Genomic DNA, 51,472 nt, shown 5'->3' with positions numbered 1-51,472 from the left:
AGGGATATACCTCTATACCACATAACCATAAATGTCAAACAAATAAAACCGACACTCAGATCACAAAAAACCCTATACACACCCAAACCAACAAACGTCAACCCCATAAACACCAAAACTAATAAAAATAAATATACCAAGAAACAAAGGACGCTATCCCCTCACTTAAACCTACTGTGGGGGACCAGCCATAATCATCCTCCATCGCCTTAATACTGGCAAAAGTATATTCCATATCGGCAACAGGGCGGTCCTTATAATTTATTTTGGCTTTTTTTCCTAAGTTGGTCTCCAACAAATGCACCAAATCGGTAACGGCTTCCCTTTTATGATTCCCAATATTAAGAATCGCCCGGGGTTGAAAACCTGCGGGTTTTTCTTCTGATTTTTTGACAATGGAAAGAATCGCCAAAACCACATCATCAATATAGGTAAAGTCCCGTGAGAGGTTTTTACCTTTGTAGAGGGTAATAGGCTTACCCTCCCTGATGCAATTGGCAAACATATAATAAGCCATATCTGGGCGCCCCCATGGCCCGTAAACCGTAAAGAATCGTAAACCCGTAAGGGGAAGCCCATAAATATGGTAATAAGATGAGGATACAAGCTCGGCCGATCGTTTGGTTGCCGCATAAAGTGAGGCTGGCTGATCTACCCTATTGCTTTCCTCATAGGGGAGCTCAGTATTTAACCCATAGACCGAAGAAGAAGAGGCGTAGAGAAAATGGAGCAAACCCGGCAGAGTGCGTGCCCATTCTAGCATAACCAACTGCCCCATAACATTGGCCGTAACATATGAATACGGGTTAACCATAGAGTAGCGTACCCCAGGCTGGGCTGCTAAATGAATAATAAAACGAACATCCTTTTTGTAAGGATCCATAGCCTTTACATTCTCGGCTAAAGAAACATCAATTTCTTTAAAAATAAAATTTTTATGTCGGCGCAATAATTCCAGGCGGCCTTTTTTTAAGGTAGGATCATAATAAGGAACAAGATTATCGACACCGATAACACGATAGTGATGCGCCAAAAGCGCTTGCGCAACATGAAACCCAATAAACCCTGCCACACCTGTGATAACGACTGTCACACTAATTTCCTTAACAACTTCCTGTTTTTCTCTGCTGCTTTTTCTCTGCCGCGCTGAGCCCTCAATGAATATTTCATATTTTGACCCTTTTCTGGGCAGTCCAGTCATAGTCTATGCTATTTATTTTCTTAACCCTTTAAAGAAAAACCAGCTATACCCTTTTCACGATAGAATAAAATGCCTATCTATAAAAACAAGAAAGAACCTTTATAATACCGATCATACGGTTGAACAAAGTTTACGTTTTTCAAGAAGGAAGAGTGATCGTTTACTTTTCCTTTGTATTGTATTTAAAAATTGAAAAAACTTGGAGATTGTTTTTATTATGACAACAAAGCCTTCATTGCGTTCCACACGGAATTCACTGCCTTCTAATACCAAAACTGTTTCAATCCAACTTCTTAATGCACGACTGGCTGATGGAATTGACCTTGCCCTCACCATTAAGCAAGCCCATTGGAACATAAAGGGAAGCTCATTCTATGGTGTTCACACCATGCTGGACACTTTTAGAGGCGAGCTGGATAATTTTAATGACACTATGGCAGAGCGTGTTGCAGCCCTTGGTGGTATCGCTCTAGGCACAGTGCCAGATGTTTCTAAAAGTAAGCTTCCAACCTACCCTACTAACGTTTTGAAAATTCCAGACCATGTCCATGCTCTGATTGAACGTTATGCAGCCTTTACCCAGTCTATCCGTGAAAATATTGATGCAGCAGATGAGGCAGGGGATATGGATACAGCTGATATCTTTACAGAAATTTCCCGTGGGATTGAAAAACAACTTTGGTTCCTTGAATCTCTTGTCTATGATGAAAAGTAAGGATTTTCAACCTTCCATAACAAGAAAGGGGCATAATGCCCCTTTCTTGTTATGGACCCATTCTTCACTGATTCTTATTGAGCCGATTAGACACAGCCTTTGGAAGCGATGCCGAAGAGGGAAGATGCGCTTCTTTTAAAGAGGGGGAAGATATTTTATCGCCCCTTTGTAAACCAAGACGGGTCGCTGTGCCCCCCTTGAGCTCTAAAGTAGCCTTAACCAACCCATAACTATCAATCTGTGCTAAACTGTGAGGAACCGTATTTTCCACTATCGATAGGATTTCCCCTTCTGGTGAGATAAAAACCATATCTAAAGGCACCAGGGTATTTTTCATCCACATTTGGCTTCGTTGTGGCAGAGGCCATACAAACAACATACCACCATTTTCTGGCACAGAGGTCCGAAACATTTCTCCCTTTTGCTGCTCTTCTGGGGTAAGGGCCAACTCAACTAAAAACTCGTGCTGATGATTGGCATGGTCTGTAATGACCAACTTCTCCTTGGTAAGTTCTTTTTGAGGGGAGGATTCGGCCTGCACCGCATGCCCTTCCTCTGCAGCACCCTCTTTTGTTTGAGCGGGCTGGGCGTAAGCAGATTGGGTAAGGGCAAGAAAATTCACGCCTGTTCCTTCTGCCCCCAAAAAGCCAACCAGCATTATTATAGTACTATGATATAAAATATCTCTCTTTCGGAACATAATTGTCTTACCACCTCTTCATGACTTTACAAGTATTTTCAGGCTAGTCTGTTTCCTCTCTGACGAGCTTCGTATTTCCGTAACCCTTCACCATCGCTTAGAATCGTATGATCGCGTAAAAATTTAATCTCTGATCCCAAAACCCTTTAAGAACTTATGTTAAAAACGGATTACTCTGTTTTTCAATGCCAATTTTAGTAGGCCGCCCATGGCCGGGCAAAACGATGATGTCATCTCCCAAAGGAAAAATTTTCGTTTTAATTTCTCTCACCAGTAAATCATGATTTCCATAAGGAAAATCCGTACGTCCAATGGTGCCTGCAAAGAGCGTATCACCAGCGAGCAGAGTTTTATTGGCTTCATCGAAAAAGGCAACATGCCCTGGAGTATGGCCAGTAACTATTATAACCTTAAAAACGCGCCCTGCCCCTTCTAAGATTTCACCTCCACTGAGATAGCGGTCTACCTTCACATTTTTTAAGTTCTGATCGGGTGCCCCAAACAATTTTACCTGTTCTTCCACGCCCTGCAAAAGAAAATCATCAGCTTGGGCTGGACCAATGACGGGAACTACCTCCCTTTGTTTTTGGCTTAAAATCTCTCGCAAATCATGCGCGCCACCAACATGATCAAAATGGCCGTGGGTCAGCAAGATCATTTCAACTTTTAGGTCATTCTGCCTAATCTTCTCCAAAATATGGGGTACCTCCCCACCAGGATCGATGACGACAGCAGTCCTAGTGGTTTCCTCCCAGAAAATGGAGCAATTCTGTCTGGCGATCGTCACGGGAACAACATCCAGCCTCATCCCTTGTGCCTGCAGCATAAAAACAACCCAACCTTTCATTACTGGCCGCATCCCTTAAGATAAGAAAAGCATTTTCCTTATCCCCGCAGCCATAGCCCAGAATATGCCTTAAAAAACCTTACCGTAAAGTTTTGATAGGGCAAGCCTCCCTTTACATAGAAGGTTGTAAACGGGTAAACCATAGCTGATTTTGTTCTTTTTTCCCAACTATAGGAATAAACAGCCATGAGTAAAATAATCCGCACATCTCCCTCAGCCATTTTCTCAAAAGCCGTAGAGTTTCACCATTTTATTTTCACACAAGGAATGACAGCTTCTGACCTTTCGCTTGATATTGCCGGCCAAAGCAAAAGTGTTTTAACCCAACTGGATGCCCTGCTAGAAGAACATGGAACCGACAATACCCGCCTGTTACAAGCCCAGGTTTGGCTTAAAAATATTGCCGATAAAGATATTTTCAACAAAATATGGGAAGAATGGCTCCCGAAGGGTGAAGCCCCAGCCCGGGCTTGTGTACAGGCCGAAATGGTCGACCCGCGCATGCTGGTAGAAGTTATGCTGATTGCAACAAAATAATCTAAGCCAATTTTTCGATTCGATAAGATTAATCATATCGTGACTTACGCCCCCATAATAAAGCCTTCATTATAAGCAGTTTCTCGACAATGCCTTATCAGGGCAATTGATGGGGGCGTCATTTTCATAAAACTATGGAATAAAAAATTTTTGATAAAAAAATTTGGCAACTTTCTTTATTTAGGCTTGCAGATAAAACATTTTACACGTAGTTTGCCTGAAGAATAAGTCTTGAAATCCGTAATTATTTTTCGGCAGGGAACGTGCTCGCTATGACATCTAGGAAGATAAGAACAAAATTTTTCTCTTCTCTTTTAACGGTGTTCTGTGTCTTATATTCAACACATTCTTCTGCTAGATCTCATCATGGTAGACATTTTCATGTCCGGTATAGCCATAACCATAGCCACAGGGCTTATGGTGGGCGTGTTATTCAATGCGTGGCCTTTGCAAAGAATGCTTCGGAAGTGTCCTTACGGGGCAATGCCGTAGACTGGTGGGAGAATGCTGCTGGTCGTTATGACCGTGGAAATACCCCAGAAGCTGGCAGTGTTCTTAATTTCCGCTCTACCCGGCGTATGCCTCTTGGGCATGTGGCCGTGGTAACAGAAGTTCTTAACAGCCGTGTTATTGTTATAGACCAATCCCATTGGAACCAAAGGGGCATTAGCCGGGACACTCGCGTCGTAGACGTCTCTCCTAATAACGACTGGAGTGCTGTAAGAGTTGCTATTGGCCATAGCGAAAAATTTGGTAGTATTTACCCCACTTATGGATTTATTTATCCACGGGCTCCTGGTGCTTCTCGTGGAGGGATTATTACAGCAAGAAATACTACTACTCCCAGCCATTATCATTATGCACGGCATTCCATTTCAGGCCCGCTTTCTCAGCCTATGCTCTCAACAGAAGTTGCTGAAGCCCCGGCCGTATTATCCCCTTCTGTTCCCTTGGATGCTCCCAACCGTAACTTAAGATAAATGTTCTACCTCCAAGGAAGGGTCCTTCTAGCAAGATTCTTTTCAACACTTTTCTAGGAAGATTCTCTAGCTGAGTTTGCCTTTTAAGGCCATAGACCTACTCTTAGCGAGTGTTTGTCTTTTATTTTTCCAAAATTGCCACTCTTTTTGCGTTTATTATTTAGTACCTGAATGACAACATTCAGGAAGTGTCAAAAGTGAGTTATATTTTGGGGGCCCTAATTGATCGTTACATCAACCATATTGTGTCACCATATTATGCCAAGGATACTTTCAAAAAGATTATACGGAAGAGATGATTATTCCGCACCAAAATAAGAGAGAGACATTCCTATAAGTTGCGCCTTAGATAGGACGACCTGTTTTGTGGTAAGGATGGCCTTGATGAATACATTGCACACGGTAAAGTTGTTCAACCAATAAAGCCCTTACCAAAAAATGGGGCCAAGTCATTTTCCCCAGAGACATAACAGCATTAGCCCTTTGTAACACGGGTTTGGTTAGCCCCTCTGTTCCGCCAATAACAAACCCTAACTCATGGCTATGTGCCTGCCAAACGGCAAGCCTATCGGCAAAGGCTATACTGCTCCACTCCTGCCCCCCTTCATCAAGGGCAACCATATAAGAGTTTGGAGCAATAGCAGCAAGCAAAGCCTCGGATTCTTTTTTCCGTATATCCTGGGTGGAGCCTTTTTTCTCTGGAATCTCAATCACTTTTAAAGGAGATAAGAGCCTTACAGCATATTTGTCGAACAGGGTTTTTTCTGGTCCGGGTTTGAGTTTTCCGATTGCAGCCAGATACATGTCACGATTCGTTCTGATACTGCTTAAAAAGCTCTACCGCTTTTTCAGACTGGGTCGTATCCCAATCCTGTCCCCACATCTTTTCCAGATTATACAAGAGCCGACATTCTGGCTTAAAAAGATGGACGATTATATTCCCCGCATCTATCAAAACCCAGGATGAGCCATTCGCCCCTTCAATCTTGATTTGCTTTAATCCTGCCTCTTTGAGCTTTTCCTCTAAATGAGCAGCCATTGCTATAATCTGCCTGTCTGCCAGCCCTGTTGCAATCACCATATAATCTGCAAAAGAGGCTTTCCCAACAAGATTGATCACAACAATATCTTCGGCCTTATCTTCATCCAGGCTTTCTTTTACGAGCAAAAGATAGTGCTCAATCTTGTTTTTTTCTGGTGTTGCCATAATGGGATTCAATCCTTATTTTAACCGGTTTTCTCGTTCTCTATTTTATAAGGGCTTATAAAACATTGAGTGTATTTTTGCACGCTGTAAGCCTTTTTCTATTTCTTTTTTCCATATCTTTTTTCCGTATAGCGGTCGCAGAAATTTGGTTTTCTTTGGCTAATGGCAAACACCACGAAGGCAATTGATGAAAGGCCCCCGAAGAAAATGCCTTACTCCCCAACCGACCATGGCGCAAATAGGAAGCCGCCTGACCGTGTAAGGCCTTATAAGTATAGCTAGGCCTAGGCACTATTCCTATGGGTACAAGAGCAGCCAAACGTTTCCAGAACTTCCAACGAGGAAACTGTATCAAGCTATCAGCGCCCATCAGCCATATAAACTGGGCATGAGGAAACCGCGCCTTTAAAATTTTGATGGTTTCATAAGTATATTTTTTCTGTATAGCCTGCTCAATATCAGTCGCAATCAAACGAGGAGAAGTAATTTTGCTTTTAACAGAGTCCAACCTTCGCAAAAAAGGGGCCATACCGGCAATCGGCTTGAGCGGGTTGCCCGGTGATACCATTAACCACACCTGATCCAGCTGAAATCGACGTAATGAAAAAAGCGCTAAATCCATATGCCCTTTATGGGCAGGGTTAAAAGATCCCCCTAAGAGACCTACACGAATCCTTCTCCCATCTCCCCAGCGGGAGGGCGTAGCCAAAGCCCGATGAAAGGAAGAAGAAAGTGGCACCTGGCAAATCTTACGGGCGGGTTTGGCCATGACCAATGACATGATAACGAAAAGTGGTCAGCTGATTCACACCGACTGGCCCACGGGCGTGGAGTCTTCCGGTAGAAATACCAATTTCTGCCCCAAAACCAAACTCCCCCCCATCGCAAAACTGGGTAGAGGCATTCCACATAGCAACAGCACTCTGCGTGGCATTTAAAAATTGCTGGGCTGCCTGCTCGTTCTGGGTCACAATGGCTTCTGTATGAGAGCTGCCATACCGAGCAATATGCTGCAAGGCTTCCTCAATATTGGACACAACGGCAATAGAGAGAACACTATCAAGCCATTCTGTAGCAAAATCCTGCTCTGTTGCAGCTGTCAGGCCTGGTACAAGCGCACGGGCTTTCTTATCGGCCCTAAAGCCACATCCCTTTTGCCGTAAATCTTCCACCAATACAGGCAAAAAAGACGGTGCAATGGCTTCATCAATCAATAACGTTTCTGTTGCTCCGCAAATCCCTACCCGGCGCATTTTGGCATTCAGTAAAATCTTACGGGCCATATCCAATTCTGCATCCGTATGGATATAAGTATGGCATAATCCTTCAGCATGCGCTAACACCGGCACCCGAGATTCATGAAGAACGAATTCTACAAGCGATTTCCCGCCTCGTGGAATGATTAAATCTATCATACCAGAAGCATGAAGCATTTCCTTAACACGCTCCCGATTGCTATTGGGAGCAATTTGCACCGTAGCGGTAGGAAGGCCAGCTTGCTCCAAACCAAAGACCACCGCCTTGTGCAATACTGAGGCACTATGAAAACTGTCTGACCCTCCTCGTAAGAGAATCGCATTCCCCGATTTTATGGCAAGACCGCTTGCGTCAATCCCCACATTGGGGCGGCTTTCGTAGATAATACCTAAAACACCCACAGGCATGGTAACTTTACGAATGCGCAGCCCGTTAGGCCGTTCCCATTCCTCAAGAATCCGGTTTAAAGGATCTGGAAGGGCGCTAATCTCTTCCAAGCCCCGCGCCATGACCTCTATCCTTTCAGGAGTAAGCAAAAGGCGATCCCGCATGGCAGCATTTCCCGTAAAGGCTGCAATATCCTTAGCATTCTCTGCCAAAATCTCTGCCTGCATGTCCCTTATCTTGAAAGCTGCTGCCTGCAGGGCGTTATTGCGTTTCTCCAAGGACGATTGCGCAAGCACGCCCCCCACCTCTCGCGCCTTATGCGCTAAAGGCAACATAAGGTTTATACCCTGATCAGAAAAAGCCATAACACCGTGACCTTCAACCATTATTTTTCCTTTAGGTTGCCAGAAAAGAGTTTAATAGGCTGTTATTCCGACTCTTGTGCTGATTCTGGAAACAGATTTTGGAAGGAGAAACTCTCAGAATATATAATCACACATTAAACCGGAAGAGAAGCACATCTCCATCCTGGACGATATAGTCCCGCCCTTCTACCCGCATTTTCCCTGCTTCTTTAGCACCTACCTCCCCTTTACAGGAAACATAGTCGGCATAGGCGATCGTTTCACAGGCGATAAAGCCCCGCTCGAAATCATTATGAATAACAGCGGCTGCTTGGGGGGCCTTTGTCCCTTTCGTAATTGTCCACGCCCGTGTTTCCTTGGGACCACAGGTAAAATAAGTCACCAGATTGAGCAGCTTATATCCCGCTGAAATGACCCGATCCAACCCACTTTCCTGAAGGCCTAGCCCCTCTAGGAACTCTGTCCGTTCTGATGCCTCCAGCACGCTCACTTCAGCTTCAATGGCTGCTGAAACCACCACGATTTCCGCCTTCTCCTTCGCTGCCATCTCCTTAACACGCTCAGAAAAAGCATTGCCCGTTGCTGCCGAGTCTTCTTCAACATTACAAACATAGAGTACGGGTTTGCTGGTGAGTAACTGAAGCTGCCGAACCGCCTTTTCTTCTCCTGCGGGAATGGCTTTTCTGGCTGGAATGCCCTCCTTCAAGGCTGCAATCAGGGGTTCAATAATACTCACCTGACTTTGGGCCTCGCGGTCATTTCCTTTGGCTTTTTTCTGCAAAGCTGGCAGGCGTTTTTCTAAACTGTCAAGATCGGCCAGCATCAATTCTGTCTCAATGGTTTCTGCATCCCTTACAGGATCAACAGACCCTTCCACATGGGTAATATCGCCATCCTCAAAGCAGCGCAAAACATGAATGATGGCATCGACCTCGCGGATATTGGCCAAAAACTGATTCCCTAGCCCCTCTCCCCGAGAAGCACCCCGCACCAGGCCTGCAATATCAACAAACTCTAGGCTGGTCGGTAAAATTTTCTGGGAGCCTGCAATTTTGGCCAAAATATCCAAGCGGTTATCCGGTACAGCAACCCGGCCAACATTGGGCTCAATCGTACAAAACGGGTAATTCGCTGCCTGGGCAGAAGCCGTTTGGGTTAAGGCATTAAATAAAGTTGATTTCCCGACATTTGGTAGTCCAACAATGCCACAGTTAAAGCCCATTTCTCTTTACTTCTCCTGTAATAGCAGGGCAACCCTGCTCATAAAAGCCTCTTTCTGGCCCTGCGCTAATAAGGATGCGGAATCGGCAATGGCATTCAACTCTTTTTCCAGATCAGGGCGCTCAGCCGTAGAAAAATTACCCAAAACGTGCCCTGTCACCCGATCCTTATGGCCAGGATGACCAATGCCAAGACGTATACGCCAATAATCTTGCCCACCCATTTCCTGATCAATAGAACGTAAGCCATTATGTCCTGCTGCTCCACCGCCGGATTTAACCTTTATACGCCCTGGATCAAGGTCCAACTCATCATGGAAAATAAAAATATCCCCCAACGGGATTTTATAAAAGGCCGCTGCTTGTTGCACACTTTGGCCAGAGCGGTTCATATAAGTCATAGGTTTGAGCAGAAAAACCTTCTGCCCCCCCAACTGACCTTCAGAAAACTCTCCTTTAAAGCGATTTCGCCAAGGAGAAAACCCATGGCGTGCAGCTATATGCTCTACCGCCATAAATCCAATATTATGGCGATGCTGCTGCATTCCTGCTTCGGGGTTTCCTAGACCAACCCACAACAACATCGCCGATACTCCTAATAGTCCAATATTGGGTCTGTAAAAACTGTCTCCTTAGGTCTAGCCTTCAGAAGAGGCCTCTTTTTTCTCATCACCGCCTGCACTGCCTTCACCTGCAGCATCCTCAGAGGCTTCGACCTCAACGGTTGGCGCCGCAATCGTGACAATTACAAAATCAACATCGTGCATCACAGGGGTAACATTTTCAGTTCCCGCCAGATCAGACCAACGGATAGTATCGTGAATATCTAGGCCTGAAATATCAACCCTAAAGGATTCAGGAATATGCTCTGCATCGCAGTTCACTTCCACAGTGTGGCGAACGATATTGACAACGCCACCCCGTTTAATTCCTGGTGCTTTTTCCTCACCCTCAATAATAATCTGAATTTCTACGCGAATATGCTGGCCTACGGCAAGGCGTTGAAAATCCACATGTAGGGGATAATCCCCAACCGGATGAAGCTGGATATCACGCATAAGGCCACGGCCGAGGGAGCCATTTTCCCCCTGAATATCAAACAGGCGTGAGCGCCAACCAGGGCGGCTTAATTCGCGCATAACCAGGCGTGGATCCAAGGCGATAAGGGTTGGGGCTTGTTTACCGCCATACACAACGGCTGGTACAAGACCTTGACGCCGAGCGGCGCGAGCTGCCCCCTTACCTGCTTTCTCGCGCGATGAAACTTTTATAACTGTAAAAGTGGCACTCACTTTACTGCTCCTCACTAATAATGAATGGCTGACCTCCAGGGGTGTCAGCCCTTGTGGAAAATCTATTTAAACGAGAAACTCGAAAAGATCAAACGCTCTTTATCTTTTAGGACAGGATCTTTTAGGCATAGGGATTCCAGGCCCAAGAGAGATGACCCTCTCCTTTCACCTCTCTGGATCTGGCCGGACTGGCTATCAGGCCTCATCTGGCAGAATTAATGCTGTTACCCCAGCGTTACCCTAGCCTGGGGCACAATAAGGGAAGACCCCTTCTTTGGTGGCTGCATGAATGGCCCTCTGGTCACAGACTTTCAATTCTGCAAAAGGCTTGCCATTCGGTGGAGTATAATCCCCTCTTCATGAGGATATCCCTCCTTATGTCGTGTGAAAATAAGGCGGAAATAAAATTATAGGCGATAGTTCGTAAAGAATGGAGTATGATGACCACCTTCTTCTTTTGTCAAGATATAAGCTTCTGCTTGAATTTCTTACGGGGGTTAATGGAACCTACCTTTGCAAGAAAATGTAGGATCAAGTCTATCATAAATACTCCTTACACTTGCAGGCTGTTTGCTCAATCAAACAAAAACGAAATATTGCTCAAAGAGCTTCACCAGAGAGACTTTCAATCTTACTAACTCGGTAACAACACGACCTGAAAATTGAAAACTATTTCATTGGCTACCTTATGCACCCCTATATCTCTATTTATACTGGTTATACTGACCGTGGGTGCAAATCTCACTGCACGGTCACGCCAAGCAGCGTAGTTCCAAACACTCTTATTGAACCAGGCTATTAAAAACCCGAAACCATTTTGTTTTTAAAGCGTTTCAACACCAACCCTGATAGCAGAACGTTGAGAGAAAACGCCTGGGAATAATCTCCCTTCTGGTTTCCCTTTTGGGCGTGCCATAATCGAGGCTAGTAGAGACATCATTGCCCCAGCCCAAAAGATATGGGCTCTACACACTCCAAAGCGGCCTAATTTTTTCTAATCCACTTTTTCGGGCTCTAAAACAGCAATGTCCCATATTTTAGGCTCTGCCTTAAACGTGATCCATAAAGGGGTAGCGTTCGGCAGGCGAACATTGGGGGGCATATGCATAGCAGCCCGAACAGCCCTAAACATTGCCCCATGGGAGACAATAAGAGGAACTCCTTGTTTATGGGCTGCGTTAATGGCCTTTATACCACGCGCTTTCAACTCGGCAAAAGGCTCGCCATTCGGCGGAGTATAATCCCCTGCTATCCAGCTATCGTACCAATTCCCCATGGGTTTACCTTCACGGTCCCCAAAATTTACTTCTTGAAGGTCCACATCTTCTGTAATTTCCAGCCTGGGGCCACCTTGGCGGGCAATAGCTTCTGCGGCAAGTTCAGCTGTTTTGCGTGCCCGCACCAAAGGGGAGGTGACAATATGGGTGATAGGCATGGAAGAAGGCTGAAGCTCCCTTGCTAAGACATCACCTGCCTTTATGGCCTGCAACTCCCCACGTTTATTTAAAGGAATATCCGTCCTGCCCTGAGAAAGCCCCTGTACATTCCATTCAGTTTCGCCATGGCGTAAATACCAGTATGGCTTTTGGATCAAGTCTATCATAAATACTCCTTACACTTGCAGGCTGTTTGCTCAATCAAACAAAGAAGACACAGAGCTTTCATCAGATACAGCCCGCATCGCTTTTGCCAGGAGGGTTGCGATTGTAATCTGGCGGATATGTTGTGATGAAGCCACTTTTTGTGGGGCTAAAATACTATTGGTTATGGTTAGCATTTTTATGGGAGAGGCCTCAACCTTTTCTACAGCTTGGCCAGTCATAACCCCGTGGGTAACATAGGCCCCAACCGATAAGGCCCCATGCTCCGAAAGTGCGACAGCCGCATTACATAAGGAGCCCCCACTATCTATAATATCATCCACCAACAGGCAATGACGGCCCTTAACATCGCCAATCACATTCATGACTTCTGATACACCGGCTCGCTCACGCCTTTTATCAATAATGGCTAGATCAACATCCAATCTTTTGGCCAGTTGCCTTGCCCTGACAACCCCGCCAACATCGGGGGAGACAATCATCAGATCCTTTGGGCTATACCGTTCTTTAATATCTCGGGTAAAGAGGGGAGCAGCATAAAGATTATCAACTGGAATATCGAAGAATCCCTGAATCTGCCCGGCATGTAAATCCAGCGTTAAGACACGGTTTGCCCCAGCCTCAACCAACAAATTTGCCACCAGTTTAGCACTAATCGGTGTTCTGGGGCCAGACTTCCTATCCTGACGGGCATAGCCAAAATAAGGAATAACGGCTGTAATACGCCGTGCAGAGCCGCGCCGCAAGGCATCAAGCGTAATCAGCAATTCCATCAGGTTATCATTGGTAGGATAGCTCGTACTTTGAACAACAAAAACGTCTTCCCCACGGACATTTTCATAAATTTCTACAAAAATCTCTAAATCTGCAAATCGCCTTACCGACACATTACATAACGGAATATCAAGCTGTTCTGCCACGGCCTGGGCCAAAGGCAAATTGCTGTTACAGGCTACAATCTTCATTAAAGTCTTCTCCACATTTCCAGCTATGCCTTCATTTTAAAACCTCGAAATGAGACCTAACCTTGCTTTCTGACTATCCACTAAAATTCGGGTAAAATATATTTCTTCAAATCACGATAAATTTAGCAGGAGTCAAAAGGGCTGTCACCACCACAAAGACATAGCCCCCATGCCTAACCCCCCACTCCTGGCCTTCTATTCCTGGTTTTTGGCAGAGCTATTAGCCTGAATATCGTTAGGACCCCTATCCTTCTCTTCCTCCCCTATGGAGGGATATGAAGGAGAGTGTGCATTCGGCTCTGGCAAGGGGCGATTGTTGCGCCCAGAATTATTCGTAATAACCTGCTTGATACCGCCAGCAGCTTCTTCAGCGACAACAGTCGCCACACTGTCCCAAAACTTATCTAGGGAATGGGCAGCAACAGCATTAAGCTGAGAAACCTTCCCAGCCTCTTTTCCCTCTTTGTTTAACACTGTCCAGACAATTTCTACATTATCAAGCGGATGGCCTGTTGTACCCTTCGCTCCTGCCGTAACACTTACCTGGCATGAAACTGTAAAATCAGCCTCCTTCGGAGTAGTTTGAATGATATTCATCTTATCAGGAAAGCTTTTATAGAATTGGCGGGCAATACTGATATTGCCATCACCCGGTGCCCCTTTAACACCAACAAAATACACTTTAGCAGCCCTATTTTTCAGGCTTTTTGGATCTTGCGCCATCGTTTGGGCCTGGATACCGGTTAGCATGCCTGAAACCACAACCGCTCCCTGCTGGGCCACCGCATCCAAAAACACAGGGTCTCCACTCGACCATAAATTGGCTGCTACAGGCTCGCCTTGCTTACGGGCACGCTCTTTTCCCCCTGGGTCTGTTATCACATACAAGGGTGTCACCTGATTGCCGGTTATGGATGCACTCACCGCAAGAAGCCAATCCCCTTCTGAGGCCTCACGGGCAACAACCGGCACAGTTTGGCTGACAAGCGCCTTAACCATATCCTGCCGCCAAAGCTCTGAGCCTTTATTATCCAGCAAAGTTTGAGTGGCGGGCACAATCACCAACCTGCTCGGAGGGGGGGAGGATAATTTCTGGGTGGCTTCATCGGGATGACGAAACGGGCGGGGGATATCTACACAACCAGCCAGGAACACCATACTAGCCATACTCAAAGCCGTGACCAGCCCTTTAGTTTCTTTTTTCATCCTCTACCTTTTACCCAAACAGACAATAACAGACATTTGTAACCCCAAGGCCTTCTGCCCCAGCAAAACCCTTCGGCGATGGCTGAAAAAGCGCTCAGGCTGACTAAGAGTATCCTGGCCCAAAATCATGGCCGAGACATTAACCTTTTTTAAACGATGCTGACAATAACAGGCAAGGTCAAACAGGTAGGAACCATCCGCCTGAGAGAAAAAAAAACTTTTGGCCTCAACATCGTGTCCTTCAACCTGGGCTTTCATATCAGCCTGCACCTGATAGCTGGCGCGGGCAATACAAGGGCCAATCACCGCTTGAATCTGTTCTGGAGCAAAACCCTGATCCATAAAAGCTTGAACAGTATTTTCCAGCACTCCCCCAGCAGCTCCGCGCCAACCTGCATGGGCAGCACCTACCATTTCACCCGCAGGGCTGGCCAACAAGACAGGAGCGCAATCCGCAGTCACAACTCCTAAGGCCACACCTGGGGTTGTCGTCACCATAGCATCGGCCTCCTCCCGTTCTTCCATAGGCTCAGTGGGAGAAGAAAATGTTTTAACCCAGGCAACTTTATTGCCATGCACTTGCCTGACCCGGGCAAGCTGAGCAGGCTTTACCCCCATAGCCTGGCTGATACGCGCCATATTCTCCCGTATATTTTCCCGAGAATCCTCCGATCGTAACGAGCAGTTCAGGCTGGCATAATCCCCCTGAGAGCCCCCCCCCGTGCGGGTGAAAAAACCATGAGTCACCCCTTTCAAACCAGAGGACGTTAAAAACCAGCCTTTATCTTGGCCATTCTCCATATCATTCTCCCCATGTTCCACAGCCTATTATCCCCTGAAGCGCAGGAGAGGCCATAACCATAACCTTAAACAGCTCTCCCATCTGATCAGCCCCTTTTCCAGCTAATCGGTTATAACCGGCGATAATCGTCTGACGTACATCCTCAGCTTTCCCTGTAACGAGCTGTGAGAGGCGTACTGCTATTCCCAACTGGGAAAGAAACTGGGCCTGCTCTGCAAAACCGGTTTGACATCCATAAAAGCGGGCTATTTTTCCTAGAGTATAAAAATCCACATGGGCAGTGAGATCAGCCTCTCCTGCATGATGAAGGGGCGAAGAGGGTTTCCCCTGATAAAGGGCCTGCAAGCTATCCCCAAACGCAAAATGGGTAAAACCATAATCAATGAAAAGAGCGGCCCCCTGAGAAAGAGCGACCCCTTGAGAGTGCTGTAGCCTTTGGGCCAGATGGCTTATAACCTGCTGGGCAGGCTCATTACATTCTATAATACTGCCCTCGGGAATATCCTTTTCAAAAAAAAACTCCTGGATAGGGGCGCGCCGATCCATCACTTTTCCCTCTTCCGCTTCCACAACCCACCGTAAGGCCTCAGGGTGTTGAGCAACTGAGTGCTCTTCCCATTGTTCTTTATGAACATAACGCTCCTTCCATTCTGGCGTCAGAACGCGAAACTGGCGAATAGGCAGGGCATCGAGAAACTCATTGGCTATGAAAATCAAAGCACCATCTGGTAAAGCCGTACATGTATCATGCCAGTTTTGGGAACGATCTGCATAGGAAAGAAGAGCCTGGCGCTGGATTGCCCTTAGGCGATTGGACGTTTCCACCAAATGGATACTGATGGCTTGGTATAAGGCAGGCTGCACACGGGAAATAACACGCAGACAATCCGCCATCAACGTGCCACGACCAGGCCCAGCCTCGGCAAGAAGAACCTGTTTGGGCTTGCCCATGGCATGCCACGTGCTGATACACCATAAAGCGATCATCTCTCCAAATAACTGTGATATTTCGGGTGCTGTTGTAAAATCGGCAAAAGGGTCATGTTGGGCATAATAAAGCGCGTTGGCCCGTGCCATGAACTGATCCAGACGCAAAGGTTGCTCGACCGCCAAGGGGTTCTCCCCAGAAGATGCAAAAACCAAGGTTGATTTATCCTCCTTCGTGCTGGGTCATTTCATGCTGGGTCATAAGGGGCTTATAAATGGGGGGATGCCGATAAGCGTAAATAATAAAACCAATACCAGAAACCGCCATGGGAACACATAAAAGCTGCCCCATTGTGGTGCCAAACGCTAGAAAACCTAAAAAGGAATCAGGCTCACGGAAGCATTCTGCAAAGGCCCGAACAAGCGCATATCCCAAAAGAAACCCCCCTGACAGAAGCCCTGGATACGCCCGCACAGAGTCCTTTCGGACCATAAACAACAAAAGGGCAAACAAGAGCACCCCTTCTAATAAAGCCTCATAAATCTCTGAAGGGTGACGAGCAATAGAACCGGCCTGGGGGAAAACCATAGCCCATGGCAAATTTTCTGGCGCTGCCCTCCCCCAAAGTTCCCCATTGATAAAATTGGCAATGCGCCCCAAACCTAAGCCGATTGGTACCGCCACCACCACCCGATCCGAAAAGGCCAGAAAACTCAAACCATTGCGCCATGTAAAAAGGATAAGGGCGATAATCACACCTAAAGCCCCACCATGAAAGGACATTCCCCCATGCCAGAGCTGAAGGATAGCAAGGGGATGGGTCAGGTAATAATGCGGCTGATAAAACAGAACATATCCGAGCCTGCCCCCCAGCACGACCCCTAATGTCGCCCAGGTTAAAAAATCATCCACCTGAAGGGAGGTGGCTGCCTGGGGAGGCCAATAGACCATTTTGCGCACCAGGAGCCAACCCATCACTAATGCTGCAATATAGGCCATGGCATACCAGCGTATAACCAACGGACCAAAGGCAATCATCACCGGGTCAAACTGTGGGAACATCAGAACAGGGAGCATCGAGGTATCCTTTCAAACCACCCGTTAAGGGGTTGTCCACTATCTCTCCTCTATTCTATGACACAAACTCCGCCACCATGGTATAGGGTAAAACCGTTAACACTCTCAAATGATCATAAAATTCTCCTTCTCACGGGCTTTCTCCTAGAAACCCTTACAACCTTGGGCCAGATATTGGGTCACATATCGCTGTATCCCCTCTTCCAGGGAAGTAAATGCAGCATGATAACCCGCTTTACGCAAGCGGTGCATGTCTGCACAAGTATAGGATTGATACTGCCCTTTTAATGCCTCGGGCATTTCAATAAACTCAACCTTTCGGGGTACCCCTGCTGCTTCACACACCGCATGGGCCAGGTCAAGATAGGTTCGGGCATGGCCTGTTCCACAATTATACAGGCCATTGACTTCTGGATGGTCTAAAAGCCATTCTATAAGAGCTACAATATCTCCCACCCAAATAAAGTCACGAGCCTGGGCCCCATCAGCCAGTCCCTCCCTGTCAGAACGAAATAAACGAGGAGATATCCCTCGACAGATTTCGTCATATTTCACCTTGATAACAGAGATCATCTTGCCCTTATGGTACTCGTTAGGGCCATAGACATTAAAAAACTTCAACCCTACCCATTGCGAGGGTATCTGGCCTAAAGCCACCTCTTGGCGGACATACGTATCAAAAACATGTTTTGACCACCCATAAAGATTAAGGGGGTGAAGCGTTGACAAACTCTCCAATCCATCAGCAAACTCCTCATCTCGAAAAGCCCCCCCATAAGTCGCCGCAGATGATGCATAAATGAACTTTTTCTGAAAGCGCGCACACCATTGCCACAAAACCTGCGAGAGTCTGACATTGGTTTTAAAAACCAGGTCTCCATCTTGCGCTGTTGTCTCGCTAATAGCTCCCATATGAATAATGGCCTCAATCTCTTTCTGATGGGCAGCCAGAAACGATTCCATCTCTTCAGGCAAAACAAAATGCTCGGGCTCATGGCCAGCCAAATTCTTCCATTTCCCCTCCAAACCCAGCCAATCCACTATGGCAGTTTTCAACCCTTTTCTCTGCAAAGCGGCCTGCACACACGACCCAATAAAACCTGCCCCACCTGTAATGACAATCATCGCGTTAGCCCTTAATCGTACCCGTCCATGCAAACACCCCACTGGGTTGGGAAACTCACTTCCCGCTAGCCTTGCCACTAGCCTTGGGCCCACTTTATACTGATTCTTTTCAGCCAAAGAAAGGGCGAGAAAGCCGTTATCGGCAAAGAGGGTGCTGAAAAAGCTTGTAAAGAGTGCTTGAACTGTCCGCACAAAAAACTTAGGTTGCCCCATTCAGGGATTTTAGGCTAAATTGAAAAAAATGAGTTTTTTATTTTCGTTGTTGTTTTAATTATATGAGGCTGAAAAATGGGTCAAAAACCACGCTTTTTTGATGACCTGACAGGAATTGCCGGTGGGGCCTTTTCCCTACTGGAAGGTGTAAAGGAAGAAATTGCCTCCATTGTCCAAAGTCAATTCGATGAAATACTCGCCAAGCTCAACTTGGTTAAGCATGATGAATTTGACATTGCCAATGCCCTAATTGCAAAATCCCGCCTGAGCCAAGAAAACCTGGAAAAACGGATAGACGAGCTCGAAACGCGTATTAAAACCCTTGAAAGTAAGCTTTAACCCTATTTGTTTGTAGGCACTAAGCCTCTATTACACATACACGATCTCTTGACACATACACTATAAGTTAAGGTCTGTTATTCAATAATACGCTTTTCTTGAAATAGTACCCAAGGTTTTATCGCCATTTATATCTTTTATAGAGCCTTTAGAGCCTTTCCTCTCGTTTCAGATTTTCCCTTCACATTCTCTTCAGTTTTCAACTGATTTTTTGGGAGCCATCCCTATGTCCGAACAAATAACCGTGGCCTCTGAGCATACCTTGCAGAATCCTCTCGATCTCCTAGAAGGAGTCCTCTCTAACCTGAACTGGCTGTTTGAAAGACGAAGCGATGATGAGGTTGCTGCTGAGGCCCCCGGGCAGTGGAGCCATTATGGCCTGTTCTTTTCCTGGTCTTCAGAGCTCAATGCCCTATATTTTAGCTGCAGCCCCGATTTTAAGGCTCCATCCAACAAATTAAACCAAATTTATGAACTAGTCTGCCGGATCAACGAGCGACTCTGGATGGGGTATTTCAGCCTTGAAAACCATGATAATACCTTGCTGTTCCGCCACACCTTACTTCTCCATGGATTACATACTTTTTCTGTGAAAAATGCAGAAGAGATGATTAACCTTGCTCTCAAAGCCTGGGAGGAATATTTTCCCGCTTTCCAGTTTGTCATATGGGGCGGTAAAACCCCTCTCCAAGCCCTCGAATCCTGTATGTTTGACTGCCAGGGAGAGGCCTAGTGCAAAACCCACTCCCCTCTCTAATGCTTATTGGGTGTGGGAAAATGGGCGGGGCCTTGTTTTCGCGCTGGGTCGAGAACGCTCTTCCTCCTTCAGCTGTGGTTGATCACCATAAAGAAGAGCTAACCCAAAAATTTTCATCAACCCAGCATATTTTTTCCGCCTCCGTCAAAGAGATTCCAGACCATTTTACGCCGCAGATGATCATTTTGGCTGTTAAACCGGCTAAAGCCATGGAAGCCCTTACCTCTCTTCCAAATCGTTTTAAAAACAGTCCTGTCATCTCCATTCTAGCGGGTAAAACAGTGGCTTATCTGCGGGCTGGCCTTACGCCTACAACACCCATTATCCGCGTTATGCCCAACACCCCTAGCCTCATTGGGGCTGGAATGAGCGTGGCTTACGCAGAAGCAAACATATCAGACCCCATCAAAGCAGCCTGTGCAGCCCTTTTTGAGTGTGCTGGAGAATTTGCCTGGGTTGAGCATGAAGACCTTATGCATGCTGTTACTGCCCTCAGCGGTAGTGGGCCTGCCTATATCTTTTATCTGGCAGAACTCTTGCTTACCATTGCCAAAAATTACAAACTCCCGCAGCCTTTGGCCAATCGCTTGGTAACACAAACCCTATATGGAAGTAGTCTTCTTCTAAAAACCTCCGCCCTCACACCTGAAGAACTCAGGCAACAAGTCACCAGCCCGCAGGGAACAACCGCTGCTGCCCTTTCGGTGCTCATGCAGCCTTCGGCTTGGCCTGAAACGCTTGAGCGGGCTCTTCAAGCCGCCTGTGAACGCTCGAGAGAACTAAACCAATAAGGCCAGTTTAAAAGATGTCTGCAGTGTCTCTTCTCTCTTTCTTTTCCCTTTCACGACGAGGACCATGCCATGACCATGACAATGGATTCATTTCAAGACGCTCTTCTTCAAGCCTGTATGGACTGTGCTGCCAAAACAGGCTGGTCCCGGATGACCCTCGCTCAAGCTGCCAAACAGGCGGGTTATCCTATCGAACAAGCTCGCCAGGCCTTCCCCTCTAAAGCCCATATCCTGCTGTCCTTAAACGCCCAGGCCGACCAAGCTGCCCTTCAGCAAGCGCAGGAAGACGAAACCACCCCCAGAGAAAAACTCTTTGACCTGCTGATGAGCCGTTTTGATGTTCTGCAACGCTATCGCCCTGGTATTAAGGCGCTCATGTATACCCTCCCCTTTAACCCCTGCCTGAGCTTATGGAGTGGAGCCCACATTGCCCTGAGTATGAAATGGATGGCAGAGGCTGCACAAATCGATACTTCTGGGCTAAAAGGGCATACCTTTGTCAAGGGCCTTATTGCCGTGTGGTTTTATACCCTCCGTATTTGGGCGCAGGATAAAACCGATGATCTCTCCAAAACAATGGCCGCCTTAGACTCTGCTTTAGGACGATTGGTTAAATTTCCATTTTTAATCTTGGAAAAGCCTCCCCTTTCTGCAAAAAAATCTTCTTCTTAGTGGACTATTGGCGCATTTTTAGCGTTTTCCCTCTTTACTGAAAAAACAATTACCCTTATTAGGTAATCTACTTTAACGAACTATCTTTGCTGCGTTCAGCAAACAATTGGGATGTAGCCAAGCGGTAAGGCAGCGGATTTTGATTCCGCCATGCGGAGGTTCGAATCCTCCCATCCCAGCCATTATCTTTTGGTATACCGCGTGTTAGCCCCAACAGCTTTTTCGCTGACCTCCTTTGAAAATGAAAAAAAACGCCTCTTTGGCCCTGATATCGCACGCTCCATTGCCATCATAATGGTTCTGGTCAGTCATATAAGTGATTTTAGCTCCATATGGTTTAAAACCCCTTTTCCCGTGGGGCTTATTGTGTTGGGAGAGTTTGGCGTAACGCTGTTTTTTACCCTCAGCGGTTTTCTGATTGGTACTATCGTTATTAACCTTGTTGAACAGAACGCCTCTGCCAAGCAATGGGGGATTTTCTGGGTAAGGCGATGGGGCAGAACGCTACCAGCCTATTTTTTCTGGATAGGGGTTTTGGCATTTCTCTCCTACTGGCTGAATCTGATTAACCCCTGGAGCAACTTAAAACATTATCTCCTCTATTATCTCACCCTTACCCAAAACTTGGCTTGGCCTATGGTAACGTTCTGGTTTGCCGTTTCGTGGTCCCTCACAGTGGAGGAATGGTTCTATATAAGCTTTCCTGCCCTTCTTTTGGCCTTATCCTTCATAAAAATCAGACCAGGCCAAAGGTTTGCAATCACCTTTGGGGTCTTCTTTATCCTACCAGTTGTTTTTCGTATCATGGTGCCCCCCACCGCCAATTGGGACCAAGCCGTTAAAAATGTGGTCATTAACAGGCTCGATGCTATTACCTATGGAGCCTCTACTGCATGGTTTTGGTATTTTTATTCCCATAAGCTTAAAAAAGCTGCACCTTTCTTATGCGCTATCGGAGTGTTTGGAACCCTCTATATCATTTCCATCCTCTACTATCCTGCTCTTAAATTTTGGCCAGAACGCGTTCATAAAATTTTTATCTTTAATTTTATCAGCCTCAATTATGCTCTCTGTATGCCCTTTCTTATAACCATCCAAACCGTTAACCCTCTCCTCCAACGGCTTACCCTTCTCGTCAGTAACCATAGTTACAGCCTTTATATCGTGCATTATTCTGTTCTCTATACGGCCCACACCCTGATTGAACGACAAAGCCTGACCCCTATGGAAGGTTTAACACTCTCTGTGGCCATAATAATTCTGCTCTCCTGGTTTATCTGGCGTTATATTGAACTTCCCCTTTTGAAATATCGCCCTAAGCAGACAATCATTGCAAAACTCTAAACAACCCCAGCCACTCTTAGCCATAATCCTTTACAAAAAGTATAAAAAGTCTAACCATAAAGAGTATTTTTCTAAGAACGATTCTCCAAAAATCCCCATTAGTTAAGAGCGTCTATGTCTAAAATGACTCGATCCGTTTGCCTTTTTGCCCATTACGATCCCACTCCCGATATTGCTCCGCATGTTGTCCATTATCTCAAGCAGCTCACACTCTGCGGCCTAGACATTCACCTGGCCTTTTCCGGCCATGACTCTGTTCCAGCCCATGTCCAGAAATTATGCGACGAATTGGGAATAAAGATTTACCCACGCCCCAACAGGGGAATGGATTTTGGTGCGTGGCAATATCTGATCCAGCAAGGATGCCTTGAAAAAGCTGAAACAATCCTTTTTACGAATGATAGTATTTTTGGACCATTCTATCCGCTACAGCCTTTGTTTTCTACCATGCAAAATCTGGGTCGCGATATATGGGGTATGGTCGAATCTTATGAGATGACCTGGCATTTACAATCCTGGTTCTTATGTTTTAAACGAAAAGCCTTTGATCACCCAACTATTCAGAGGGTTTTTACCCTCCCTTTTCATGAAATGAGCAAAGCTGAAATTATCCACCATGGCGAATTGGGCTTAGGCGTGGCTATCCAGGCAGCTGGCCTAACCTGTGCCAGTTGCTGGTATGCTAACAGGCGTGGATTAAGAAAAATTATTTCCCTCAACCCCATGATTATCAACTGGCTGTCTGTCATAAAATCGCATTACGTACCCTTTATTAAAGTGGAACTTATTCGCGATAATCCTGTGCAGCTTTTTTGGCATTATCGTTGGCGCAAAATTGTCGCCAGTTATGCGCCTTTCTTTAACCCACAATGGGTAGATCTGTACCTTAAAAAAAGGGGAAGCAAGCCGCTTCCCCCCAAAGTTAATCTTTTTCGCATTATTTATTTTCTTCTCCTATGCCGAAATAAAGGCACTATTATACAAGCTCTTTTCCATACTCTTCTTCAGAGGAAATAGAAGGGTGCTGCTTTGCAGCATGCTGTAAAACAGTAAATGTTTCCTCGGCTTGCTGTTTATAAGTCGCGATTCTATCCTTGTGAGGGTTATGATAATTGGTAAAGCACTCTGGTTTCTTCAGGAGTGCCTGTACTGCCTCCTGCAAGGTTGTTTTTTTCCCATCAATGGGGATAAGAGTACCGTTAACGCCATCGATAATGTCTTCCGCCTGGCCTCCAGGAGAAGTTGAAATAACCCAGATATCACGCACTAACGCTTCCCGGACTGTTAACCCATAACTCTCTTTCCACTGTGATGGAAAGAGCAACACATCTATATGATTATAGAAATCATCCATTGTATTTTGGTTATAGGCAGGAACAATCACAACGTTCTCCTTATTCTTCCAACCGGAGACGTTGATAGAGGAATATCCAAGATTTACCTTATTATCGACCAAGAATAACTTCCATCCCCCATCAGGGATATCCTGAAAAACCCGCTCTATGAGTGGAAACCCTTTAATAACTTCATTTCCTCCCACATACCCAAATCGTATAGGGGTACCCGCTTTCCGTGCTGTTCGGAGGGTTTTTGGCAAAGGTACGCCATTTTTAATGACTTGCAAGCCGTTATTCTGGCCTACCCCATTAGCTTTATAGAGCTCTGCATGAGAAGCACTTGGAGAGATCAAACATGCTGCTGAATCCATAACCTGCCGAAGAATATTTCTTCTTTCCTGCAAATGCCGCGCAGCCGGAACACACAACTGGCAAACTTTTACATCTACCCTTTTCTGGAAGCAATAACTGCCTGCTGAATCCACCATAAACTGCCGCTCACACAGCCACCAAGCATCATGCAATGTTAAAACATAGGGGATCCCAAGCCTGCGACATTGCCGTAACATGGCAATACCAAGCCCTTGTATAGAATGAACATGGACAACATCTGGCCTATAAGCTTTAAGGAACATCGTAAATTGTTCACCAGCCATTTCATTGTTCAATCCACTCAAACCACCATGATTATCAGTCAGCGGTAAAGCAACAACCATAACCCCATTATCCAGGGTATAGCGAATCATCCCATCATAGGCTTGGCCATCCTTGGCTTTTGAGGTAAAGACCGCAACTTCTACATTCGGCTCCTTGACTAAAAAATTATTCACCGCTTCAGCAACAAAGGTTGCCCCACCAAAAGAGCGTGGCTCATAATAAATATTAACAGACATGACACGAAAAGGTCGAGATTTTGGTTTTTCAGGTAAGGGGAATACCGGCTTAACCTGTTGCTCGGCAATGGCTTTTTGGGAATAGCGTCCATCAACTGTTTCTTGGGCCTTTTCCCCCATTGAACGTCTAAGTTCGGCGTCATTTACCAACAGGGTTAAGGCCTTAACCCACTCCGAATGACTTTGGGCCAAAAAGCCATTCTCACCCTGCCTAATAATCTGACTAAAAGGCTGACGGGGAGAGCACACTGATGGAATAGAAAAAACAGAAGCTTCAATATATTTTATATTACTCTTACATTCGTTAAAAAGCGTTTCCTCTAGGGGAGCAATAGCAATATCGCTTCGGGAAAAAATATTGAGATATTCCGAATAGACCTTACTCTCAATATATTCTACCTGGTCTTTCAAGTCGTCAAAAATATCAGGAAGGCCTAATTCTCCCACAATGCGTAAGAGCACTTTGGGGTTCTTTTTCATCACTTCTGCTAAAGCCGGTGCAGCCGTAAGAAAATCTGCATTATGTGTTTTTGTGCCGGACCCATAAGTGATAACAACATGGTCTTTATATTTTTCAGCATAAACCCGATTCTGTGGGGAATGGGGATCTGCTCTATATTGTTTAATATCGGCAACAATATCGAGTGTTTCCTGGTCAATCGCATTCTCAATGACATCGACCTGTTCAATGCCCTTATCTCTCATCGCTTGAGCCAAAGCTTCAGTAGAAGCAATGGCGCGGTCACAGGCTTTTAAACAAGCAAGGAATTTCTCGACTCCAAAAAACAATAACCTATATTCTTCCTGAGAAAGATGGGCGATATTGCTATTCTCTTTATAGGCCTCTCGATCAAAAATCAGGTCATCCACTTCCCAAAAAGGCTTAAGCCCTAAACGTTTTGCCTCTTTTACCATATCTAAAGCATTATCGAATCCTGGCACTCGATAAAAAATAACTTGCGTACAAAACTGAAGGGCAGACTGAACTTCCTGCGTTTCACGCCAGTCTATCACCCGGCATTCCCACCCAAGACTTTCGAGATATTCCTTTTTTTGCCATACTCTATATTTGGCACATTGGCGCAATGTAAGCTCTGCTACAATGAGAACAGAAGGACAAAAAATCTCTTCAGCCACATGTGTTTGGGGGGCTCTGTAATATTCTTTTTTAACACCAGCGGATCTCGGTTCGCCCTGTGAAGGCACTTTAGGGGGGAACAATCGTGATGTTACCCGCTCGTAGATTCTCCTTCTAAAATCTGGTTGTCTGATCCGAAGAAGCCTATGACGAAAAATGTTTAAATACACTCTCAAAACATCTCGTCGTCCATCCATGGCAACCCTTATCAGTCTTAACGGCAGAGTAACTTTCCACGAAAGAGAATTTTGGACCTGATGCATCTGATGTAAAAGTCGATCCCGCTCTGCTTCCAGACCTCTAATCTGCTTATCCTGAATCATCAAGCTCGAGCGATAGCTTTCAAGAATGCTATCTTTATCCTTTTCAAGATCACTCTGATTTTTCATTAAAGGTTGATTCATTCGGCGGCACCATTCATATAATTTCTCTTTTTCTAAATCCTTCTTTCTTTTAACCTGTGGAACATTTCAATAACAAGAGCCTTTTTTCTTTAAAAAAAATTCCCTCACCTCAAATAAAAAACCAGACACATTGCTGTGCCTGGTTTTTATAGTAATCCTGAGTAATCGGAATACTGAGTAATAGGAGAAAGAAATATTAGCCCAGTTTGAAGTCGTTAACTGACAGATTATCAACACCAGTAAAGGTAATTTTGGTGTTATCGGACAGAACAATGGTTTTCCCTTGAGAAGTATTCTGAGCACTATCAAGGATAGACTGCAGAGTTTCATTGGTCAGATTGTAGTTGTAAAGCTCAATTTTGTTCCCAGAAGAAGCGCTAAAGTCTGTGATAACATCATTACCACCACCGCTGCCATTCTGGAACATATAGTGGTTATCACCCAGACCACCGGTAAAGGTTGCATTAGCTGTGCCACCAACAAAGGTATCATCGCTGTTACTACCAACAACGCTGAGGTTACCATTTCTAGTTGCATAAACCACAAGCGCATTGCTTGAAGAAGAACCATCAAGGGTTTCATTACCATCACTTGCAGTAAAGAAGCTCTTGGTAGGATCACCGGTGACATTGTATTTCAAGTTCAGGCCTGCTGCACCGAAGATGGTGGAATTTGCAGCTGTTACTGTAGAGTTACTGGTTCCGTTATAGAATGTCAGGCTGCCTGTGCTTGTAATGCTGTTACCAAAGCCCTGGATAACGCTGAGCTCACTGCTGGTAGCAGAAACGGTAGAGTTTGTGCCCCCGCTCACTGTGCTTGAGGCGCCGATAAGGCTTGCTGTGCCTTGATCACCAAGACTAATGAAGCTGTGACCTGCAACAGAGATAGAGTTTCCAGATCCAATATCAACAATGTTTGAGTTACTGCTTGTGTTAACAACAGAGTTGCTTCCAACCAAAGTAACTTGCTGACTGTAACCAGCATCAAGATTCTCTACCCCAGCATAAGGACCAACAATTGTATCGCTACCTTGAGAATAAACAGAGTTGGAGCTCAGACCCAGATAAAGTGTGCTCTTACCGTTTAAAGCTGTAACGATTTGATAGGTTCCAGCCGAACCACTTTCCTGGCTACCATAGAAGTTCAGCGAACCACCAGCGCCAATGATTGTGCCGTTCTCATAATGGGCATAGTAAGTAACGTTAGAAGCACTACCAGCCAAAACCTGAAGTTCGGTATTCTGCTCACCACCCGCAACAACAGTAACAGGCTGAGTAAGCACCTCATCGGTAGAATTTGCAGAAGAAGGAATAATTGCTGTACCAGCACCTGCACCAGCAACAGAAGAACCAGAATTGAGTTTACCTATAACCAGGTCTGTGTAGTGGCTATTAACAAAGTATAGACTACCCTCTGTAATAGCACCGTAATTGCTTGATGCGCTTGTTGTCAGCCCTCCATCTTGGCTAACCAAACCGTGTACAGCTTTGGTTGTATCTGTAGTAGAATAAATATCAAGCAGTCTTTGTGCAAAAGCGTCTGCCTGTCTTTCTGAATAGCTCCCATCCACAGTTACTGTTAGATGGGTATCGCCTGTAGCGCCTAGGACCGTTACAATGGCCATTACTAACCTTCTCCTATTTTTATTTAACCACTATTTTGTTGTTTTTTATAATGTCAATTAAACGCTTAGCACAAACCAAACTTTAAAAACAAGTATTATTTCGTTTTCTTATCGTTCTTTAAATACTCGCTGTGATTTGCTTATAAGCACCATTTTTCACTTGTTTTTATATTACTGCAGGAATAAGACATTTTAATGTTTTTTCTTTATTTTTTTAGGCGTGCCAGAGAAACCTCGTTTCCGCTTAAAGCCAGGCTTATCCCTAGCCAGCCTTTCCAAAACCTGCTAGTATTTCTCAAGCCTTTATCTAGGCTTTATATCCCATAACTAGGTTTTTAGAAGGCTATGTAAAATAGTGGATAAGCTTAGCACGTAAAGAATGTTCATCTTTTATTAGAATGTTGGTGCCCTTGTATAATATTCCCTGAAATATTATCAAGCTTATTCCAGTGTCAGAAGTTCAAAGTTAGAGCCTTTATATTCATGAGCCAAAACGTCTCTGTCGAACACTCTCCCATATTCCAGAATGTTCAGCAATTTTCTTATATTTTTGCCCCACCAAAGTCTTTATTCAGGGCTTCGCAAAAGATCAGCCCCCTGCATGTTTTTCTTTACTGGACGGTCAGCCAATTCCCGTTCTCCCAGATTGCTGTAAGTGAAGGCGAAAACCAGGACACCTTTTCTTTACTGCAAGAAGGGGTGGGATTGAAGTCTAGCCTGACCAGTTTCTGTGTCTTAAGGGAGACAGGTCCACATAAAAACACCTTACGCGCACGGCTTCCTGATTTTAAAGAGACCCTTTTTCTCCACAACACCTATTTTGCAGATTCACTAAAGGATTTCGTACAAGAATCCGAGCACGCTGACCTTTTGATTTTTGATCTGGAGAAAGACAATAGCTTCCAGGCCTATCTTTCAACCCTTGAAGAAAACCAACACTCTTTCCCAACTCAACCTCTTATAGCTCTCTTCAATATAGGTTCGCTTACACCTCCTGAGAAAGAGGCATTGTTGGCTTTTGCTGAGAAAAACCATTTTCTCATTTTTCCTTTTGATTCCAAAAGTAGCCTTTGGTTGCCAGCCCATAGCAAGCTAACACCCCTTAGAGATATTTTTGCCAGCGCGAACCAAGAAAAACTTGCCGTTAAACAGTTTTTTTCTTTTGTGGCCCAAAACTGGCAAAAAGATATTCTTGCAGTCCAAACTCTAGAATCTCATAAACAGAAAAAGCTACTCCCCGAGCGTTCTGCCTCTGAAAAGATGGAAGTGATCCAAAAGCTGCAAATCAACTTGCATAAAAGCGAAAAAAATACCGCTCTTTTTGCAGAACGACAAAAGGAAACTGCCGACAAGCTCGCAGCCTCCCAAGCGCATATCGAGACATTGCAGCACCATATTAGCCTGCTTCAACAAAACCTTAAGGCTTTATCGCACTCGAACCAAAAACTCCATCAACGTCTTGCTGAAGAGAGGAAAGAGAACGCCCAAACATCATGGGCCCTTACCCTCAAAACACTGCCAGAAGAATCCCAACCTCTTATTGCCCATCACGCCACCCTATCGAATACAAGTGCCTCTGGTGAGAAAAGCCAACCTCCAAAAGAAAAAAACAGGCCCATGGAATCGGTTTCTTCTCTTGAAGGCTCAGCCCAAGCTGAAGAAGTAAAACCAGAAGACGACCACAAAAACACAGAAAAGAGCAAATCAAAACCCTCTCCTTTTCTGCGAATTCCTTCTTGGACAAAGGTTTTCCAGCAGGCTTTTTCGCCTTCCTCCCACCAGAAAGATAGGATGAAAGATAGGGCGCAAGAGAATATTCAAGACACTCTTCAAAAAGAGCCCCACCAGCTCAACCCACAAATCGACCTTCCAGGAGGGCCCGAATCCGAAAATGGTACTCTTGTTGCTGTTGAAAATCCAACTTCTTCTGAACCTCCCTCTCAAAAAGAACAGCAGTCTAAGGAGACCTCAGCGCCAGAATCATCATCTCATTCCCTTTCTGGAGATTCTCTTTCTGAAGAAAATGAAAATATTTCCAGCTCTGAGGATTCTACAGCTCTCTTAACACTTGAACGTGAAATCGGTCGCGATGACACGCCTTCCAACCTTGAAGAAGACCTGCTTTTGGAAGTGATCGATCCAGAAGTTCTCCTTCCTCCCACTCTGCGTGAACACGAAAAAGGCAAAATCCAAAATGTTCTCTTCGTTGCTGGAGAGCCCCATACACCGGGTGTACTTTATAGATGTTACCGCAACGCTGAAGCGTGCCGGTTAGCAGGGTTAGATGCTCAGGTCGCTAACCTGGCGGACATCAACCCCGATCATATCACCTGGGCAGACTGCTTAATTGTTTGGCGGGCAGAATTTAGCGGCCATGTGGATATTATGATCCACCTTGCCCATGAAAAAGGTATTCCTGTTATTTTCGATGCGGACGATATTGTCTTTAAACCAGAACTCGCCCGTATTGACATTATTGACGGTATTAGAACCATAGGGTCAACAGAATACCATACCGAACAATTCTTTACCAATGTGCGCCGAACCTTGGTACGCTCCGACTATGGAATAGCCTCAACACCAGAACTTGCTCAGCAAATGTCTGAAGCAATTCCGCCAGTACAGGTGATGCGCAACATTTATGACAGGACAATGCTGACTTTTGCCCGCCGGTGTGTACGCCAAAGACAGCTTCTCGCCTCTGATGGGTTGATACGCATTGGCTATACAAGTGGAACCAGAACCCATCAGAAAGACTTCCTCGTAGCCCTTCCTGCCCTAATAAAGGTTCTGCGTCAGCGTCCTGAAGTGCGGCTTGTGCTGTTTCGTGAGTCTGGAAACAAACGCCCTATCCTCATTATGGAAGAATTCCCTGAACTTCTGGAATTATCCAGCCAAGTGGAATGGCGAGATACCGTACCACTTGAAGAACTCTCCTATGAGTTTAGCCGGTTTGATATCTCCATCGCACCGCTAGAAGTCGATAATATTTTCTGTAATGCCAAGAGTGAAATCAAATTTACCGAAGCAGCCCTTGCCAATGTCTGTTCCGTTGTCTCACCCACAGGGCCGTTCAAAAGGCTGGTTATCCATGGGAAAACAGGCTTCCTTGCGACAACCCCAGAAGAATGGGAACACTATCTGCTTGAATTGATTGATAATCCTGACCTCCGCCAAAAAATGGCTCAGGCCGCTTATCATTCTGTATTGTGGAACTTTGGCCCCGAACGGCAGGGTAAACAATTTAAAGTATTCCTTGATAGTATTTCCAAAACCTCTACCGCCACCGAATCCATGGAGCTTTTAATCAAAAGAGGGCCGTATAGCCAAGGCATTGTACCTGTTGTCCCTGAAAGCACCATTCTTTATGCCAGAGATATGCTGGAAAGCGCAGAGGTTAGTGTTGTTATTACCTCTTACAACTATGCCCATTGCATTAAAGAAGCCTTGGACTCCGTCTATCAACAAGATCTTTCTGTAATAGACCTTATCGTGGTTGATGATGGCTCTTCTGATTCCTCTCAAGAACTACTAGTCAATTGGGCGCAAGACCATGCCAACCGCTTTAACCGGTTATATATTCTCCAAAGCCAGAAAAATAGTGGCTTAGGAGGAGCCCGAAATATTGGGATTGCCGCAACCGAAACCCCTTATATCATGCAACTTGATGCTGATAACCGGCTTCTCCCAGCGGCCTGCTCTACCTTGCTCAAAACCCTTAAAGACAATCCGCTTGCTGCTTTTGCCTACCCCCTTATTCAACCTTTTGGAGAAAAATCTAACCTCATGGGGGAAAGACCTCAAGGTGAACCTCCCTACTACCCGCTCTCTCTTGTCCGTGGAAATTATATAGATGCCATGGCCATGATTACTCGTTGGGGGTGGGCTGCAGCGGGCGGTTACTATGTCAATCGGGAAGCCATGGGATGGGAAGATTTTGACTTATGGTGTACATTTGCAGAAATGGGTCTATATGGTGTGCAAGCTAAAACTATTCTAGCCGAATACCGAGTCCATCATACTTCTATGACCAACACCCTCACCGAGCAAAACACCCATAAACCCAAAGTGGTTGAATTTGTAGAAAATCGCCACCCTTGGGTTAAAATCCTTGCCCGAGAGGGATTACATCGCCACTAATCCCACCTCTTTTAAAAGCTTAGACTACCGCTTGCCCATGAGTCAGCACTAGCACCTTTTAAGGAGCTTAGATCACTGCTGACCTTTCGGGAAGCCCTTGTGGGATTCACATTAAAACACTATTCTTGACCTACCTTCTTTTCCTTTCAGTCTAAAGTGCCCTTATCTATAGTAGATAACATGGATTGCTTCCCTAAAAATGTTCCCGTTTGCCGACGGGAACTATTTTTAAAACTTTTACTAAACTTCTTTAGAACTCTTTTACGAAAGCTCTTAATATGGAAGATACTAAACTTTTCTTTTGTATTCAATATAAAAATTTTGTTATCGGCAATTTTTTATAAAGAAAAGTGTTGTGACCAATACTTTAGCTAACCGCCTTAAAAAAGCTTTACAGCGCGGTGGGGGGTATAGCTCTGTAGCAAAGGCCGCTGGGATATCTCAAACTTCCCTGAATAACTACCTGAGCGGAAAGGGAGAAATGAAGGTCAGTATTGCTTCAAAACTGGCTAAAGCATGTAACATTTCTCTTGAATGGCTTATTGATGGTGTGGGCAATATGGAAGCCGGTAGTAGCCCCTCTATTAGCTCTAAAGAGGTCATTTCTATCCCTATCTACGACGTTACTATTTCTGCTGACCACGGCGTTGAGCCCATTTCCCAAGATGTAAAAGACCTGGTTGTTTTACCGAAAAAACTCCTACTAGATTACAGCTCCATTAACTGGAAACACGTTATTGCTGTGACCGTTAGCGGGGATAGCATGTTCCCCACACTCCATGATGGCGATACAATTTTAGTTCAAACAGATATTGATGAACTTGTAAGCGGTGCCATTTACGTTGTAAGAGTTGAAAATGAATTACTGGTTAAACGATTAAGGCGGTTGGTCAATGGGAATATACAGGTGATAAGTGATAACACGCTTTATCCCCCAGAAGAGTTAAACGCAAAACAACTGCAGGCAATGATAGAAGGTGGGGGAAGCCCAGTTCAAATAATCGGTAAAGTCATCTGGCGTTCAGGCCATATGGGTAATTAAATAAAAGAGTGGGTTAACAATTTAATCCCTCAAAACTGTGCATAGTTCTGTAGATAAAATATGAATAAAAATGAAGGCAGTAATCTAATAGGTAAAAAACTGACTTCACACTCTTTTTTATCCATAGAGCTGTTTATCCATAAGTCTGTGAGTGAATTAAAATACCCTATATATTTCAATTACTTACGTTAAAAGATTCATAAATAATTCAACTTCATACTCTTTTTGGCACCAAACCAAATAAAAAGGGCACACTAAATGCCCAAAACCCCTTGATCGAACGCCACTCGAAGGTTATTCGAATAAAAAGAGCTTTGTTCCAAGAAATTAACAAAATCCCCTAAAAACCCCACTTTGTTGCTGACACAAAATGGTCAAACCAAAAAGCCTCATTTTTTATCCACACCCTACCTAAACCCCGTAGTAAACCGCCAACTATTGTCCCGTCATATCCCCGACCTTCCCACATAATCTCGTCTATTTTTTAGTTCCATTCTATGGGTCAATTTACACTGAGGAAAGGAAAAGCAGGGGGGGGGAACTCTCTTCTAAAAGCATCAAACCGATCGGCAAACCAAGTCGTCAGGTGATTGTTAATGAAGTAATCAGCTCCAGCGGTAGGAAGAGCAATGTTCAAGACCTATAGCCGTTGCAAACACGACCTTCAGACCTTCAGACATTCAAATACCCCCTACGGGCAACACCGCTAAGGCCTGTATCTTGCGTAACAGCAATCCCTCACAACATACAATTCCCCATACGGGTCTGTAACAGTAACAGTCCAGGAATTTATCAGGTTCTTGATATTCTAGAGCCTGATAAGGTGACTGAATTTTTCTGTTCCTAATGGGTTATTGATTTGTGGGAATATTACGTTCAATCTCTGCAAGCCATATACGGGCATTCCCATCTGAAGGCGCCCGCCAATCTCCCCGTGGGGAGAGGGCTCCGCCAGCTATAATTTTCGGACCATTAGGTAATGCAGAACGCTTAAATTGACTAAAACCAAAAAAACGCCTTACAAACACCACAAGCCATTGTCTGATTGTAGCAAGATCGTATTCTATTTTTTTCGCATCTGGATAGCCAGAGGGCCAATCCCCTTGAGTTTTATCGTGCCAGGCTATTTGCGCCAAAAAAGCAATTTTTGACGGAGAAAACCCATAACGGAGTGTATAAAAGAGGTTAAAATCCTGAAGAGCATATGGTCCTATCTTTTCTTCTGTACTTTGTAACGGTTGGTCTCCCCCGATAGGGAGCAGTTCGGGTGAAATTTCTGTTTCCAGAATGGAAAGTAATACCCTTCCTACATCCTGTGGAAAGTCTTGTGAAGAGACAACCCAACGAATAAGATGCTGAATAAGCGTTTTTGGCAAACCCGCATTCACCGCATAATGCGACATCTGATCCCCAACACCATATGTACACCACCCCAAGGCCAACTCGGAGAGGTCTCCAGTGCCAATGACCAACCCGTTAAACTGATTAGCAAGCCGAAATAAATAATCGGTTCTTAGCCCTGCTTGCACGTTCTCAAAAGTAATATCATAAACCGGCTTACCCTCGGCATAAGGGTGCTTTATTTCCTTAAGCATCAACTCTGCAGTGGGACGAATATCCAAAATATCAGCTGAAACCTGAAGAGAAGCCATCAAGGCCTGGGCATTTTCTAACGTGCCTGTACTAGTTCCAAACCCTGGCATAGTATAAGCCTTAATTTGCTGACGATCCCACCCCAACCTATCCGCTGCCTGAGCCATGACCAAAAGAGCCTGGGTGGAATCCAATCCACCAGAAACACCAATAACCATGGTACGAGCACCACTATTTTTCAATCGCTGAATAAGGGCTTCAACCTGAATGGTATAAGCTTCATAGCAATCTTGCTCCAGGCGCGCAGCCTCATTCGGCACAAAAGGAAAACGAGGGACAGCTCTTTTTAACCCAAAATCCTTATATTCTGGGGATAGGGTAAAAGATATCGTCCGAAAATCCTCATAAGCAACCGCATGAGCAATGCGGTTATGATCAAAAGTAACCATCTGCCGACGTTCTTGCTGAAGCAAGCCAAGGTCTATATCGGCCATCACCATGCTGGGCTGGGTAGGAAACCTGGTCCCAGAGGCAAGTTTGGTTCCATACTCAAAAATAGTGGCCTGCCCATCCCAGGCCACATCCGTGGTGGACTCACCCGCTCCCGCGGCAGAATAAACATACGCACAGATATTTTTAAGAGACTGTGACCGACAGAGCATATCTCTTACTTCTGCCTTGGCAACGGTAATATTGCTGGCAGAAGGGTTTGCTATAACCGTAGCGCCCGCCAGAGCAGAAAGTGTTCCTGGTGAGATCGGTACCCAAAGATCTTCACAAATCTCAATACCAAGAACCATGTCTGGCACATCATCGGCCTGAAACAGAAGGTCTATCCCGAAAGGTACCTCTTGGTGATTGATACGAACACTGGCCTTTTTAATACCCACCCCTGTTGCAAAATGCCGGCCTTCATAAAACTCCCGGTAATTGGGAAGGAAGGATTTTGGAACAACCCCTAAAATTCTTCCTCTGTGCAAGACAACGGCGCAATTATACAGGCCAACACCATACCGCAAGGGAGCGCCCACGACACAAACAGGTGTAAGGTCTACCGTAGCCTGCCGAATCGTCTCCAAGGCTTCTTCCACCCCTTTCAGTAAGGGCTCCTGAAACAGAAGGTCCTCAATAGAATACCCCGACACAACCAATTCGGGGAAAACACATAAAGCCACCCCTTCTTTTTGGGCTACATTCAGCTGTTCAACAATATGAACTGCATTCTCAGCAGGAGCTGCTAACGCTATAACAGGTGTGCAGGCGGCAACCCTTACAAAACCATGATTATAAAGAGAATTAAACTTCTTCACATTTCTACCGTTCATAAGGGTCTGTAACCTCTTTATCTCATACGAGGAGCAGGTATTTTTGGCTTTTGAAGCATATTTCTTCACCCAACAGAGAGAACATAATCAAGACATTTTTGCACAATACCCTCTTTATCCTTATATCTGGGAAAGACTGGCACTCTTGCCAATAGGTACCAGCCTCTGGCCTGGTATTTTTCTTGCTCTGCCATCCCGATTTTGTTGCCCCTATAGACATAATTGCTGCTTGTTTCAAAGTATTATTCTCTCTTAAAAATAAGAGAAACCATATTTGGGAGATCCACACACCATGAATATTGACCTAAGAGAAACCATTACCCGTAGAATGACTTTTTCATTGAAACCTCTCATCCCTTACGCCCTGTTTGTCGGCGGGGCGCTCTTATGGGGTGGTTTTGCAACCAACGCCCAAGAGGTTTCCCAAGAAGCCCCCCAAGAGATACCCCAAAATGCTCCTCCAATTTCTTCCAGCCAACAAGACCATCCGGCACTGCAACCTTCTCGTCCGTCAAACCTGGGGAAGAGAACTGAAGGAGCCGCTGAAGGAACCATGCAAAAAAAACCTCTTACCGATCAGGAGATCCTCTCCCAATCCCAATATCCTTCACGCCGACTACGTTATACACACCGCAGCTATCGCCATCAGCAAATCCCCTCCCATAAGCCCCATCTTCACAAGAAAACAACTACGGCCCCTTTACGGCCAGGAAAGAACTAAGGCTCTTTCCGATTCCCTCCCCACCGAAAAGAATGATAATGTTTACGAAGGAATAGACCTGAAATAAAACCAAAAAGACAAACTCCTACGGACAATAATAAATCAGCGAGGGTAACGGAAATAGGAAGACCAGGCAAAATATAGTCTGGGGCATCACAGGGTTTAACAGGCCTGGTAGGCATGGAAGCAAGGCGTTCTGCTATTGAGCCTTCCTTAAAAACAGGAGCCTGGCAGGCTGTTAATGGGCTTGGCCACCAATTTTGCTCAATTCCCGTATGCAAAAGGGCCAAGCCTACATTCACGGTCATAACAGCCCCCGCTGCCAGCATAATCCAGCTTCGTTTTTTAGCGGGAAGAAAAAACCCGATAATCCCCAAGATAATAATAACCCGATAAGGCCACCGCTCCATGAGGCACAAATCACACGGAGCAAGACCAAGAATATGCTCTAACACCCATGCCGTTAATAATGCAAAAACCCCTATTGCACATAACAGAATAAGCAAGACCCTATCATATCTAAAGATATTACCGTCTTTCATCTAATTCAGCCATAAAACTTTTCGCCCATGTGTGAGCGGTCGTAATGTCGATTGCGCGGCGAAGTTTTTGCCAACGTTTTTTTCTTTCCTCTTTTTTCATCGATAACGCCAAGGCCAAGGCATCGGCAATTTCGTCAGCATCATAGGGATTAACAATAATGGCCTCTTCAAGTTCCGGAGCCGCCCCCGCAAAACGTGATAAAATAAGACACCCTGGATCGTCCTCATCTTGAGCTGCAATATATTCTTTAGCTACCAAATTCATGCCGTCACGCAAAGGCGTAATAAGGGCTACATCACTCATACGATGCAGCCCCGCCAATATTGGGCGTGCGATAGAACGGGTTACATACTCGATTGGTGTCCATCCACTTTCAGTATAAATACCGTTAATTTGGCCTACCAATTCATCAACCCTTTTACGTAAAGCCTGATATTGTTGAACTTCGGTACGAGAGAGGGGAGCAATTTGCAAGAACACAACTTTGCCCAAATATTCAGGATAACGTTCCAAAAAGGCCGCATATCCCCGCAACCGTTCTGGGAGCCCTTTAGAGTAATCCAGCCTGTCCACCCCCATAATCAGGGCTCGACCACGTAGGTTAAGTTTTTCTTGCTGAATGTGGATATCCTTAAGGCTTTCTGCTGCCTGCTCAGCAAACTCCTCTGGATCGATCCCTATCGGAAATGGCTTGGCTCGCGGTTTCAGCCCCAATAATTCAAAAGCAGCATTGAGGTTATAGGCATCTTCTTCTGTCTGCACACCAATAACATCATAGGCCTGCATATCCATTAACAGCAGATCTGCCCCAGGCAAGGTAGAAAAAATGCCCCATGGCGGAAAAGGGATATGCAGAAAAAAACCGATTTTGTCTTTAATCCCCCCATCTCGTAAAGAGCGCCCCAGAGGAATAAGATGATAATCATGCACCCAGAGAACATCATTCTTTTGTAAGAGCGGCTTTAGCCGCTGAGCAAAAAGGGCATTGACTTCCAGATAACTTTTCCAATCTGAACGGGCATATTGCATAAGACCCGTACGGTAATGAAACAAGGGCCAAAGTATCCCATTGGAAAAGCCCGTATAAAATCCTTCATACTGTTTTTCTGTCAGATCGATTGTAGCAAAGGTCACTTTTTCTACCGTATCTGTATGTAAGGCAATATCGTCCCCTTCTTTAACCTGGTTGCCTGACCAGCCAAACCATAAACATCTCCGATCGCCTATGGCATCCCTTAAGCCAACAGCCAAACCACCGGCTGGATGAGCCATTTCCCCCGGTGAAGGAACCCGATTTGACACCAGAACCAAACGCTTTGTCATTTTTCTGCTCCTTCTACAAGGGATTTCAGCCATACTCTGACAGTGCCCGAATCTGGAAAATCATGCGGGATACGATACCCCACCCCCCCCAGAGCTTGTGCGGCTTTAATCCCATCTTCGTCGGTTATATCATCACCAATAAAAACGGGTTTTCTTCCCCGAAAAGGGGGCTGCTCCATTAAAGTATAAACCGCCTGCCCTTTATCTACGCCTTTGGGGCGGATCTCCCAGGCCATTTTTGCGGATTGCAATTCAAAACTATCAGGTTGGTGTCCAACCCACTCTTCTGCCATTTTATGCAACCTGTTCTCAAGCTCTGGCACCTTGCGAAAATGCAGAACAAATCCATTATTTTTTTTTTCCACAATCACCCCCTCATGGTGCTGTGCAAAATTTTCAGCTTCTTCCAGCCATCGTTGTGGAATGCTTGGCAGGCTGCCATTCTGGATAGGGCCTTCTGGGGAAAAACGAAGGGCTCCACCATGCTCGCCTGCCACAGCGTAAGGGATATGCGGAAGGAAGTGGTCTATCTGCCCTATGGGGCGGCCCGTTACCACGGCGAGGGCGTTGCCCAAAAGCCTCCGCAAAATCTGTAAGGTCTCCGTAAGGCCTCTTTCTACCTTTACGGAATCTGGGGTTGGGGCAATATCTACAAGGGTGCCATCAAAATCAAGAAAAAAAGCCGCTTCACCTAATAGAGGAATGTTGATTTGATTCCATGTATAATCTGACTTCATCGTCACATTACCACTCCCTATTCCCTATTCATTAGAGGGCAAATATTGCCACTCTCTTTATCAGTATGCGCCACAATTAGCACCCTGACCAGCCGTAATCACCCCATCATCAAGATTGTTATGGAGCGGCCGGATCGGGATTTTCCGCAGAAGGTTCCTGCGACAAAGAAGGGGCTGGCGCAGTGGTTGCAGGGGTTTGCTTTGAAACGCCTTCCATAGGCTCTTCCTCTGACATTGTTTTTTGGGGTGAGACCTCTGCTGAGGATTGCTCTGCCAGTAAAGTGGGGAAAGGTGCTACATCTTGCCCACTACACCCAATAAGCTGAACATTATAAATGGCATTCTGAAAGACAGACAGGGCAGGTTCCGCTTGAAACATCCAGGCATTAAAGGGAGATGTTTTGGTTTGCGTATCCTGAATAGAAAGAAAAACAGCAGCATCAGGCGGTAAGCCTTCGGGGCGCTTTATACAGCTTTTTGCTTCTATTTGTAATGTTTTATACGTTAAAGATTGCCCAACGGGCAAAGCCATCAGCTTGGTGCTATTTTCTATCCGATCCAGTATACGAATATTGGCTTCTGTTTTACCTTGCCAGCTCTCGGGAGAATAGTTTTTTATAGCCTCTACGGCGTTGCCCTTTTTCCCTTTTTTTTCACTTCCTATCTCTTTTTTCCCTACTGGCTTACTGGGGGAGGATTCGGGCGGTGCACTCTCTGGCTGTTCAGCGGCGAAAACAGGTGAAAAGCTCCCAAAAAAACACCCCAGTCCAGCGAATAACACACCACCCCATACCAGATATGACAGAGATTTTTTCACCCTTTGGGGCTCCTTAATTTTTCAACCATCTCCTGAATAATTGAACGCATGCCCTGCTCATCCACCCCCATGAGAATGGCATCTTCAAACATATCTTGCATCACTTGTTGAAGCTCTAAGTAATTCTCTTCCAGAAGTTTCACTTTATCCGTACAGTCAACCAAACTTCCATCTGGCCGCTTCCATACTGGTGTTTCCGCCTTCATGTTATTCCCATAAACGCTTATTTTAACGGCGCAAACGGCTTGGAAGTTCCTTCCAACGCCGGGATATGCCCAGGAGTCCCGCTAGAGTTGGGCTTCATCTGAAGGTGATGTTTCTCTTCCTCAGCTTTTTGCTTTGTTAAGGCTGTCATCGTTTCCGTAACACTGAAGAGAAACTTGCTCAGCAATTGCTGTAAACCAATGGAGCCTTGCGTATCTTTTATGCGCTCACCAAATTTGAGCATTCGGCTATCAGCTCCTGGGGTAAGAGCAATATATTTGCCCCCTAGAAGGCTATCACTGGTAATAATGGCTGCACTATCGACTGGCAATTTAATATCGGGGCGGACAACAAAATAAACACTGGCCTTATAATTACGCGGATTGACATTTTCATCCACCACGTGGCCAACGGTAATACCGGCCAATTTAATATCAGACCCTATGCCGAGGCCATCAATATGGTCAAACGATGCCCATAAAGGATAGCCCGTTTCGGTTTTTCGTCCTGTGCTGAATATGGCAAACCCAATCATCACCACCATGGCAATCAATACCACAATGCCTGCCAATAGCTCTACCAGGCTCCGTCCGCCCAAGGCCTGTACTGCTTTATTCATGACTTTTGCCCCCTAAGGGCTGCACCCCTATTTGCCACACTCAAGACTCCTCCCCATGGGGAGTCCAGGCTTGATAATCACTGGTAGAACGCTGGCGCCGCCCGCTGCGATAATCACTCCCTGAGGGGTGATAAGCCTCTGGTGTTCCGGTTAGGTTGGGCCGATAAGGCAGTTGCCATGGCTTACGGGCACTTTCTGGCAATGGGGCCTGATCCACATGATGCAGCCAATTCCACCACTCTGGTGGTACAGCAGAGGCATCTTCGCCCTTACGGTACATAACCCACCGCTCGTAACGCTTTTCGCCTCCACCCTGGCGCGTGGGCTTACGGGATTCATAATATCCACGGCCATCAGCATCCTTGCCGACAAGACGGCCATGGAAAAATGTGTAAAGGCGTGTTCCTATATTTGCCATGGTTTACTCAAGGCCTTTGCCAAACTGTTTTTACAACACACTATATGCACTACAAAACACTGTATGCATTACAAAATTCACTACAAATACCACTTCATCACAAATACAATCTTTGACAAACCTGTCATTAACTGAATGGCCCCTATTGTGGCCTTTATGATGGCAATTCCCAAGATGGGCTTCTAGCTGATTGTTTTTATCTCATAGACTCCCGCCAGGCGGCAAGAGAAAATATCCCCCATATCCCCACAATCCAGAGGGATGTATAACTGAAAACCCTTTTCCGCCCTCTTTTCTTTCTTTTAGCCCGACGTTACAGTAGGAATATGACAGAATTTTCTCTCACCTCCTCTCCAGCACTCTTGCAAGATCTTTGGCAAGACCTTTGGCAAGATACCCCCTTTAGGGCGACATATACCGCTTGCGATCCAGATGCCCCCACAAAAAAGGTTACCCTTCCGGAAAGATGGAGCGATACAACAGCCCAGGCCCTAGCGGAAATAGCCCCCCTCGAAGAGGAAGAGGTTGATCTGCGCGAACAATCACTGGCCTGGCTTATGCCTTTTGCCCGACTTTTAGAGACAACTTCTATTTACAGTCTGGACAATTCGCCCCTACCTTTTCCCTTACATAAGCTTGTTAACCTGCTTTTGGTTCATAAGGCTGCCCCTACCTTTTCACTCTGGAAAGGAGACTATGACAATAGGCCGGGCTTTATCTTAAACCTGGCCCGGTTTGTTGAAGCCGATGGAAGCCTAGAGCATGAAGATTTTATAGAAACCCTCTATATTCTCTGCCAGTTCCTGAATGCTTTAGCCAAGCACCATGCAGCGATGAGCACCACAGAGCTGCCCCTTTTTTCTCCCCTCAAGTCTTCTTCTGCCGCCCATCATTCCTTTGGCTTTGAAACCCAAACAGAAAAATTTTCTCCTCCCCTACAAAAAGGGGTATTACTCCTCACAAACCTTGACGTTGCCCTTGCACGGATGGGGCTGGATTATGATAGCGATGAGGCTCGGCTAAGAAGTCGCTACCTGGCGGGATGTCTTCGTTATATGGCTGCCCAAGCCTGGAATGGAGAGACTGCACCGCTTATTTTGCCTTCTTTAACAAAAGGGCATCCCTTCCAGCCCTTACAGGAGCGCTTGGCACAATTTTCAGGAAGTTTCCTTAAACCTTCCTCTTTCTTTAAAATAGAAACAGGCGTTTCCTCCCCTGGACCAGTCGATGCCTTGCTGGAAGTAGAAACTTGTGGGCTCGCCCCAGTTTTTTCTCCCCTGACCCCTCAAGGAGGATTGGCAGAAAGCTCCCTCTGCCGTCTCGCTCACAAGGGCTGCACACTGGAAACAGCTCTAGCCGCCCTGTTAATGGGTGATAACATTCTTTCTCTTCCTGATCAGCATGCTCATTATGCCATGCACAGGGCCCTTTCAACCTATCTGGACCATATGCCTCCCCGCCCCAAAGCCGATGCCCTACCCAACATCGCCCCTGAAACCCTTAAAAGGGGAGAACGTCTTCCCCTTCCTCATCGCCATAGCGGGTTTACGCAAAAAGCCAGCATTGGTGGGCACGGACTTTTTGTAAGAACAGGGGAGTATGAAGATGGCAGCGTAGGAGAAGTTGCCATTGTGCCTGCCAGGGAAAACCCCATGGTCAAAGGGCTTTTGGAATGTTTTGGTCAAGCCGTCAGTATCGGGCTTCAATATGGCGTCCCCTTAAGTGAGTTTGTGAAGGCTTTTGCCTATACCCGTTTTGGCCAGGGTGGCACGGTGGAAGGTGACCCCAACAGGGCTTTTGCGACCTCTCTTTTAGATTATACTTTCAGAACCCTTGCGGAAACCTATCTCCACGAGGACATGCCTGACGCCTTACCCCCCGAGGAAAGAGAGGAAAATTCTGCCTTGCCTCTTCTCCCCTTACCTTTCCCCGCGGCTTCCCCCCTTTCCCCCCGCAAAGCCAAAACCGGCAGAGGGCGCCTACGGCTCGTCAGTTAACACGAGCCGGTCAATGAGCTAGGAAATTACCAGTCAATTTTGCAGTTCAAGACCCAGTTTTTACAGCCAGGTTTTTAAAGGTGGACATCGCCTTAAAAACCCCCATATATCTTAAAGGGTCTTAAGAAGGTGGATCTTCACAAAAGACCTGAATTCTCTGTTGTTCGAGGTTTGTATGATACCCCAAAACGCCAAAACGAAACTTAAGGAACTCGGCATTACGCTCCCTGAAGCAGCAAAACCTGTGGCCAATTATGTACCGGCCATTATTGCAGGTTCCCAGCTTATTATTTCTGGGCAGCTCCCCTTTCGGGATGGTAAACTCGTGGCCACTGGCCTTTTAGGCCAAACCGTCTCCCTGGAGCAAGGCACCGAAGCCGCACGATGGTGCATGGTCAATATCATAGCTCAAGCCCAGGCCGCACTTGATGGTTCGTTAGGCAGAATTAAAAGGTTGATCCGCCTTGGCGGTTTTGTGGCCAGCACACCAGACTTTACAAACCAACCCCAAGTGATCAACGGCGCCTCTGACTTAGCCGTAGCCGTGTTTGAAGATGCAGGAAAACATGCCCGTTCTGCTGTGGGAGTGGCAAGTTTGCCATTGAACGCTGCTGTGGAAATTGAGGCCCTGTTTGAAATTGCAACTTAAAGAACCTACACCGTTCTCTTAATGCATTTCCCATTAAAAAATACAAGCCATCTGCCCTGCGGGTTGCTATCACAACGTTTAGGATAACATAACCATAAGGGCACAGGAGTTTTATGGATAATCTCGTTTTTTCACTTCACAAATCCATGACTGAACTCTCCGCCCAAGAGTGGAACATATGCGCAGGTGCTGAAAACCCTTTTGTTTGTTACGAATTCCTTTCTGCCCTGGAAGAAAGCCGTTCTGTTACGCCAGAAAATGGCTGGATCAGTTTACATGCCACCCTGCAACAAACCGACGGGTCTTTAATTGCAGCCATCCCCCTTTACGGGAAAATGCATTCCTATGGAGAATATGTGTTTGATCATGGATGGGCACGTGCTTACGAAGACCATGGTGGCCAGTATTACCCCAAACTGCAATGTGCTGTGCCATTTTCCCCTGTGCCTGGGCCACGTCTTCTTATTTCCCCTCATGGGGATTATCCTTCTCAGACCATTATAAGCATATTGGGAAAAGAACTTGCCCGTAGCTGCCAAGAGCTTCAGCTTTCTTCTGCTCATATTACTTTCTGCCAGGAAGAGGAATATACCCTGCTGGGAAAGGAAGGATGGCTCCAACGGCTGGGGGTACAATATCACTGGCATAATCAAGGCTTTAAAGATTTTGAGGCTTTTTTAAACACGCTCTCTTCTCGCAAGCGAAAATCCATCCGCAAAGAACGGAAAGATATCCATGCCAGCGGCCTGATTTTTAAAACCTATCAGGGACAAGACATTACGCCCTCACTATGGAATGCTTTCTATCAATTCTATCTTTCCACCGTGGAGCAAAAATGGGGGCAAGCCTACCTAACAAAAGAATTTTTCTTTCTACTTTCCCAAAAAATGGGGGATAAGGTTGTTCTTTTTACCGCAGAGTACAATGGCCAACCTGTTGCAGGCGCTTTAAACCTGCTTGGAGAAGATACCCTATATGGCCGCAACTGGGGAAGTTTGGGGCACTGGCCCTATCTTCATTTTGAGCTCTGCTATTATCAGGCTATTGAGTTTGCCATCCAGCACAACCTTAAACATGTCGAGGCAGGCGCCCAGGGTGAGCATAAGATACAGCGTGGCTATGCCCCACAATACACTTATTCGCTGCACTGGATTCAAGATCCCATCCTTAAACAGGCTATCGAGCGTTTCCTTGCACAAGAACAACTCGCCGTAAAGAATGAGCTGGATTATCTTTCCACTCTGACACCGTTCCGAAAAAACGAAAATTAACCCTTTTATAACCTTGATGAGAGAAAGAAAGACTTTCTTATCTCTGTTGGGATTTTTAAAGAAGGCGACATGACGACGCTGGATATTTTTTCCACTAAGCCTGAAACGCTTTCCCAACCTGAAACCCTACAGAAGCTTATTGTCGCCCGTATTAATGTTCAAAATGCCTCTAGCCGAACTTCTGATCTCTTGGTTTTGAGGGCCATTACCCCAAAGAGAATCTCAAAAAGCCTTCCTTCATCCTTTAACTTTGCTCTCAACCGTTTCTCCCAAAGGAGCGAGGGCGTTGTATTTTTGGGATTAGACTATATTATGATAAAAAAAATTTATTAATTCTATAATTTTTTTAATTTTATTTGATTAGTTAAATATCTTTTATTGAGAATAATTATTAATATCGATAAAGAAGGAAGCCATTATGGAACGTTATCTTTCTACAGGAACCACTACCCTCGCAGCATTACTCTCACTCCACAGGAACAAATCCCATCTTCCCACTCCAGAGCATATGCAAAACCAGGTAAGGGCTCGTAAGGAAAAAAGCCCTACGCCCGTACCGGCCACAAAAAAGCCTGCGAAAAGCAGGCCTTGTCCTCCATTGGTTTCATCGGAAAATAAAGAGCTTCTTGAAGCGGGGCCCCCATAAAGGGAGCCCTTTGCCTTTTGCTGAAGGGTGGACTTCTATGACTTCCGTGTCTTCTTACTCGGCGTCTTCCAGAGAATCCTCTGAAGGGTCAGCAAGCATTGCTTCTGCTACCACGCCGGCTTGTTCTCTGATTCGCTGCTCTATGGTCTGAGCAATTTCTGGATGTTCCCGCAAAAACTGTTTTGCATTTTCTCTTCCCTGCCCAATACGCTGGCTATCATAAGAAAACCATGCACCAGATTTTTCAACGATATTGCCTTGCACGCCCAGATCAATCAACTCGCCGAGTTTACTAATCCCTTCCCCATACATAATATCAAACTCAACCTGCCGGAAAGGGGGAGCCAGTTTGTTTTTAGCCACTTTAACGCGAGTTTGATTGCCAACAACGTTCTCTTTGTCCTTAACAGAACCAATACGACGAATATCTAACCTTACAGAAGCATAAAATTTAAGGGCATTTCCCCCTGTGGTTGTCTCAGGGTTGCCAAACATAATGCCAATTTTCTGGCGAATCTGGTTAAGGAAAATCATCATAGTGTTGGAACGTGAGATCGTACCAGTAAGCTTGCGTAAAGCCTGGCTCATTAAACGCGCATGCAATCCCACGTGGGAGTCGCCCATCTCCCCATCTAGTTCTGCCTTAGGAACCAGCGCTGCGACACTATCGACCACCAATACATCCACCGCACCAGAGCGCACAAGGGTATCGGCAATCTCCAAGGCTTGCTCGCCCGCATCGGGCTGGCTGATAAGCAAGTTATCAACATCTACTCCAAGCTTACGGGCATAAATGGGGTCTAGCGCGTGTTCGGCATCAATAAATGCACAGGTACCACCTTTTTTCTGGGCTTCGGCAATCACATGCAAGGCCAAAGTGGTTTTCCCCGAACTTTCTGGGCCATAAATCTCTACAACCCGGCCACGAGGTAGCCCCCCAATCCCCAGAGCAATATCTAACCCTAAAGACCCCGTCGAGATCACTTCAACCTGCTCATTGGGCTTTTGGCCCATGCGCATAATTGACCCTTTGCCAAAGGCTCTTTCAATCTGGCTAAGAGCCCCCTCTAAAGCTTTGCTTTTATCCATAGAATTCCCCCTTCACCCCTATCAATATTCATGCCTGCACAGAGAATCTACTGAAAGTAGAATATACAACAAAGACCCATTCATGAAGAGGAGTTCTGGTAGATTCTAATAAACGTTATCACTGCGGTAGCCCTTTTAAGTGTATATACTCCTCTTCTTCACTGCATGGTAGCAAGAATTTTTGATCATGTGGGGTAATTTTTTACTAAAATACTCTCAAAGAAGGATTATTGTTGCATATGCCTTATAAGGTAACCCTTTTATTCCCGCCCCTTAAGGGTGATGGTTTGCTTTTTCCGCCTCAACGAGCATTTTCTGCACAGCATCATTGCCCTGTTGGCGAGAGAGCGAAAGGGCTGTGTTGCCTTTATTGTCTTTTAAGCGCCAGTCCGCTCCGGAAGCCAGAAGGGTCTTAACAACGTCTTCTCTTCCAAATAGGGAAGACATCATTAAAGCTGTTTTTCCCTGCATATTCTGGTGGTTCACTGAACAGCCTGCTTTAATGAGCCGCTTTAATATCTCGACATTTCCTTTAAAAGCCACCCCCATAAGAGCGGTATTGCCTGCTTTGTCTTCTGCGCAAGGCTGAGCCCCATTTTTTAGCAAAAACTCTACTGTAGACGGGTGCTCATTATAAGCAGCCAAAATTAAAGGGGTATAGCCTTTTATATCTTTTACCTCAGTTGAAAGCCCTGCTTTTAAGAAACTTTCCAAAACATCGTTACGGCCTTCCCTGGCGGCTTCAAAATACAGCGCCTTCATGCGGTCTACCCCAATACGCGAAGGTTCTTGTTCCCCTGTATTCTGAGAAGTTGTATTCTGAGAAGCTGTATTCTGGGGAGTGGTAGCCTTTTCTGCCGCCTGCGCAGCCTGTAAGGAAACACTGACCACCATGGCAGAAAGCACAGAAAGAGACCGAACAAAAGACCATGTTTTTTTACGATAGGTCACAAACATAAACTCTTTTTCCTTATTTATCTGGAGAAACTGAAGACAATAAGCCCATCATACACAAAATGTACGATGGGCTTAGTAGACCGCAATTAGTTATTAGGGAGTTTATCTGCAACCTGTTTAACCTGGGCAACATCCAAATGGGTTGCTTTAGCTAAACGTGTACCATAGTCCACATTCGCCTTATAAAAATGGCTCACCATTTTTATTTTTATGGGCTCAATAGTCACACCATTCAAATCATAGGAAAGGTTACGAATGAGAGCCTCTTTCTCGTGATCACTCAAGGAAACCCAAACCTGACCGGCCTGACTATAATCATCGCGGGGTTTAATCACTTGTTTTTTTGCTTGGCCGGAAACCTCGTAAGCGCTTTCCTCAAATTTAGGATTATCCACCGTTGCACCAGGGTCATCCAGACGGCTTGTAGGCTGATAGTTCACATGGCCTTTGCGGTTTCCAAAATTCATGTGACCATCTTGCTGGTTGAAATGTACTTCAACCCGCGGACGGTTAACAGGAAGCATGAGGAAATTGGCCCCTATACGATAACGCTGAGTATCCCCATAGGAAAACAGGCGCCCTTGCAGCATTTTATCTGGGGAGGGCTCAATACCGGGAATCATAATTCCTGGGTCAAAGGCAGCTTGCTCAGTGGTTTCAAAAAAGTTATCCGGCATACGGTTAAGGGTCATGGTACCAATTTTACGTTCCGGCACCCCTAGCCATTCTTTTGTATCATCAAACGCATCATAAGGTAATTTTGCAGCTTGTTCTGGGGTGAGAACCTGAACATAGAGATCCCATTTGGCAGCTTTATGTTGCTTGCCAATAACCTCATAAAGGTCGTGAGTGGCATAACTGGTATTGGCTTTCATGGTCTCATCTAGGTTCATCCCTTCAATCCCCTGCAAGCTTTTCCAGTGGAATTTTACAAAATGGGTTTCCCCTTTTGCATTCACCAAACGGAAAGCATGCACACCATGACCATCCATTTTACGATAGCTCACAGGCATCCCCTTATAGTCCGTATATAAATACGTTAGGATATGGGTTGATTCCGGCATGTTTGAAAAGAAATCAAACGCATTGTTAGGATCCTGGATATTGGTAACAGGATCGGGCTTATTCGCGTGTACAAAGTCTGGAAATTTAACAGCATCGCGAATAAAGAACACTGGCAGACTTAGCCCCGTTAAATCCCAGTTCCCCTGTTCGGTATAAAACTTAACAGCGAACCCGCGGGGATCACGAGCAGCCTCTGGCGAACCCCGAAAATTCATAACGGTCGAAAACCTTACAAAAACTGGGGTTTTCTTGCCGGCTTCAAACAAAACTGCTTTAGAAATGTTTGAAAAATCTTCCGTCTCAACATATTCCCCAAATACCCCTACACCACGGGCATGAACCACACGTTCCGGAATACGCTCCCGATCAAAATGAGCCAATTTCTCAATTAATGAAAAATCCTCTAGCAAGACTGGGCCATCAACTCCCGCGGTTTTAGAGCTCATATTATTACCAATAGGCCGGCCGTTCCCCTCAGTCAGCTGATGGGGTTGTGCCGACGCAACCGAAAAGCTGAAAACCGACGAAAGCAGAACAGCCAGAGTCGTTTTATAAACTGTTTTCATAAATCCTCTCACTTAAAAAACGAAAAAGAAAGCTAAGCTTCAATACTGCCAATCATTTTACAATACCCATACTGCGCACATTTCCTAGCAGCATAACTCCTAGACGGGAGTCTGCCACAAAACAGCCTATAAGAAAAAATGATTTATTTTATACACCCAATAACCATATTCTATTTCATGGAATATGGTTATTGAACCATTATAGCAGTGTTGATGACCCTTTAATGGCTCGGTCCAGTCACGGTTCCCATTCCAAAGCCTTTTTCATCGGTCACAGCCCGGCAGCTTTCCTCCCCTCCTGGCAAGCCTTCTGAACAGCTGACTGCATTAATTCGCCCTTCTGAAAGGGAGGTAGAAGAAAAATGCTGGCCAGCTAGGGCAGACTGTAAGGCCAATGCCCCGGCATAAGCAGCCTCATTTTGGCCAGAAGCACCAATCACAGCATGGAAACGCCCTTGCCGCTTGGCCACCGCCCCCACCAGGAGTGGAATAGGCTTACGAGCGGGAGAAGCAGCCAGAACAATGCCTGTTGTACCCGCCATGCGGCCGGTCCCAAAGAGGTTATTCATTGTCAAAGCACAGGAAACAGCCTGCCCGGACCGATCGACCACCACATAAGAAGTGGAGGCAGGCAGATTAGGCAAGCGCCCCGTAGCGGCCCGACCAGAAGAAATAATATTCTGTGCCTCCTCCTGAAGGGTTCTTGAATTTTCTTTTTCTTGTCCAGAATGGGCTTTGCGCCATGCGGCAACACTGCCTTCCGATACAGCAAGTCCATTATGCTGGCCTGCTTCTATCGCCCGGAAAGCCAAAGCCATACCCAGCCCCCCATCAGCTGGGGGAGGTAAGAAAGAAAGGGTTGTCTCTTCCGATGGACTCAGCGTTAATGCAGCAACCTGTACTGGCAAGGCATTGCGCATATCATCTGGTGTGAGGCCCCCGCCAGCTGCCTGAGCACCATCGACGATAATCTTTGAAAGGGCCCCATTATACATATCTCCCACACCGGCAGCGCTAATGAGCTGTAAGACAGCGGCAAGATGGGGTTGAACCAAACTATCCCCCACTTGTAAAACCTGACCATTGGGCCGTAAAAAAACTTTCCGCACCCACTCATCGCTTAACAAAGCTTCCTTGACATAGGAAATATCCTCTGAAAGGGCTCTTGTCACGGTAATCCCTTGTTTGGCAAGACGATAGGCGGGTAAAACAACCTGGCCAAAACTAACACTGCCATATTTAAGCTGCATTAAATACAGGCCCCTGGCCAACATTGGCACCGCTGCTGGCCTATCAACGGCCCGACCATTATCGAGTACTCTATTTTCCCCAGAAACCGGCAGGAACTCAAAAGCTGTATCCTGTTCTTCCTCCCCTGGATGAGAGACAAGACAAGCCCCCCCAGCCCCCAATGAAGCCCGTGAGGGCAAAGTGACAGAAAGGGCAAGACCGATAGCGGTTGCTGCATCAACTGCATTACCACCGCGGACAAGCACCTCACGCCCTACAAGGGCTGCTGTTGGTTCATCTGCCGCAACGCTCCCGACAAACCCATCAAGAAAAGAAACATTTTGGCCATATAATGTTTTGGCTTCCGAGCCTTTCTTTTCATCAGGATCTGAAGAGCAGGCCATGAGCAAGGACAGACCAGCCATACACACAATTTTAGTAACATGCCTGTTCCCAATCCGGATGTTTCTGCCGAAAGGGGCCGTAAAAACAGCAGCTGTCTTTTCTGCCCTTTCTTTTTTCCAGCCTAAAAAACCAGAAACGAAAAACTTTCCAGACACAGGCATCTCCCTTACAATAACGATTTAGACAAATAT

Annotated in this window: 48 protein-coding genes, 1 tRNA gene and 1 pseudogene; 18 read left to right on the top strand and 32 right to left on the bottom strand. The window is 45.8% G+C overall.

Translation table 11 applies throughout. The features are described from left to right. Positions 1-118: 118 nt before the first annotated feature. Positions 119-1,093, bottom strand: coding sequence for an NAD-dependent epimerase/dehydratase family protein (locus JGUZn3_RS03575; protein WP_203414353.1), 975 nt, complete (start codon positions 1,091-1,093; stop codon positions 119-121). A 325-nt stretch (positions 1,094-1,418) separates the two neighbouring features. On the opposite strand from JGUZn3_RS03575, the gene dps reads away from it, so the two are divergent. Beyond that, positions 1,419-1,916 (top strand): DNA starvation/stationary phase protection protein Dps, encoded by a 498-nt coding sequence (gene dps / locus JGUZn3_RS03570; protein WP_203414352.1) that lies wholly within the window; start codon positions 1,419-1,421, stop codon positions 1,914-1,916. Between the two features lie 64 nt (positions 1,917-1,980). On the opposite strand, the gene JGUZn3_RS03565 is transcribed toward dps, so the two are convergent. Together JGUZn3_RS03565 and JGUZn3_RS03560 are read right to left on the bottom strand one after the other, a co-directional pair. Further along, on the bottom strand, positions 1,981-2,616 hold the full coding sequence (locus JGUZn3_RS03565) for a DUF192 domain-containing protein (protein WP_238996888.1): 636 nt from the start codon (positions 2,614-2,616) through the stop codon (positions 1,981-1,983). A gap of 154 nt (positions 2,617-2,770) precedes the next feature. Continuing rightward, positions 2,771-3,442: an MBL fold metallo-hydrolase gene (locus JGUZn3_RS03560; RefSeq protein WP_238996887.1), complete on the bottom strand. Its 672-nt coding sequence runs from the start codon at positions 3,440-3,442 to the stop codon at positions 2,771-2,773. Between the two features lie 207 nt (positions 3,443-3,649). Between JGUZn3_RS03560 and JGUZn3_RS03555 the strand changes: the two genes are divergently transcribed. Beyond that, a complete protein-coding gene (locus JGUZn3_RS03555; RefSeq protein ID WP_203414351.1) occupies positions 3,650-4,000 on the top strand; it encodes a RidA family protein in 351 nt (116 codons plus the stop codon). Positions 4,001-4,272: 272 nt separating this feature from the next. After that, positions 4,273-4,980, top strand: coding sequence for a CHAP domain-containing protein (locus JGUZn3_RS03550; RefSeq protein ID WP_203414350.1), 708 nt, complete (start codon positions 4,273-4,275; stop codon positions 4,978-4,980). A gap of 345 nt (positions 4,981-5,325) precedes the next feature. Here the strand turns inward: JGUZn3_RS03550 and JGUZn3_RS03545 are convergent, their stop codons facing one another. The 15 genes and pseudogenes from JGUZn3_RS03545 to rfaD form a co-directional block, all read right to left on the bottom strand. Continuing rightward, positions 5,326-5,784, bottom strand: coding sequence for a 23S rRNA (pseudouridine(1915)-N(3))-methyltransferase RlmH (locus JGUZn3_RS03545; RefSeq protein ID WP_203414349.1), 459 nt, complete (start codon positions 5,782-5,784; stop codon positions 5,326-5,328). A gap of 1 nt (position 5,785) precedes the next feature. Continuing rightward, positions 5,786-6,187, bottom strand: coding sequence for a ribosome silencing factor (rsfS, locus tag JGUZn3_RS03540; protein ID WP_203414348.1), 402 nt, complete (start codon positions 6,185-6,187; stop codon positions 5,786-5,788). Between the two features lie 55 nt (positions 6,188-6,242). Beyond that, positions 6,243-6,926 carry a nicotinate-nucleotide adenylyltransferase gene (locus JGUZn3_RS03535; RefSeq protein WP_238996886.1) on the bottom strand — a complete coding sequence of 228 codons (684 nt, stop codon included), beginning with the start codon at positions 6,924-6,926 and terminating at the stop codon, positions 6,243-6,245. A 10-nt stretch (positions 6,927-6,936) separates the two neighbouring features. Continuing rightward, a complete protein-coding gene (locus JGUZn3_RS03530) occupies positions 6,937-8,217 on the bottom strand; it encodes a glutamate-5-semialdehyde dehydrogenase (protein ID WP_203414346.1) in 1,281 nt (426 codons plus the stop codon). Between the two features lie 106 nt (positions 8,218-8,323). Beyond that, positions 8,324-9,418 carry a redox-regulated ATPase YchF gene (gene ychF / locus JGUZn3_RS03525; RefSeq protein WP_203414345.1) on the bottom strand — a complete coding sequence of 365 codons (1,095 nt, stop codon included), beginning with the start codon at positions 9,416-9,418 and terminating at the stop codon, positions 8,324-8,326. A gap of 6 nt (positions 9,419-9,424) precedes the next feature. Further along, positions 9,425-10,000: an aminoacyl-tRNA hydrolase gene (gene pth, locus JGUZn3_RS03520; RefSeq protein WP_203414344.1), complete on the bottom strand. Its 576-nt coding sequence runs from the start codon at positions 9,998-10,000 to the stop codon at positions 9,425-9,427. A 54-nt stretch (positions 10,001-10,054) separates the two neighbouring features. Continuing rightward, positions 10,055-10,708 (bottom strand): 50S ribosomal protein L25/general stress protein Ctc, encoded by a 654-nt coding sequence (locus JGUZn3_RS03515; RefSeq protein WP_203414343.1) that lies wholly within the window; start codon positions 10,706-10,708, stop codon positions 10,055-10,057. A 410-nt stretch (positions 10,709-11,118) separates the two neighbouring features. Further along, positions 11,119-11,228 (bottom strand): annotated as a pseudogene (locus JGUZn3_RS12270) (EF-Tu C-terminal domain-related protein); the annotation flags it as partial. A 474-nt stretch (positions 11,229-11,702) separates the two neighbouring features. After that, complete coding sequence (locus JGUZn3_RS03510) at positions 11,703-12,311, bottom strand: histidine phosphatase family protein (RefSeq protein WP_203414342.1); 609 nt, start codon at positions 12,309-12,311, stop codon at positions 11,703-11,705. A 30-nt stretch (positions 12,312-12,341) separates the two neighbouring features. After that, positions 12,342-13,274: a ribose-phosphate pyrophosphokinase gene (locus tag JGUZn3_RS03505; protein ID WP_203414341.1), complete on the bottom strand. Its 933-nt coding sequence runs from the start codon at positions 13,272-13,274 to the stop codon at positions 12,342-12,344. Positions 13,275-13,469: 195 nt separating this feature from the next. Beyond that, the gene (locus JGUZn3_RS03500) at positions 13,470-14,480 is read right to left on the bottom strand and encodes a hypothetical protein (protein WP_203414340.1); all 1,011 of its coding nucleotides are present in this window, start codon (positions 14,478-14,480) and stop codon (positions 13,470-13,472) included. Positions 14,481-14,483: 3 nt separating this feature from the next. After that, positions 14,484-15,302 carry a peptidoglycan editing factor PgeF gene (gene pgeF, locus JGUZn3_RS03495; protein ID WP_238996885.1) on the bottom strand — a complete coding sequence of 273 codons (819 nt, stop codon included), beginning with the start codon at positions 15,300-15,302 and terminating at the stop codon, positions 14,484-14,486. Continuing rightward, positions 15,283-16,425 carry a class I SAM-dependent methyltransferase gene (locus JGUZn3_RS03490; RefSeq protein ID WP_238996884.1) on the bottom strand — a complete coding sequence of 381 codons (1,143 nt, stop codon included), beginning with the start codon at positions 16,423-16,425 and terminating at the stop codon, positions 15,283-15,285. Before JGUZn3_RS03490 ends, pgeF begins: the two co-directional genes overlap by 20 nt. A gap of 7 nt (positions 16,426-16,432) precedes the next feature. After that, positions 16,433-17,287 (bottom strand): prolipoprotein diacylglyceryl transferase, encoded by an 855-nt coding sequence (gene lgt / locus JGUZn3_RS03485; RefSeq protein ID WP_203414339.1) that lies wholly within the window; start codon positions 17,285-17,287, stop codon positions 16,433-16,435. A gap of 144 nt (positions 17,288-17,431) precedes the next feature. After that, a complete protein-coding gene (gene rfaD, locus JGUZn3_RS03480) occupies positions 17,432-18,412 on the bottom strand; it encodes an ADP-glyceromanno-heptose 6-epimerase (protein WP_203414783.1) in 981 nt (326 codons plus the stop codon). Between the two features lie 288 nt (positions 18,413-18,700). On the opposite strand from rfaD, the gene JGUZn3_RS03475 reads away from it, so the two are divergent. The 7 genes from JGUZn3_RS03475 (at position 18,701) to JGUZn3_RS03445 (ending at position 23,545) form a co-directional block, all read left to right on the top strand. Beyond that, positions 18,701-18,964, top strand: a complete 264-nt coding sequence (locus tag JGUZn3_RS03475) for an accessory factor UbiK family protein (RefSeq protein ID WP_203414338.1) — start codon at positions 18,701-18,703, stop codon at positions 18,962-18,964. Between the two features lie 226 nt (positions 18,965-19,190). Next, on the top strand, positions 19,191-19,697 hold the full coding sequence (locus JGUZn3_RS03470) for a type III secretion system chaperone family protein (protein ID WP_203414337.1): 507 nt from the start codon (positions 19,191-19,193) through the stop codon (positions 19,695-19,697). After that, positions 19,697-20,512: a pyrroline-5-carboxylate reductase gene (gene proC / locus JGUZn3_RS03465; protein WP_203414336.1), complete on the top strand. Its 816-nt coding sequence runs from the start codon at positions 19,697-19,699 to the stop codon at positions 20,510-20,512. Before JGUZn3_RS03470 ends, proC begins: the two co-directional genes overlap by 1 nt. Before the next feature lie 75 nt (positions 20,513-20,587). Continuing rightward, positions 20,588-21,184 (top strand): ubiquinone biosynthesis protein COQ9, encoded by a 597-nt coding sequence (locus JGUZn3_RS03460; RefSeq protein ID WP_203414335.1) that lies wholly within the window; start codon positions 20,588-20,590, stop codon positions 21,182-21,184. A 107-nt stretch (positions 21,185-21,291) separates the two neighbouring features. Next, positions 21,292-21,366 (top strand) — tRNA-Gln (locus JGUZn3_RS03455). Continuing rightward, positions 21,335-22,528 (top strand): acyltransferase family protein, encoded by a 1,194-nt coding sequence (locus tag JGUZn3_RS03450; RefSeq protein WP_203414334.1) that lies wholly within the window; start codon positions 21,335-21,337, stop codon positions 22,526-22,528. The genes JGUZn3_RS03455 and JGUZn3_RS03450 overlap by 32 nt, the downstream gene beginning before the upstream one ends. Positions 22,529-22,642: 114 nt before the next feature. Next, complete coding sequence (locus JGUZn3_RS03445; protein WP_203414333.1) at positions 22,643-23,545, top strand: rhamnan synthesis F family protein; 903 nt, start codon at positions 22,643-22,645, stop codon at positions 23,543-23,545. Here JGUZn3_RS03445 and JGUZn3_RS03440 read toward each other — a convergent pair. Both JGUZn3_RS03440 and JGUZn3_RS03435 read right to left on the bottom strand, forming a co-directional pair. After that, complete coding sequence (locus JGUZn3_RS03440; protein ID WP_203414332.1) at positions 23,505-26,300, bottom strand: glycosyltransferase; 2,796 nt, start codon at positions 26,298-26,300, stop codon at positions 23,505-23,507. The genes JGUZn3_RS03445 and JGUZn3_RS03440 overlap by 41 nt on opposite strands. A gap of 196 nt (positions 26,301-26,496) precedes the next feature. Beyond that, on the bottom strand, positions 26,497-27,924 hold the full coding sequence (locus JGUZn3_RS03435) for a calcium-binding protein (RefSeq protein WP_203414331.1): 1,428 nt from the start codon (positions 27,922-27,924) through the stop codon (positions 26,497-26,499). 483 nt (positions 27,925-28,407) lie between these two features. Between JGUZn3_RS03435 and JGUZn3_RS03430 the strand changes: the two genes are divergently transcribed. Beyond that, complete coding sequence (locus JGUZn3_RS03430) at positions 28,408-32,064, top strand: glycosyltransferase (protein WP_203414330.1); 3,657 nt, start codon at positions 28,408-28,410, stop codon at positions 32,062-32,064. Between the two features lie 355 nt (positions 32,065-32,419). Beyond that, a complete protein-coding gene (locus tag JGUZn3_RS03425) occupies positions 32,420-33,106 on the top strand; it encodes a LexA family transcriptional regulator (RefSeq protein ID WP_203414329.1) in 687 nt (228 codons plus the stop codon). Between the two features lie 851 nt (positions 33,107-33,957). Here the strand turns inward: JGUZn3_RS03425 and JGUZn3_RS03420 are convergent. Further along, positions 33,958-36,024, bottom strand: coding sequence for an NAD(+) synthase (locus JGUZn3_RS03420; RefSeq protein WP_203414328.1), 2,067 nt, complete (start codon positions 36,022-36,024; stop codon positions 33,958-33,960). 274 nt (positions 36,025-36,298) lie between these two features. Between JGUZn3_RS03420 and JGUZn3_RS03415 the strand changes: the two genes are divergently transcribed. Then, on the top strand, positions 36,299-36,745 hold the full coding sequence (locus tag JGUZn3_RS03415; protein ID WP_203414327.1) for a hypothetical protein: 447 nt from the start codon (positions 36,299-36,301) through the stop codon (positions 36,743-36,745). Here JGUZn3_RS03415 and JGUZn3_RS03410 read toward each other — a convergent pair. The 7 genes from JGUZn3_RS03410 to JGUZn3_RS03380 form a co-directional block, all read right to left on the bottom strand. After that, positions 36,742-37,287 carry a disulfide bond formation protein B gene (locus tag JGUZn3_RS03410; RefSeq protein ID WP_203414326.1) on the bottom strand — a complete coding sequence of 182 codons (546 nt, stop codon included), beginning with the start codon at positions 37,285-37,287 and terminating at the stop codon, positions 36,742-36,744. The genes JGUZn3_RS03415 and JGUZn3_RS03410 overlap by 4 nt on opposite strands. Continuing rightward, a complete protein-coding gene (locus JGUZn3_RS03405) occupies positions 37,274-38,611 on the bottom strand; it encodes an alpha,alpha-trehalose-phosphate synthase (UDP-forming) (RefSeq protein WP_203414325.1) in 1,338 nt (445 codons plus the stop codon). Before JGUZn3_RS03405 ends, JGUZn3_RS03410 begins: the two co-directional genes overlap by 14 nt. After that, positions 38,608-39,348 (bottom strand): trehalose-phosphatase, encoded by a 741-nt coding sequence (otsB, locus tag JGUZn3_RS03400; protein ID WP_203414782.1) that lies wholly within the window; start codon positions 39,346-39,348, stop codon positions 38,608-38,610. Before otsB ends, JGUZn3_RS03405 begins: the two co-directional genes overlap by 4 nt. A gap of 118 nt (positions 39,349-39,466) precedes the next feature. Next, positions 39,467-40,165: a DUF2155 domain-containing protein gene (locus tag JGUZn3_RS03395; protein ID WP_203414324.1), complete on the bottom strand. Its 699-nt coding sequence runs from the start codon at positions 40,163-40,165 to the stop codon at positions 39,467-39,469. After that, positions 40,162-40,371, bottom strand: a complete 210-nt coding sequence (locus JGUZn3_RS03390) for a hypothetical protein (protein ID WP_203414323.1) — start codon at positions 40,369-40,371, stop codon at positions 40,162-40,164. Before JGUZn3_RS03390 ends, JGUZn3_RS03395 begins: the two co-directional genes overlap by 4 nt. 17 nt (positions 40,372-40,388) lie before the next feature. Continuing rightward, on the bottom strand, positions 40,389-40,988 hold the full coding sequence (mlaD, locus tag JGUZn3_RS03385; protein ID WP_203414322.1) for an outer membrane lipid asymmetry maintenance protein MlaD: 600 nt from the start codon (positions 40,986-40,988) through the stop codon (positions 40,389-40,391). 40 nt (positions 40,989-41,028) lie between these two features. Next, on the bottom strand, positions 41,029-41,406 hold the full coding sequence (locus JGUZn3_RS03380) for an NADH-ubiquinone oxidoreductase subunit NDUFA12 family protein (protein WP_203414321.1): 378 nt from the start codon (positions 41,404-41,406) through the stop codon (positions 41,029-41,031). 326 nt (positions 41,407-41,732) lie between these two features. Between JGUZn3_RS03380 and JGUZn3_RS03375 the strand changes: the two genes are divergently transcribed. The 5 genes from JGUZn3_RS03375 (at position 41,733) to JGUZn3_RS03355 (ending at position 45,969) form a co-directional block, all read left to right on the top strand. Continuing rightward, positions 41,733-43,403, top strand: coding sequence for a TSCPD domain-containing protein (locus JGUZn3_RS03375; RefSeq protein WP_203414320.1), 1,671 nt, complete (start codon positions 41,733-41,735; stop codon positions 43,401-43,403). A gap of 175 nt (positions 43,404-43,578) precedes the next feature. Further along, positions 43,579-44,052, top strand: a complete 474-nt coding sequence (locus JGUZn3_RS03370; RefSeq protein WP_203414319.1) for a RidA family protein — start codon at positions 43,579-43,581, stop codon at positions 44,050-44,052. 113 nt (positions 44,053-44,165) lie between these two features. After that, positions 44,166-45,323 carry a GNAT family N-acetyltransferase gene (locus tag JGUZn3_RS03365; protein ID WP_203414318.1) on the top strand — a complete coding sequence of 386 codons (1,158 nt, stop codon included), beginning with the start codon at positions 44,166-44,168 and terminating at the stop codon, positions 45,321-45,323. Positions 45,324-45,392: 69 nt separating this feature from the next. Then, on the top strand, positions 45,393-45,656 hold the full coding sequence (locus tag JGUZn3_RS03360; protein WP_203414317.1) for a hypothetical protein: 264 nt from the start codon (positions 45,393-45,395) through the stop codon (positions 45,654-45,656). Positions 45,657-45,741: 85 nt separating this feature from the next. After that, a complete protein-coding gene (locus tag JGUZn3_RS03355; protein WP_203414316.1) occupies positions 45,742-45,969 on the top strand; it encodes a hypothetical protein in 228 nt (75 codons plus the stop codon). A 54-nt stretch (positions 45,970-46,023) separates the two neighbouring features. Here JGUZn3_RS03355 and recA read toward each other — a convergent pair whose 3' ends face one another. The 4 genes from recA to JGUZn3_RS03335 all read right to left on the bottom strand — a co-directional run bounded on the left by recA (position 46,024) and on the right by JGUZn3_RS03335 (position 51,436). Continuing rightward, positions 46,024-47,058: a recombinase RecA gene (gene recA, locus JGUZn3_RS03350; RefSeq protein WP_203414315.1), complete on the bottom strand. Its 1,035-nt coding sequence runs from the start codon at positions 47,056-47,058 to the stop codon at positions 46,024-46,026. Positions 47,059-47,331: 273 nt separating this feature from the next. Continuing rightward, positions 47,332-48,015 carry an ankyrin repeat domain-containing protein gene (locus tag JGUZn3_RS03345; protein WP_203414314.1) on the bottom strand — a complete coding sequence of 228 codons (684 nt, stop codon included), beginning with the start codon at positions 48,013-48,015 and terminating at the stop codon, positions 47,332-47,334. Between the two features lie 86 nt (positions 48,016-48,101). Next, the gene (locus tag JGUZn3_RS03340; protein ID WP_203414313.1) at positions 48,102-49,646 is read right to left on the bottom strand and encodes a catalase; all 1,545 of its coding nucleotides are present in this window, start codon (positions 49,644-49,646) and stop codon (positions 48,102-48,104) included. Positions 49,647-49,867: 221 nt separating this feature from the next. Beyond that, the gene (locus tag JGUZn3_RS03335; RefSeq protein ID WP_238996883.1) at positions 49,868-51,436 is read right to left on the bottom strand and encodes a gamma-glutamyltransferase; all 1,569 of its coding nucleotides are present in this window, start codon (positions 51,434-51,436) and stop codon (positions 49,868-49,870) included. Positions 51,437-51,472 lie beyond the last annotated feature (36 nt).

This window comes from Entomobacter blattae (genome assembly GCF_014672835.1).
GTDB classification, from domain to species: Bacteria; Pseudomonadota; Alphaproteobacteria; order Acetobacterales; family Acetobacteraceae; genus Entomobacter; species Entomobacter blattae.
The sequence above is the reverse complement of the archived record's forward strand: the minus strand, read 5'-3'. Positions and strand labels throughout refer to the sequence as shown.

Excerpts from the sequence above, each read along its gene's own strand:
- dps (WP_203414352.1), top strand. The coding sequence starts at position 1,419 with ATGACAACAAAGCCTTCATTGCGTTCCACACGGAATTCACTGCCTTCT.
- JGUZn3_RS03565 (WP_238996888.1), bottom strand. The coding sequence starts at position 2,616 with ATGTTCCGAAAGAGAGATATTTTATATCATAGTACTATAATAATGCTG.
- JGUZn3_RS03560 (WP_238996887.1), bottom strand. The coding sequence starts at position 3,442 with ATGCTGCAGGCACAAGGGATGAGGCTGGATGTTGTTCCCGTGACGATC.
- JGUZn3_RS03555 (WP_203414351.1), top strand. The coding sequence starts at position 3,650 with ATGAGTAAAATAATCCGCACATCTCCCTCAGCCATTTTCTCAAAAGCC.
- JGUZn3_RS03550 (WP_203414350.1), top strand. The coding sequence starts at position 4,273 with ATGACATCTAGGAAGATAAGAACAAAATTTTTCTCTTCTCTTTTAACG.
- JGUZn3_RS03545 (WP_203414349.1), bottom strand. The coding sequence starts at position 5,784 with ATGTATCTGGCTGCAATCGGAAAACTCAAACCCGGACCAGAAAAAACC.
- rsfS (WP_203414348.1), bottom strand. The coding sequence starts at position 6,187 with ATGGCAACACCAGAAAAAAACAAGATTGAGCACTATCTTTTGCTCGTA.
- JGUZn3_RS03530 (WP_203414346.1), bottom strand. The coding sequence starts at position 8,217 with ATGGTTGAAGGTCACGGTGTTATGGCTTTTTCTGATCAGGGTATAAAC.
- ychF (WP_203414345.1), bottom strand. The coding sequence starts at position 9,418 with ATGGGCTTTAACTGTGGCATTGTTGGACTACCAAATGTCGGGAAATCA.
- pth (WP_203414344.1), bottom strand. The coding sequence starts at position 10,000 with ATGTTGTTGTGGGTTGGTCTAGGAAACCCCGAAGCAGGAATGCAGCAG.
- JGUZn3_RS03510 (WP_203414342.1), bottom strand. The coding sequence starts at position 12,311 with ATGATAGACTTGATCCAAAAGCCATACTGGTATTTACGCCATGGCGAA.
- JGUZn3_RS03505 (WP_203414341.1), bottom strand. The coding sequence starts at position 13,274 with ATGAAGATTGTAGCCTGTAACAGCAATTTGCCTTTGGCCCAGGCCGTG.
- JGUZn3_RS03500 (WP_203414340.1), bottom strand. The coding sequence starts at position 14,480 with ATGAAAAAAGAAACTAAAGGGCTGGTCACGGCTTTGAGTATGGCTAGT.
- lgt (WP_203414339.1), bottom strand. The coding sequence starts at position 17,287 with ATGCTCCCTGTTCTGATGTTCCCACAGTTTGACCCGGTGATGATTGCC.
- rfaD (WP_203414783.1), bottom strand. The coding sequence starts at position 18,412 with ATGATTGTCATTACAGGTGGGGCAGGTTTTATTGGGTCGTGTGTGCAG.
- JGUZn3_RS03475 (WP_203414338.1), top strand. The coding sequence starts at position 18,701 with ATGGGTCAAAAACCACGCTTTTTTGATGACCTGACAGGAATTGCCGGT.
- JGUZn3_RS03470 (WP_203414337.1), top strand. The coding sequence starts at position 19,191 with ATGTCCGAACAAATAACCGTGGCCTCTGAGCATACCTTGCAGAATCCT.
- JGUZn3_RS03460 (WP_203414335.1), top strand. The coding sequence starts at position 20,588 with ATGACAATGGATTCATTTCAAGACGCTCTTCTTCAAGCCTGTATGGAC.
- JGUZn3_RS03450 (WP_203414334.1), top strand. The coding sequence starts at position 21,335 with ATGCGGAGGTTCGAATCCTCCCATCCCAGCCATTATCTTTTGGTATAC.
- JGUZn3_RS03445 (WP_203414333.1), top strand. The coding sequence starts at position 22,643 with ATGTCTAAAATGACTCGATCCGTTTGCCTTTTTGCCCATTACGATCCC.
- JGUZn3_RS03440 (WP_203414332.1), bottom strand. The coding sequence starts at position 26,300 with ATGAATCAACCTTTAATGAAAAATCAGAGTGATCTTGAAAAGGATAAA.
- JGUZn3_RS03435 (WP_203414331.1), bottom strand. The coding sequence starts at position 27,924 with ATGGCCATTGTAACGGTCCTAGGCGCTACAGGCGATACCCATCTAACA.
- JGUZn3_RS03430 (WP_203414330.1), top strand. The coding sequence starts at position 28,408 with ATGAGCCAAAACGTCTCTGTCGAACACTCTCCCATATTCCAGAATGTT.
- JGUZn3_RS03420 (WP_203414328.1), bottom strand. The coding sequence starts at position 36,024 with ATGAACGGTAGAAATGTGAAGAAGTTTAATTCTCTTTATAATCATGGT.
- JGUZn3_RS03410 (WP_203414326.1), bottom strand. The coding sequence starts at position 37,287 with ATGAAAGACGGTAATATCTTTAGATATGATAGGGTCTTGCTTATTCTG.
- JGUZn3_RS03405 (WP_203414325.1), bottom strand. The coding sequence starts at position 38,611 with ATGACAAAGCGTTTGGTTCTGGTGTCAAATCGGGTTCCTTCACCGGGG.
- otsB (WP_203414782.1), bottom strand. The coding sequence starts at position 39,348 with ATGAAGTCAGATTATACATGGAATCAAATCAACATTCCTCTATTAGGT.
- JGUZn3_RS03390 (WP_203414323.1), bottom strand. The coding sequence starts at position 40,371 with ATGAAGGCGGAAACACCAGTATGGAAGCGGCCAGATGGAAGTTTGGTT.
- mlaD (WP_203414322.1), bottom strand. The coding sequence starts at position 40,988 with ATGAATAAAGCAGTACAGGCCTTGGGCGGACGGAGCCTGGTAGAGCTA.
- JGUZn3_RS03380 (WP_203414321.1), bottom strand. The coding sequence starts at position 41,406 with ATGGCAAATATAGGAACACGCCTTTACACATTTTTCCATGGCCGTCTT.
- JGUZn3_RS03375 (WP_203414320.1), top strand. The coding sequence starts at position 41,733 with ATGACAGAATTTTCTCTCACCTCCTCTCCAGCACTCTTGCAAGATCTT.
- JGUZn3_RS03370 (WP_203414319.1), top strand. The coding sequence starts at position 43,579 with ATGATACCCCAAAACGCCAAAACGAAACTTAAGGAACTCGGCATTACG.
- JGUZn3_RS03365 (WP_203414318.1), top strand. The coding sequence starts at position 44,166 with ATGGATAATCTCGTTTTTTCACTTCACAAATCCATGACTGAACTCTCC.
- JGUZn3_RS03360 (WP_203414317.1), top strand. The coding sequence starts at position 45,393 with ATGACGACGCTGGATATTTTTTCCACTAAGCCTGAAACGCTTTCCCAA.
- JGUZn3_RS03355 (WP_203414316.1), top strand. The coding sequence starts at position 45,742 with ATGGAACGTTATCTTTCTACAGGAACCACTACCCTCGCAGCATTACTC.
- recA (WP_203414315.1), bottom strand. The coding sequence starts at position 47,058 with ATGGATAAAAGCAAAGCTTTAGAGGGGGCTCTTAGCCAGATTGAAAGA.
- JGUZn3_RS03345 (WP_203414314.1), bottom strand. The coding sequence starts at position 48,015 with ATGTTTGTGACCTATCGTAAAAAAACATGGTCTTTTGTTCGGTCTCTT.
- JGUZn3_RS03340 (WP_203414313.1), bottom strand. The coding sequence starts at position 49,646 with ATGAAAACAGTTTATAAAACGACTCTGGCTGTTCTGCTTTCGTCGGTT.